This is a genomic window from Vibrio navarrensis (assembly GCF_000764325.1).
In the GTDB taxonomy this organism is placed as follows: domain Bacteria; phylum Pseudomonadota; class Gammaproteobacteria; order Enterobacterales; family Vibrionaceae; genus Vibrio; species Vibrio navarrensis.
This window is the reverse complement of record NZ_JMCG01000001.1, coordinates 692,057-749,727: the sequence shown is the minus strand read 5'-3', so window position 1 is coordinate 749,727 and position 57,671 is coordinate 692,057. Positions and strand designations below refer to the sequence as shown.

43 protein-coding genes and 1 other annotated feature (2 of these 44 running past the window's edge) are annotated in these 57,671 nt (G+C 49.9%); of the genes, 15 read left to right on the top strand and 28 right to left on the bottom strand.

Annotated elements, in window-relative coordinates; all coding sequences use genetic code 11:
* Positions 1-549, top strand: partial view of an ATP-dependent RNA helicase SrmB gene (gene srmB / locus EA26_RS03320; RefSeq protein ID WP_039424096.1) — the 3' end only. The gene continues 678 nt to the left of window position 1, outside the view; the window shows 549 of its 1,227 coding nt (coding positions 679-1,227); the start codon falls outside the window, past its left edge; its stop codon occupies positions 547-549.
* A 60-nt stretch (positions 550-609) separates the two neighbouring features.
* On the opposite strand, the gene yaaA is transcribed toward srmB, so the two are convergent.
* Together yaaA and EA26_RS03310 are read right to left on the bottom strand one after the other, a co-directional pair.
* Positions 610-1,386 (bottom strand): peroxide stress protein YaaA, encoded by a 777-nt coding sequence (gene yaaA, locus EA26_RS03315; RefSeq protein WP_039424093.1) that lies wholly within the window; start codon positions 1,384-1,386, stop codon positions 610-612.
* 95 nt (positions 1,387-1,481) lie between these two features.
* Entirely contained in the window at positions 1,482-2,909 is a 1,428-nt protein-coding gene (locus EA26_RS03310) for an alanine/glycine:cation symporter family protein (RefSeq protein ID WP_039424089.1), read from the bottom strand.
* A 700-nt stretch (positions 2,910-3,609) separates the two neighbouring features.
* On the opposite strand from EA26_RS03310, the gene EA26_RS03305 reads away from it, so the two are divergent.
* A complete protein-coding gene (locus tag EA26_RS03305; protein WP_039424087.1) occupies positions 3,610-3,795 on the top strand; it encodes a DUF3545 family protein in 186 nt (61 codons plus the stop codon).
* Between the two features lie 72 nt (positions 3,796-3,867).
* Here EA26_RS03305 and EA26_RS03300 read toward each other — a convergent pair whose 3' ends face one another.
* From EA26_RS03300 to nfo, 4 genes are all read right to left on the bottom strand, one after another.
* Positions 3,868-4,419: a hemerythrin domain-containing protein gene (locus EA26_RS03300; protein ID WP_172548481.1), complete on the bottom strand. Its 552-nt coding sequence runs from the start codon at positions 4,417-4,419 to the stop codon at positions 3,868-3,870.
* An 87-nt stretch (positions 4,420-4,506) separates the two neighbouring features.
* On the bottom strand, positions 4,507-5,187 hold the full coding sequence (gene ung, locus EA26_RS03295; RefSeq protein ID WP_039424081.1) for a uracil-DNA glycosylase: 681 nt from the start codon (positions 5,185-5,187) through the stop codon (positions 4,507-4,509).
* Positions 5,188-5,290: 103 nt separating this feature from the next.
* Positions 5,291-5,431 (bottom strand): hypothetical protein, encoded by a 141-nt coding sequence (locus tag EA26_RS21960; protein ID WP_167772723.1) that lies wholly within the window; start codon positions 5,429-5,431, stop codon positions 5,291-5,293.
* Positions 5,432-5,518: 87 nt separating this feature from the next.
* Positions 5,519-6,400 carry a deoxyribonuclease IV gene (nfo, locus tag EA26_RS03290; protein WP_039424076.1) on the bottom strand — a complete coding sequence of 294 codons (882 nt, stop codon included), beginning with the start codon at positions 6,398-6,400 and terminating at the stop codon, positions 5,519-5,521.
* 322 nt (positions 6,401-6,722) lie between these two features.
* Here nfo and grcA point away from each other — a divergent pair, with 322 nt between their 5' ends.
* Entirely contained in the window at positions 6,723-7,100 is a 378-nt protein-coding gene (gene grcA, locus EA26_RS03285) for an autonomous glycyl radical cofactor GrcA (RefSeq protein ID WP_039424074.1), read from the top strand.
* A 121-nt stretch (positions 7,101-7,221) separates the two neighbouring features.
* Here the strand turns inward: grcA and thrC are convergent, their stop codons facing one another.
* From thrC to thrA, 3 genes are read right to left on the bottom strand one after another with little or no spacing between them, the layout of a single operon-like run.
* On the bottom strand, positions 7,222-8,502 hold the full coding sequence (gene thrC / locus EA26_RS03280) for a threonine synthase (protein WP_039424072.1): 1,281 nt from the start codon (positions 8,500-8,502) through the stop codon (positions 7,222-7,224).
* The gene (gene thrB / locus EA26_RS03275; protein WP_039424070.1) at positions 8,499-9,455 is read right to left on the bottom strand and encodes a homoserine kinase; all 957 of its coding nucleotides are present in this window, start codon (positions 9,453-9,455) and stop codon (positions 8,499-8,501) included. Before thrB ends, thrC begins: the two co-directional genes overlap by 4 nt.
* 18 nt (positions 9,456-9,473) lie before the next feature.
* A complete protein-coding gene (gene thrA / locus EA26_RS03270) occupies positions 9,474-11,933 on the bottom strand; it encodes a bifunctional aspartate kinase/homoserine dehydrogenase I (protein WP_039424067.1) in 2,460 nt (819 codons plus the stop codon).
* A 30-nt stretch (positions 11,934-11,963) separates the two neighbouring features.
* Positions 11,964-12,084 (bottom strand) — a sequence feature (Thr leader region).
* Positions 12,085-12,397: 313 nt separating this feature from the next.
* On the opposite strand from thrA, the gene EA26_RS03265 reads away from it, so the two are divergent.
* Entirely contained in the window at positions 12,398-12,862 is a 465-nt protein-coding gene (locus EA26_RS03265; RefSeq protein ID WP_039424064.1) for a ribonuclease regulator, read from the top strand.
* On the opposite strand, the gene EA26_RS03260 is transcribed toward EA26_RS03265, so the two are convergent.
* The gene (locus tag EA26_RS03260) at positions 12,859-13,341 is read right to left on the bottom strand and encodes a putative 4-hydroxy-4-methyl-2-oxoglutarate aldolase (protein WP_039424062.1); all 483 of its coding nucleotides are present in this window, start codon (positions 13,339-13,341) and stop codon (positions 12,859-12,861) included. The two genes, EA26_RS03265 and EA26_RS03260, sit on opposite strands and share 4 nt — an antisense overlap.
* Before the next feature lie 38 nt (positions 13,342-13,379).
* Positions 13,380-13,859 carry a DUF3293 domain-containing protein gene (locus EA26_RS03255; RefSeq protein ID WP_226978288.1) on the bottom strand — a complete coding sequence of 160 codons (480 nt, stop codon included), beginning with the start codon at positions 13,857-13,859 and terminating at the stop codon, positions 13,380-13,382.
* A gap of 302 nt (positions 13,860-14,161) precedes the next feature.
* On the opposite strand from EA26_RS03255, the gene arcA reads away from it, so the two are divergent.
* Entirely contained in the window at positions 14,162-14,878 is a 717-nt protein-coding gene (gene arcA, locus EA26_RS03250; RefSeq protein WP_039424057.1) for a two-component system response regulator ArcA, read from the top strand.
* A 63-nt stretch (positions 14,879-14,941) separates the two neighbouring features.
* On the opposite strand, the gene EA26_RS03245 is transcribed toward arcA, so the two are convergent.
* The 4 genes from EA26_RS03245 to mnmL all read right to left on the bottom strand — a co-directional run bounded on the left by EA26_RS03245 (position 14,942) and on the right by mnmL (position 20,690).
* Positions 14,942-15,391, bottom strand: coding sequence for a hypothetical protein (locus tag EA26_RS03245; RefSeq protein WP_039424054.1), 450 nt, complete (start codon positions 15,389-15,391; stop codon positions 14,942-14,944).
* Entirely contained in the window at positions 15,388-17,736 is a 2,349-nt protein-coding gene (gene arcB, locus EA26_RS03240) for an aerobic respiration two-component sensor histidine kinase ArcB (RefSeq protein ID WP_039424052.1), read from the bottom strand. Before arcB ends, EA26_RS03245 begins: the two co-directional genes overlap by 4 nt.
* 172 nt (positions 17,737-17,908) lie before the next feature.
* The gene (locus EA26_RS03235) at positions 17,909-19,693 is read right to left on the bottom strand and encodes a diguanylate cyclase domain-containing protein (RefSeq protein WP_039424048.1); all 1,785 of its coding nucleotides are present in this window, start codon (positions 19,691-19,693) and stop codon (positions 17,909-17,911) included.
* A gap of 52 nt (positions 19,694-19,745) precedes the next feature.
* Complete coding sequence (mnmL, locus tag EA26_RS03230) at positions 19,746-20,690, bottom strand: tRNA modification radical SAM protein MnmL/YtqA (protein WP_039424046.1); 945 nt, start codon at positions 20,688-20,690, stop codon at positions 19,746-19,748.
* Positions 20,691-21,237: 547 nt separating this feature from the next.
* Here mnmL and gltB (EA26_RS03225) point away from each other — a divergent pair.
* The 10 genes from gltB (EA26_RS03225) to EA26_RS03180 all read left to right on the top strand — a co-directional run bounded on the left by gltB (EA26_RS03225) (position 21,238) and on the right by EA26_RS03180 (position 38,353).
* A complete protein-coding gene (gltB, locus tag EA26_RS03225; protein WP_039424045.1) occupies positions 21,238-25,770 on the top strand; it encodes a glutamate synthase large subunit in 4,533 nt (1,510 codons plus the stop codon).
* Positions 25,771-27,243 carry a glutamate synthase subunit beta gene (locus EA26_RS03220; RefSeq protein WP_039424042.1) on the top strand — a complete coding sequence of 491 codons (1,473 nt, stop codon included), beginning with the start codon at positions 25,771-25,773 and terminating at the stop codon, positions 27,241-27,243.
* Between the two features lie 433 nt (positions 27,244-27,676).
* Positions 27,677-32,140, top strand: coding sequence for a glutamate synthase large subunit (gltB, locus tag EA26_RS03215; protein WP_039424039.1), 4,464 nt, complete (start codon positions 27,677-27,679; stop codon positions 32,138-32,140).
* A gap of 17 nt (positions 32,141-32,157) precedes the next feature.
* Positions 32,158-33,570 (top strand): glutamate synthase small subunit GltD family protein, encoded by a 1,413-nt coding sequence (locus tag EA26_RS03210; protein WP_039424037.1) that lies wholly within the window; start codon positions 32,158-32,160, stop codon positions 33,568-33,570.
* Positions 33,571-33,671: 101 nt separating this feature from the next.
* Positions 33,672-34,100, top strand: coding sequence for a DUF1499 domain-containing protein (locus tag EA26_RS03205; RefSeq protein ID WP_039424034.1), 429 nt, complete (start codon positions 33,672-33,674; stop codon positions 34,098-34,100).
* A gap of 94 nt (positions 34,101-34,194) precedes the next feature.
* On the top strand, positions 34,195-34,890 hold the full coding sequence (gene mtnN / locus EA26_RS03200; RefSeq protein ID WP_039424029.1) for a 5'-methylthioadenosine/S-adenosylhomocysteine nucleosidase: 696 nt from the start codon (positions 34,195-34,197) through the stop codon (positions 34,888-34,890).
* A 12-nt stretch (positions 34,891-34,902) separates the two neighbouring features.
* Positions 34,903-35,856, top strand: coding sequence for a cobalamin biosynthesis family protein (locus tag EA26_RS03195; protein WP_039424026.1), 954 nt, complete (start codon positions 34,903-34,905; stop codon positions 35,854-35,856).
* Positions 35,856-36,692, top strand: a complete 837-nt coding sequence (gene btuF, locus EA26_RS03190; protein WP_039424023.1) for a vitamin B12 ABC transporter substrate-binding protein BtuF — start codon at positions 35,856-35,858, stop codon at positions 36,690-36,692. Before EA26_RS03195 ends, btuF begins: the two co-directional genes overlap by 1 nt.
* 73 nt (positions 36,693-36,765) lie before the next feature.
* Positions 36,766-37,386, top strand: a complete 621-nt coding sequence (locus tag EA26_RS03185; RefSeq protein ID WP_039424021.1) for a TRIC cation channel family protein — start codon at positions 36,766-36,768, stop codon at positions 37,384-37,386.
* A gap of 133 nt (positions 37,387-37,519) precedes the next feature.
* Positions 37,520-38,353 (top strand): LysR family transcriptional regulator, encoded by an 834-nt coding sequence (locus EA26_RS03180; RefSeq protein WP_039424019.1) that lies wholly within the window; start codon positions 37,520-37,522, stop codon positions 38,351-38,353.
* On the opposite strand, the gene EA26_RS03175 is transcribed toward EA26_RS03180, so the two are convergent.
* The 13 genes from EA26_RS03175 to ftsW form a co-directional block, all read right to left on the bottom strand.
* Positions 38,304-39,083: a TSUP family transporter gene (locus EA26_RS03175; protein WP_039424017.1), complete on the bottom strand. Its 780-nt coding sequence runs from the start codon at positions 39,081-39,083 to the stop codon at positions 38,304-38,306. The genes EA26_RS03180 and EA26_RS03175 overlap by 50 nt on opposite strands.
* Before the next feature lie 850 nt (positions 39,084-39,933).
* Positions 39,934-43,167 carry a carbamoyl-phosphate synthase large subunit gene (gene carB / locus EA26_RS03170; RefSeq protein ID WP_039424014.1) on the bottom strand — a complete coding sequence of 1,078 codons (3,234 nt, stop codon included), beginning with the start codon at positions 43,165-43,167 and terminating at the stop codon, positions 39,934-39,936.
* 16 nt (positions 43,168-43,183) lie between these two features.
* Positions 43,184-44,323, bottom strand: coding sequence for a glutamine-hydrolyzing carbamoyl-phosphate synthase small subunit (carA, locus tag EA26_RS03165; RefSeq protein ID WP_039424011.1), 1,140 nt, complete (start codon positions 44,321-44,323; stop codon positions 43,184-43,186).
* A 482-nt stretch (positions 44,324-44,805) separates the two neighbouring features.
* Complete coding sequence (gene dapB / locus EA26_RS03160) at positions 44,806-45,615, bottom strand: 4-hydroxy-tetrahydrodipicolinate reductase (protein ID WP_039428736.1); 810 nt, start codon at positions 45,613-45,615, stop codon at positions 44,806-44,808.
* A gap of 93 nt (positions 45,616-45,708) precedes the next feature.
* The gene (gene mutT, locus EA26_RS03155) at positions 45,709-46,107 is read right to left on the bottom strand and encodes an 8-oxo-dGTP diphosphatase MutT (RefSeq protein WP_039424007.1); all 399 of its coding nucleotides are present in this window, start codon (positions 46,105-46,107) and stop codon (positions 45,709-45,711) included.
* Between the two features lie 106 nt (positions 46,108-46,213).
* Positions 46,214-48,937 (bottom strand): preprotein translocase subunit SecA, encoded by a 2,724-nt coding sequence (gene secA / locus EA26_RS03150; RefSeq protein WP_039424004.1) that lies wholly within the window; start codon positions 48,935-48,937, stop codon positions 46,214-46,216.
* A 571-nt stretch (positions 48,938-49,508) separates the two neighbouring features.
* Entirely contained in the window at positions 49,509-50,426 is a 918-nt protein-coding gene (gene lpxC / locus EA26_RS03145; protein WP_039424002.1) for a UDP-3-O-acyl-N-acetylglucosamine deacetylase, read from the bottom strand.
* 98 nt (positions 50,427-50,524) lie between these two features.
* Complete coding sequence (ftsZ, locus tag EA26_RS03140; RefSeq protein ID WP_039423999.1) at positions 50,525-51,721, bottom strand: cell division protein FtsZ; 1,197 nt, start codon at positions 51,719-51,721, stop codon at positions 50,525-50,527.
* Between the two features lie 32 nt (positions 51,722-51,753).
* Positions 51,754-53,016 carry a cell division protein FtsA gene (gene ftsA, locus EA26_RS03135; RefSeq protein ID WP_039423997.1) on the bottom strand — a complete coding sequence of 421 codons (1,263 nt, stop codon included), beginning with the start codon at positions 53,014-53,016 and terminating at the stop codon, positions 51,754-51,756.
* The gene (locus EA26_RS03130) at positions 53,009-53,785 is read right to left on the bottom strand and encodes a cell division protein FtsQ/DivIB (RefSeq protein WP_052079789.1); all 777 of its coding nucleotides are present in this window, start codon (positions 53,783-53,785) and stop codon (positions 53,009-53,011) included. Before EA26_RS03130 ends, ftsA begins: the two co-directional genes overlap by 8 nt.
* A 198-nt stretch (positions 53,786-53,983) precedes the next feature.
* Complete coding sequence (gene murC / locus EA26_RS03125; RefSeq protein ID WP_039423991.1) at positions 53,984-55,447, bottom strand: UDP-N-acetylmuramate--L-alanine ligase; 1,464 nt, start codon at positions 55,445-55,447, stop codon at positions 53,984-53,986.
* A gap of 13 nt (positions 55,448-55,460) precedes the next feature.
* Complete coding sequence (murG, locus tag EA26_RS03120; protein ID WP_039423988.1) at positions 55,461-56,528, bottom strand: undecaprenyldiphospho-muramoylpentapeptide beta-N-acetylglucosaminyltransferase; 1,068 nt, start codon at positions 56,526-56,528, stop codon at positions 55,461-55,463.
* Positions 56,515-57,671, bottom strand: partial view of a cell division protein FtsW gene (gene ftsW, locus EA26_RS03115; protein WP_052079220.1) — the 3' portion only. Its footprint extends 46 nt past the window's final position; 1,157 of the gene's 1,203 nt are visible here — the last part of the coding sequence; its start codon lies off the right edge, out of view; the stop codon is at positions 56,515-56,517. The genes murG and ftsW overlap by 14 nt, the downstream gene beginning before the upstream one ends.

Here is a 57,671-nt window from a genome sequence, read left to right as displayed (position 1 = left end):
CGCGCCGACAGCATGGACCACAAACTGGCGCTGCTGAAAAACATTCTTACCGAGCAAGCGGAACGCACTATTGTCTTCTTGAAAACACGCGAGCGTTTGGCCGACCTGCGAGCACAGCTGGAAAGCGCTCAGATCCCGTGTTCTTGGATCCAAGGGGAGATGCCACAAGATCGCCGTAACAATGCGATTGCGCGTTTTCGCGATGGCAGTGTTAACGTGCTACTTGCAACCGATGTAGCGGCACGCGGCATCGATTTACCTGACGTTTCTCACGTGGTGAACTTTGACATGCCACGCAGCGCCGATGTGTATCTGCACCGAATTGGCCGTACTGCGCGTGCTGGTAAAAAAGGCAACGCTATCTCCATCGTTGAAGCGCATGACCAACCGATGCTTGACCGCGTCGCTCGCTACGTCAAAGAAGAGATCAAAGAGCGCTTTGTCAAAGAGCTGCGTCCACAACACAAAAAACCGGTGTTTAAGAAGAAAAAGAAAAAAGACGATAAAAAAGCCGTCAGCAAAAAGAAAAGTGTGAAAAAGAAAAAGTAACCACGCGATAAAAAAGAAGGGTTGGCTAAATGCCAACCCTTCTTTTTTTCAACAACGGAATTAGTGCTGCTCTTCACGCTTAAACACCAATTCCGTCGGCGTGGACTCTTGTTCCACAAAGTAGTAACCCGCGGTGTCAAACTGGGTAAGATCAGCCACACTGCGGATTCGATTTTCAATGATGTAACGTGCCATCATGCCACGCGCTTTCTTGGCAAAGAAGCTGATGACTTTGTACTGGCCATTTTTGCCATCTTTGAAAATCGGCGTCACCACCTGAGCTTGCAGATTCTTCGGCTTCACCGCTTTAAAGTATTCGTTCGAGGCAAGATTAATCAGCACATTGTCGCCTTGCTCGGCAATCGCCTCATTGAGTTTGTCGGTGATCACATTGCCCCAAAACTGGTAAAGATTGCTGCCTTGCGGATTGGCCAACTTAGTGCCCATTTCTAGACGATACGGCTGCATCAAATCGAGCGGCTTCAGCAAACCATACAAACCGGAAAGCATGCGCAAATGCTGCTGCGCGTAGTCAAAATCCGCCTCAGTAAACGTTTCGGCTTCCAGCCCAGTATAAACATCACCTTTGAAAGCCAGAATCGCTTGGCGCGCATTTTCAGGGGTGAAGGTTTCGCTCCAATCTTGGAAGCGACCGACGTTGAGATCGGCGATTTTATCGCTCACTTTCATCAGTGAAGCGACATCGGCCGGCGTCAATCGGCGGCAAACTTCAATCAACTGCTTGGAATAATCGACCAATTCTGGTTGGGTAAACTTTTGCGTCGCGAGTGGCGATTCGTAATCCAGAGTTTTGGCTGGAGAAACAACAATAAGCATGACGATGACTTCCTAATTTTGTTTTTCACTAGGGTACAAAAAAAGCCATGCAATGTCTGCATGGCTTTTACAATCACACTAATAGCAAAGAGCGATTACTTGTTTTTGTTGTCCCAAATGCCTTCTTCAAGCTGAGATTTGAGCTCTGGGAAATCGTCGGCATTAAAGGTAGGCAATTTGCCCTCTTTTAACTGACGGTTGTAGTCTTTCGCCAGTTTGATCACGATGCCAGAGAGCAGCAGAATCGCAACCAAGTTGACAATCGCCATCAAGCCCATCGACACATCTGCCAGCGCCCACACGAATGGCAGTGGTGCCACCGCGCCGTAACCGACCAAGCCCAGTACCACGATACGGAACAGATTCAAGCCCGCTTTGTGGTTGTGCTCAAGGAAGACTAAGTTGGTTTCTGCGTACGAGTAGTTGGCAATGATCGAGGTGAAAGCGAAGAAGAAAATCGCCACCGCGACAAAGATGCCGCCCCAATCCCCCACTTGTGAGCTGAGGGCTACCTGAGTCAGCTCAATACCAGTGATCTCTCCGTGAGGCACGTATTCGCCAGACATCAAGATGATGGAAACCGTGGCAGAACAGATCACGATAGTGTCCATAAACACACCCAGCATCTGCACATAACCTTGCGAAGCAGGATGTGGTGGATACGGCGTTGCAGAGGCTGCCGCATTCGGCGCAGAACCCATACCCGCTTCGTTGGAGAACAGGCCACGTTTAATCCCGTTGATCATCGCTTGGGCGATGGCATAGCCAAGGCCACCAGCCGCGGCTTCCTGTAAGCCGAATGCACTCTTGAAGATCAATGCCAACACCGCAGGCAGTTTGTCGAGGTTGCTAAACATCACAAACAGCGCCAATGCCAAGTAAGCTAGCGCCATCACAGGCACAATCAGTTCTGCGGTGCGCGCAATACGCTTGATACCACCGAAGATAATTACGCCCGCCAGCACCATGATCGCGCCGCCAACGTACTTATCTTCCCAACCGAAGGCGTTTTGCATCGCACCGGCAATTGAGTTGGCTTGCACGGCGTTGAACACCAGACCAAAAGCGATGATCAAAAAGACCGAGAACAATACGCCCATCCAGCGCATGCCAAGGCCTTTTTCCATGTAGTAAGCAGGGCCACCACGATAGTTGCCGTCATCATCTTTAGTTTTGTAAAGCTGCGCCAGCGTACTTTCAGCAAACGAGGTCGCCATACCTAACATGGCAATCAACCACATCCAGAAAATCGCACCCGGACCACCAGCAGTAAGGGCAACGGCAACCCCTGCCATGTTTCCGGTACCAACGCGCGCAGCTAGGCTAGTACAAAGTGCCTGAAAAGAAGAGATACCAGCTTGGTCAGCTTTACGGCTGTTCTTCAATACGGAAAACATGTGGCCAAAATGGCGGAATTGGATAAACCCAAGGCGGATAGTGAAGTAAATCCCCACCCCAACGAGCAGGTAAACCAGAATAGACCCCCATAGCAGGTCATTCATCAAATTAATCAAGTCTGTCATACATACCTCAAATTGAGTTGCGTCGGTCCGTGCGTCCTAGCCATCCACCAGATTGCGATACCAAGTGTCAAATTAGCTTGGTCTTATTCGTTTTAGATTGGCAATCCAGAATCGTAAATGTCGCTTCATGCATCCTTTTTACGTACCAACGTTTTTTGACGCAGCGGATAATGCAGCTTGGAAAAACAAAAATCAATATGCACTTACGTGCATTTTTGTTGTATTTTTCACTGTAAATACACTTTTTGTTAACATAAAAAACAGCGCAAGCAACGAAAAGTGGTTACATTTACTGCACAATATTTTTACATCAAATTATAATCATTCTTTTTCACTTCAATTTGCTCGTCAGTCCTTACCCTATCTATGATCCAAAGCCATCGAACGCTTTCTCACTTACGGGCAGAACCTGATACTTGTTACATTTGGAAACACCCCATCTTTTAAGCGTCTATCTGTATCGTCATACGGTTTAAATACACACCCCTTTAACATTCAATTTTTTTTCATTTAAACGTTTTCGTTGATGCAAATGCTCACTTTTCAACCACGTTAGACTCGGTGAAATGTGATGTTGTATTCAGTTTCAGGCGAAAACTTCATGTTACCGACACAAATGCGAAATATATCGTGGCTAATCTCGGAGAAACTGTGGTACTTAGTGACTGCACAAGCGCTGGTTATTTACGTGAGGTAGCTTATGGACGGCTTTGAACTAGATGACTTACTGGATTTTGAAACGACTGGCACCACCAAAACCCGGTCAAAACCAGTAAAAAGAAAATGGCGTGAAATTGAGGCGATGATGGATCGCCGCAATCTTCTGAAAGAGCTTCGAGACATGGACCTTTGTCACGATTATTCACTGGAAGACATTAAACTCTAACGAATACTGAAATGGCACCTTAAGGTGCCATTTCTCTTTTTATTACGCAGTCCGAAGACGACTCACTCTCCCCTAAGCCCATTCCCTGTCACTCTGTTTGACCCGCTCAGCCAACTGCTGGTAGTGGTCCGCAATGGTTTTGCCAAACACAGGGTCATCTTCGTTGATCAACCACTGTGACTCGACCGTCTGCCAATCCTGAGTGGTGAAAGACTCTGCAATTAACGGCAGCACTAAACGCTCTTCAATATCTAAATGGCGGCGCTGAGAAGTGATAAAAGCTTCAAGGTGCTCCAGGAAAACATCATGTGGCACGACCGCATCGTTGAGGATCATCTGTACTATCTCAGCAAACCTTGCCGTCTCTTTTGCCAGCGAGATATGCTCTTGCTCAAGATTTTCTATCGTCCGCTGCGCCCCATAATGCTGCAAATAGTGTCGATAAAGAATGTCCTCTTTGGGGTGATGCACTTTTTCCGCATGAGCAGAGAGATAGTCAACAATTTCTGCCACCAAACTGTAGTTGATCGGTTGCTCGTTTTTCAGTTGTTCCACTTTCTGACGTAAGATAGCCAACAAACGCACAATGTAGCTATGCTCACGCCTTATCCGTTCGATCATCATAGTGCTTCTCCTTAACACTTCATTGCTGCTACTAAGTGTATAAGAGAGAAATGGTTTCGGTTTAGACCTTGCTCAAAAAAGCACCATTTAAACCGTCATCGGTAAATGCCAGTGGATTGGCGTTTTTCCTTGTTGAGAAAGCAACTGATTCGTTTGAGAAAAATGGCGGCAACCTAAAAAACCCCGGTGCGCAGAGAGCGGAGAGGGATGCGGGGCCGCGAGCACATAGTGCTTATTTCTATCAATGAAGTGGCCCTTTTTTTGCGCATGCGACCCCCAAAGTAAGAAAACCACGCCTTGCTGATGCTGGTTGATCGCCTCGATGACCCGGTCGGTAAACACTTCCCACCCGCTGGTTGCGTGCGAGTGCGCTTTCCCTTGCTCCACGGTCAAAACCGTATTCAACAGCAGGACACCTTGCTCTGCCCAACTCTGTAAAAAACCGTGTGCTGGTATCTGAAAGCCTTCGATATCTTGTGCCAACTCTTTGTACATATTAACCAAAGATGGCGGCGGCTTGATTCCGGGGAGAACAGAAAAGCACAGGCCATGCGCCTGATTAGGCCCGTGGTACGGGTCTTGGCCGAGAATGACCACTTTGACTTGATTAAATTCCGTAAAACGGAAGGCGTTGAACACGTCTTTGGCCGGAGGGTAAATGACTTTTCCGGCCTGACGCTCTGCGTCCACAAAACTGAGTGTTTGTTGAAAATACGCCTGTTGCTTTTCAGCACCAATTACATCGTGCCAGGTCAGTTCCTGCGTCATTGGGGAATCCTGCTGTTACTATCAAAGCCGCTATTTTACACCCAAATGCGCATGATAAACCGGGCAATTTGTATTTAATTGCCTCACCAGCTCAGAGTAAACGCTATTCGCTTTTCTCATGCGGATGCGTCGCCTTTTGCGGGGTTCGATAGTGTCCCTGCCCTGTGACATGGCGATTGGGAGCGGGCAGCCGCGCAGCGCGGCGGCCAAAGGACGTTGGGGTAGCAGTGATTGTCGGTAACATAGTGGCATCCTCCATTGCGAAATCTTCTGTGCGACTATCGTCATGGTGAGATATGAAAAAAAGATGCCAATATGATTAAACCTTCATTTAATCGATTGATTGTAGGTGAAATTCTCTTAACGCCCGAATTTCCTCCGCCCACAAATCCGGCTCAATTGTTTCTAAAATCAAAGGGATAGAATCAAAGCGCCTATCTTTGGCTATGTATTCAAAACAGCTCCAGCCAATCGCCCCTTTGCCCAACGCCTGATGCCTGTCGACCTTACTACCGAGATCCACTTTTGAATCATTGAGATGCATTGCCCTTAAATAGTGCATGCCGACCACGCGTTCAAACTCCGCAAAAGTGTGCTCACATGCGTCCACAGAAGTGAGATCGTAGCCAGCGGCAAAGGTGTGGCAAGTATCGAGGCAAACACCCACCCGCTCTTTGTCTTCTACTTGGTCGATGATTTCCGCTAGATGTTCGAATTTCCACCCCAAGTTTGTTCCTTGACCAGCAGTATTTTCAATCACTGCCACCACATCAGGCACGGCTTGATGCGCCACATTGATCGACTGCGCAATTAGCGCCAAACACTCTTGTTCTGAAATTTGATTAAGGTGACTACCGGGATGAAAATTCAGCAGGGTTAAGCCCAATTGTCGACAACGTTCCATTTCATCGATAAAAGCCAAGCGTGATTTCTCTCGCTTTTCCTCTTCGGGCGCCCCTAAGTTAATCAGATAAGAGTCATGTGGCAGGATCTGCTCAGGCGCAAACCCAAGCATCTGGCAGTTGGCTTTAAAGGCACTGATGGACTTGGCCTCCAACGGTTTAGCGACCCACTGACGCTGATTTTTAGTAAATAAAGCGAAGGCGTTCGCATCAATTTCCCTTGCTCGCAACGGCGCATTCTCCACACCACCCGCTGCAGAAACGTGAGCACCAATAAATTTGTTACCATATCGATTTTTACTGTTTGTCATTTAATCACTTTTCACTTTCATCTCTGGTGGGCAATTACAACGATTTAGCCTTCATTCGTCAAATTTGACTTGTAATTTGTAGTAAATTTACAACAAATGATCGTTAAAATAATTTTTAACTAATCAACTATATTTAATTGATATTGTTTTTAAAGAGTTTATTGATCTAGAGCAATAAATTAACCTTTGTAAATTTAATGTTTTTAGTTGTTTTTTGACTTAAATCAATACTAGAATAATGGTTATTGGCTATATAATTAGCAGCTCGACAAAATTTGAAAATAAACACCATAACACCACCTGCGTGGACTAGGAGATAGTGATGATCCAAGGTATCCAAATTACAAAAGCGGCAAACGACAGCCTACTGAACTCTATCTGGCTTTTGGACAGTGAAAAGAACGAAGCGCGTTGTGTGGCTGCGCTATCTGGCTATGAAGCCGATCAAGTTGTGGCGATCAACGAACTGGGTGAATTCGAAAGCCGTGAAGTGGCTATTGAAGCAGCACCTCGCATCGAAGGTGGTCAACACCTCAACGTAAACGTACTAAAACGTGAAACGCTGGAAGATGCGGTCGCTCACCCAGAGAAATACCCACAGTTGACCATTCGTGTATCTGGTTACGCCGTGCGTTTTAACTCTTTGACTCAAGAGCAGCAACGCGACGTGATCGCTCGTACTTTTACTGAGTCGCTCTAATCACAACATTGCCACTCACTTTAACGGCGCTCTCTGAGCGCCGTTTGTTTTTAGCTGGCAATCTGGCAATAAAAAAAAAGGCGGAGTCAACTCCGCCTTTGCTATTTCATTTTTGGCTCACCTACTGAACTTGACGCAGTACCACTTTCAACGCATCAAAGTCGGCTTCCAACTCCTGAGACAGTAACGTCATCTGCGCATGTTTAGCCAATGGCGCTGGCAACTCAATATCAGTGCCCAAAATGTCATCAACCACTTCTTTAAACTTGGCAGGATGCGCTGTACACAAGAACAAGCCGGTTTCACCCGCTTGAAGTTGCTCTTCAAGCACACGGTAAGCAATTGCACCATGTGGTTCACACAGATAGCCTAATTGATAAAGTTCACGTACAGATTGCGCGCTTTGCGCATCACTGACCGCTCCTTTCCCCAGCGTTTCGAGTCCCCACTCTTTCACGCGGCAAAGCTCTTCAATGCGTGGCCAGTTGTTCGGTTGGCTCACGTCCATGGCATTTGAGGTCGTCGCCACGGTCGGCTTAGGATCCCACTGACCTGTCTCGAGATAACGCGGCACAGTGTCATTGGCATTGGTCGCGGCGATAAAGCGTTTAACCGGCAAGCCGAGTGCTTTCGCCAACAGGCCAGCGGTCAGGTTACCAAAGTTACCGCTCGGGACTGAAATCACCAGGTTCTCACGCTCTGATTTGCTCATTTGCGCCGCCGCTTCAAAATAGTAGCAAATTTGCGCCATCAAACGGCTGATGTTGATTGAGTTCGCAGAGTTCAAACCAATTTCTTCGCGCAGCGCAGCATCATCGAATGCCTGTTTAACCAGCGCCTGACACGCATCAAAATCACCATGAACCGCAACCGTATGGATATTTTTACCTAGAGTACAGAACAGCTTTTCTTGCAGCGGGCTGATTTTTCCCTTTGGATAGAGGATCACTACGTTGATATCTTCCATACCATAGAAGGCATGGGCAACCGCCGCTCCTGTATCACCGGACGTCGCGGTCAAAATAGTGATTTTGCCACCATTGGAAACAGCAGCAAGTGACTGCGCCATAAAGCGGCCACCGAAATCTTTGAACGCCAATGTCGGACCATGGAAAAGTTCTAAGGCATAGACACCCGGCTTAACTTGCGCAATCGGCGCAGGAAATTGGAACGCCGCATCCACCATCGCGCTCACTTGCTGCTCAGAAAGCTCATCACCAATCAACGCTGAGAGAATTTTGCTGCTACGGGCAACAAATCCTTCCTCTAGCAGTGCGTCAATATCGGCAAACTGAGGTAATTCAGCGGGAAAAAATAGACCTTGATTACGGCCTAAACCTTGGCGAACGGCTTGGCCAAAGGAGACTTGTTGTTGATTTTCTTTGATGTTGTACAGCTTCATAGCTCACTTCCTGTCACGACCGAACCTTGTTTGTTCAAACGGCAAACATGGACGAATCCTTCTTCATTTTGTACGTAATTTTGTTCAAGCCAGCGAGCAACGCGCTCCGCGACCTCTTTTTCTTTGCAAATGCTAAATAGGGTTGGACCACTGCCCGAGATGCCCGTCGTCAATGCACCGGCAGATGCGGCGTATTTGCGCGCATCAGCAAACCCTGGCAGCAGTCTCTCACGATACGGTTCTGCGATCACGTCTTTGATCAGCTTCGCCGCTAACTCTGGCTGGTTAGAGTGGCAGGCGTGGATGAAACCAGCGAGATGACGGCCGTGCGCAATAATGTCTTGTCGGCGATATTGTGATGGCAAAATAGCGCGCGCTTCTGCGGTCGAGACTTTGATCCCCGGATAAGCCATCACCCAATACCAATCGTCAAAACAGGGCACTTCTTGGCTGATGATACCGAGCTCTTCAAGCATCAATTGCAATCCGCCCAAGTAGCAAGGCGCAACGTTATCGTAGTGCACGCCACCAGAGATTTCCCCTTCCATTTCGCCCATCAGAGCCAGCAACTCCGTTTCATCGAGCGGGTTAGCATGGAATTGGTTGAGTGCATCTAGCGCCGCAACAATCGAACAGGCGCTGGAACCAAGCCCAGAACCGATCGGCATGTTCTTTTCTAAGGTCATTTCAACCGGCTTTAAAGTCACCCCTTTTTTGTCTAACTCACGAGCGAACACGCGCCAACAGTGGTAGACAATATTTTCTTTGGCATCGGCAGGCAACTTAGCGACAAAGCGACCCGCCGTTTTAAGTGCAAATGGCTCGCTGCCTTGCTTCACCATCACTCGATCACCTAACAGGGTGCCATCAATGGGAGACACCGCTGCCCCCAACACGTCAAAACCAACGCTGACATTACCGATAGAAGCAGGAGCGTAAACGACTACCCCCATATCACTTGAACTCATTGATTAAACCCCTAATTTCCAGCCGAGTGTACGCATTACGTCCGAGAACACGCCCGCCGCAGTCACCTGAGTACCCGCGCCGTAACCACGTAAGACTAATGGAATTGGTTGATAGTAGCGGCTGTAGAAAGCCAGTGCGTTCTCGCCATCTTTGATCTTGAACATAGGATCGTTTTCGTCCACCGCCGCGATAGACACTTTGCATTTGCCATCGATGATTTCGCCAACGTAACGCAACACCTTCCCTTCTTGCGCAGCTTGCGCGAGTTGCTGCTTAAAGTAGGCATCCGCTTCAGGTAAGCGAGCCATAAACTCTTCAACACTGCCGGAATCATCGAAACCCGGTGGCAATGCTTGATCCACTTCTACATCTTCCAGCTCCAGTGACATACCCGCTTCACGAGCGAGGATCAATAGCTTGCGCGCGACATCCATGCCCGAGAGATCATCACGCGGATCGGGTTCAGTGAAGCCGTTTTGTTTCGCAATGTTGGTCGCTTCACTTAAGCTCATCCCTTCGTCCAATTTGCCGAAGATAAATGAGAGTGAGCCTGACAGGATCCCGGTAAAACGCTCCAGCTCATCCCCCGCGGCAATCAGGTTTTGTAAGTTTTCAATCACCGGAAGGCCTGCACCAACGGTTGTCTCATACATCAACTTGCGGCGCGAGCTACGCGCGACATCGCGCAATTGGTGATAATACGCCATGCTCGCTGTGTTAGCCTTTTTATTCGGCGTGACCACATGGAAGCCCGCAGCGAGAAACTCGGTATATTGGTTCGCGATGGCTTCACTGGAAGTACAGTCCACCAGCACAGGATTAATAATATGGTTGCGCTGCACGGTAGCGATCAAACGCGGCAGGCTAAACTCTTCGGTCGCATTTTTGATGCGATCGCGCCAGTGATCCAGTGGCAAGCCATTACTGTCTAACAGCAGGCCTTTACTGTTGGCGAGACCACAGACACGAATCACGATCCCTTTATCAGCGAGTTTTGCCTGCTGGCGATGAATTTGATCGACCAGTTCGCCACCGACACCGCCGACACCAACCACGAACACATCTAAGAAGTGTTTGGAATTAAACAGATTCTCGTGGCACGCTTTAATCGCCTCGGAAATCTTATCTTCCGGAATCACCGCAGAAATCGCGCGTTCAGAGGAGCCTTGCGCAATCGCAATGATGTTCACGTTCACTTCCGCCAGCGAGGCAAAAAATTGCGATGCTACGCCTTTGGAAGTGCGCATGCCATCGCCCACCAAGGTAATAATGGCGACGTCGCTGAGAAACTCGACAGGCTCAAGCAAGCCATCTTTTAACTCGAGCTCAAATTCATCGGCGAGGGCTTGAGCGGCAGTGGCTTTATCTGCCGCTTCGATACAAAAACTGATGCTGTATTCAGAAGAAGATTGAGTAATCAGGACAATCGATACACCGGAAGCAGACATCGCACCAAACACTCGGCTGGCCATGCCGACCATGCCTTTCATGCCAGGACCGGAAACGTTAACCATGGTCAAATTGTTGAGCGTGGTAATGCCTTTAATCGCCAGTTTATCTTCGCCAGTATCTTGGCCGATGAGCGTACCTGCCCCTTGAGGATTGAAGCTATTTTTGATCAAGCAAGGAATATGAAACTGCGCGATAGGCGCAATGGTCTTCGGATGCAGCACAGAAGCGCCAAAGTAAGAGAGCTCCATCGCTTCTTGATAGCTGAGCGATTTGAGTAGCCGAGCATCTTCAACCAATCGTGGATCGCAGTTGTAAACGCCATCAACATCCGTCCAGATTTCACAGCAATCCGCGCGCAAACATGCCGCAAGCACCGCCGCCGAGTAGTCAGAACCGTTACGTCCAAGCGTGACCAACTCACCTTGTTTGTTACCCGCGGTAAACCCCGGCATGATGTGCACGTGGCCTGCAGGTAGCGGCTTGTTACGGAAGTTTTGCGTGGAAATGTCAACATCGACCATCCCTTCGAGATGGTCGCCTTTAGCCAACAGATATTCGACCGGGTCAATTAAGTTAACCGCATGACCTTTAGCAGCAAGAACCGCCTTCATCAATTGAATAGATACGCGCTCACCTTTACTAATAATGCGGGCGTTCACGTTGTCAGGACACATCCCCAACAGGCCGATGCCATGCACAAACTGACGTAGCTGAGAAAGCGAACTGGCCACTTGGCCGAGGTAGTCTCCACCATCGATGTCAGGGACTTGTTGTTTAATGTCATCAAACAGTTGGTGGAATGATTCTTCTACCTCTGCGATTTGCCGTTCCGCTTCACCGTGTTTTAACGCCGACTCTATGATAGCGACTAATTTGTTGGTTGTTTTTCCCGGTGCTGATAAAACAACGGAAACCTCTTCCTGTTTTGCATTATTGGCAATGATATCTGCCGCCCTTAAGAAGCGCTCAGCATCGGCTAACGATGAGCCGCCAAACTTCAATACTCGCATCCCTTCCTCCCGGATCATTTTTAAACTGTATAAAAAAAGGCCTGTATCTTGTTGGATACAGGCCTTTTTTTGGAATTTCTTTCGTTCAGCAGCCTGCCCCAACATGTGTGATGTCGGTAATAATAATGGTGGTGGTCATTACTGATTGGCTGTTAAAAGTCATAGATAACTATTCATTGTGATTGTGTGTTTGCTTAGCTCTACGTTTACCGTAGTTTCTGTACTGCCGTCAATAAAAAGTTCAATTTTTTTTAATCTCACTCTCTTTGCTGTGAGAAAAAGGCATAAAGCCATTTGTGTAAATCACATGCATATCTCGATAGTTTGAAGCTGGCTGCAAAAATGAACTTTGGACAGGCTATAATCTTAGACAATCGCGCAACAAAAAGTACGCCCAATGTCTGGTTGTGTGCTTTAATCAAAGATACGCCAGAATAACAAAGAGAAACACAAGGAGTAGTGGTATGAAAAACATGCTGGTTTTGCTGCTGTTGCTTCTGTGTGGCCAAGCGACTGCCAACCCGCTTCCTTCTCTCGCGCCAGGCAAACTCTCACCCCATAAGTTGTTTTTCTCCAGTGAAACTCAGCCAGAAGAAAACTTTGATGTGTGGAATATAGATGGCGGTTACGCTTATCAAGTCTTTGATTCGGTCGATCTTTACGTCGGTGCCCGTGTTAATAACTCCCAACTCAACAACCAAAGCGGTTTTCTAAGTGGCGTAAGTTATAAGATTAACGAACATTTTACCCTAAAGAGTACCCTACGTTCGTTCAAAGTCAGCCCTGAAGATGGTCAACCAGACACCACAGGTTTCGCGGCCGAAGTGTCAAGCCGCGTCAAAATTACCGAATCGTTGGATTTGCATGCCACTCTTGACTATCAAGAGTGGCAGCAAGGCATTGAAGTGGGTATCGGCTTTCGCTTTTAAATTTCAAGTGCTTGTTTAGAAATTAAAATTCCATTCCAGTCTGCGTAAATGTACTCTTTGGGTTGCACAATTTGATTGAGCATCATCAGGGTTACATTCACCTCCCCAGCTCCGCGTTTCTCCGTTTTAAATGGAGAGGCTCCTAGCGCTTTGACGCCAAGAGACATCTGCGCCATCTGTGCCACATCTCTGACTGCGCCGAAAACAATTACGCCTTCCCAATTATTTTCAATCGCTAAGATGGCAAGTTGATCGCCAAGCAACGCTTTCTGGCAGGAACCATGTCCGTCGACGACTAGGACTTTGCCTTTACCATCCTGGCTAAGCATCTCGCGCACCTTCGAGTTATCGTGGTAGCAGCGCACTGTCACGATCTCTCCAAAAAACGCGGTTTTTTGACCGTAATTCTGCAAAGGAAGATTGAGTAGCCTCACTTTATCTTCAAACTTATCGCAGATGTCCGGAGTAATGTCGTTCATAAATCCTCCTTGATAATTTTATGACAGAGACAAAACGTTTATCGTAAGCGAGAAGCGATGCTGCCCAGCGACTGTTTTGTCTCATCGGCAAAACAAGAAACTAAAAATAACTCTTTATTCTCGATGTAATAAATGGCGTTCTGTTGAAACTCTTTCGCTATGTCCAAAGCCAGACGCATATCCACTTTTACCGCAAAGCTTGCTTCGCTCCAGGTAAAATCTTGGTTGCCAACCAACACCGGGCAATAGTCCATGCCCATTAATCTCTCTTTCAGACGCTGATTATTTATGCAATTCCGCTCATTTGACAATAGTACACTCCCCGGGTTCCATGCGGTAATAATCGCGTAGTTGTCCTCTGTCCAACTTTGGGTAAAAGCGAAGAATGAGTGTGAATATGCATGCCATAATTGAGCATCTACACCTGTTTCGACAATTTTTATCATAAGTCTCGAACGATTAATAATTGTTACATTTAGCCAATTGATATAAATCAACAAAGTGAATGGAATTAACATTTGAGCATTGTTAGCATGCTGTTAACATTATAGAATCCGCTCAAAAGAACAGGGTTGTTTACCTTTCCATATCTGCTTTGCCTGTCGCGGTGGGTCTTGAAAGGTAAACAAACCCTATAGAATAATCCAGTAGCAGTCGGATGCTGTTTACTTTTGGCGAGAACTCAAGGAAGGCACGTAACTGAAAGAAGTGTTTTTTTGATCACTTTGCTTTATTATCAAAATCACATTACCTGTATGTTATGTTTTTGCCTAGAATTTATTCTATTAGTACAATTTTGTCACAAATTTAGGTACCGCCAATGCAAACCCCGCAGATTCTTATCGTAGAAGATGAGCAAGTAACTCGTAACACTCTTAAGAGTATTTTTGAAGCAGAGGGATATGCTGTATTTGAAGCCAGCAATGGTGATGAGATGCACCAAATGCTGTCAGAAAATAACGTTAATCTAGTGATAATGGACATCAACTTACCAGGTAAAAACGGCCTTCTTCTGGCTCGCGAGTTGCGTGAGCAAGCAGATGTAGCACTGATGTTTTTGACTGGTCGTGACAACGAAGTCGACAAAATTCTCGGCCTAGAAATCGGTGCAGACGACTACATCACCAAACCATTCAACCCGCGTGAACTGACGATTCGTGCGCGCAATTTGCTTGGTCGCTCAATGACCAATAGCATAGTGCACGAAGAGAAGCGTTCAGTGGAAAAATACGAGTTTAACGGTTGGGTATTAGACATCAACAGCCGCTCACTGATCAGCCCACTGGGTGATGGCTACAAGCTGCCACGCTCTGAATTCCGTGCGTTGCTGCACTTCTGTGAGAACCCGGGCAAGATACAAACCCGTGCCGATCTGCTTAAGAAGATGACTGGACGTGAGCTCAAGCCGCATGATAGAACGGTTGATGTGACTATTCGCCGTATCCGTAAGCATTTTGAGTCCGTATCTGGTACGCCAGAGATCATCGCCACCATTCACGGTGAAGGCTACCGCTTTTGTGGTGATTTAGACGCTTAAATATCAATACGATATAAAACAAAAAAGGTTGGCGTGATGCCAACCTTTTTTGTGTGCGTCAGTTTAGTAGACCTTATCAATAGCCACTTTGCGCTCAACGAGCCACAAGATCGTCGCTTGATTCTCGAGCTGCAAAGCGATATCAACAGGTTTCTCCATGTCGAACTCACCCTGCCAGTTAAAGGCCACTTCCCACTGGTTTTCGCTGTGAGTTCGCACTTCAAGGTTGCTTTCACTTAGGTTCCACTGCTGCTCATCTTGTTTGATGGTCAGATGATTCACAGTCAAACTAGCAGGAAGCTCACCATTGGAAGAGAGATAGAGAGAGCCGTGCAAACTTTGCGTTTCTTCTTCACCAACCATCGGCATTTGATTAACCCATAGTGTGCTTTTCAGTTCGATCACACTTTGGTTTACCGTGACTTGGTTGTCTTGCTGCCAACTGATCGCAGGAGGCGTAGAACATCCGGCCAGCAGAGCCAGAGAAAGTGTCGCTAGAGCCCATCGTTTCATTTCATTCCCCTTTGTTCTAACCAGCTTTTCAAGATCACAATATCATGCTGATACTCATTTTTGATCTCTTCTACCCAATCACCGATATTCTCCCACCAAGCTGGCATATCCGGAGATTGCGCTTTTTGCGCCACGCTTTGAATTCGCTTCAAACCAATCGAACCCGCGGCACCTTTAATTTTGTGTGCCTCTGAGACGATCCCTGACTGATCTTTGGCAATCATGTTGAGATCCAGCACCTCCAAGTAACCCGGCATCATCTCGGCAAACATTTGAATACTGTCCAGCACTGGAGTGGGACCAACAATATCGACATACGATTCGAGCATATCAATGTCCAGCACTTGGGTTTCTAGCCCATGCGTTGGCGCGTCGACTTCAAGAGCTTCAGGAGCACGCGGCATGGGCTCCGGCTCCGTGAGGATCAATTTGCTAATTACCTCCTGCATCGCTTTCACCGCTAAAGGCTTGCTGATCGCGTCGTCCATCCCTTTCTCTAAATACTCGCGCTTATCTTTCAACAGGTTGGCTGTCAGTGCGACTAACGGCGGCAAATTCTGATAGTGGGTACGGTAGTAGTGAGCCACATCAAAACCTGTCATATCAGGCAGTTGAATATCGAGCAGTACCAAATCGTATTCTTGTGGTTTGAAGCGCTCAATCGCCTCTTCGCCAGTCATCGCAACCGTGACCTGATGGCCAAGACTTTCCAACAACGAACGAGCGACCGTCACATTGAGTGCGATATCTTCTACCATAAAAATGTTCAAACTCAGTTGTGATTCAACCTCTGCTTCAACGGCTTTGCCTTCCACCACGGGCACCTTGATGGTCAGGGTAAAGGTACTCCCAAAGCCCTCTTCGCTGGTCACCGTAATATCGCCGTCCATCATGTTGATCAGTTGACGCGAAACCGCCAAGCCAATGCCCGTGCCGACCGCATGCAGATTGTCTTTACCGGATTTGACCTGATAATACATGGCAAAAATCTTATCCAGTTCTGCTTCTGGGATGCCAATTCCGGTGTCTTCTACTTCAATCACAATCGACGCGTGTGCCTCTTCAACCTCAGCGCTCACCGTCATCACCACTCCGCCCTCTTTGGTGAATTTCATCGCATTACTGACCAGATTCCAAATCACCTGACGCAAGCGAGTGGCATCAACCTCGACCATTTTAGGCAGTTCACTGAGACGTTCTAAGTCAAAACGCAGCCCCTTTTGTTCTGCCATCAACGCGGCGATGTTCTCGATTTCGACCACAAAATCTTCAAAATCGAGCGGCTCAGGGAACAGCTCTAATTTACGCCGATCAAACTTGTCCATGTCGATAATGTCGTTAAAAATATTACCGAGAGTGATAGCACTGACATTGATGGTTTGCATGTATTTACGCTGCTCATCCGTTAAGGTCGTATCGAGCAACATGCGGCTTAAACCGACGATGCCGTTGAGCGGAGTGCGCAGCTCATGACTAACGGTTGAAATAAAGGTGGTTTTGTCGCGGCTGGCTTTTTCCAGCGACTCTTCATGACGTTTACGGTCAGTAATGTCACGGCCAAACCCCATCAAACCTAGGTGACGGCCATCTTTGCTGTAAAAAGGCACTTTACGCAGCTCAAAGTAGTGCTTGCGCCCATCAGGGTATTCGAGCCACTGCTCGTAGGTAAGCGCACGGTTATTAGCAAACACTTTTTGGTCGGTGTCGACAATTTGCTGCGCGACTTCTTTGCTGTAGACATCCCACGGGCTCAAGCCGACCAGTTGATGCTCTTTTTTCCCGGTTAACTCTTCCATTGCGCGGTTACAGCCCGAAAATACTCCATCGGCGTTGCGATAGTAGATAAGATCCGGAGAGGCATCGATAAACGAGCGCAGTAACGCCGTCCGCTCGGCGAGTTCTAATTGGGTTCGCTCGCGCTGAAAGACTTCGTTCTCCAGATCTTTCATCGCCTCTTCACGCGCTTCTTCCGCTTTGATCCGCTCTTCGATCTCTTGGTTGAGTTGCTCGATGTTTTGCTGCAACTGCACATTCAGCTCTTGGTCACGCGAGCGCATGTCTTTCAGCTTTGAGACGAGTTTGGATAATCGTTGCCGAGACTCTTCCAGTTGATCGACCACCACCGAAAGAAAATAGACCGCCCAAGGGGTGATCACTAAGCCAAAAAAGACCGAGCGGACGATATCGATATCATCCACGCTCCCTTTCAGCGCCAGCGTAATTCCTACTTGCACCACCACGGCTAATGCCACCAATGCCAGCGCGAGCAAAATGGAGAAACGGACGATGCCCAGTTTGACTAACAAATCGACGTAGTACTGGGCAAGATTTTTCATGGGTTTCATCTAAAGCTCCAAAGCGTGAGTGGCGATTGCGATAGCCGCCGGACTCGACACTGACGCCCACGGGACGGGGCGAAGTGTTGAGCGGTGGAAGGTTAGTGTAGCGTGTTTGACTCTAGCGGTTAAGCCATTGAATTCACAACTCGTGTGACAAAACGGGCATTATTAGGGAAAGTTAACCTTTCGCACTCTGCTGCTGGGGCACTTCATCGGCAGTGAGCGAAACCGGATGGACGCAAGTACGGTTTCGGCCATCGGATTTGGCTTGGTACAAGGCGCTGTCGGCCAAGGTCACGCCCATTTCGGGCAAATCTTCAGGTTTAGGAATATAGGAGACCAATCCGAGGCTAACGGTGATCCGCTGCGCCACTTTCGAGCCAAGGTGCTCAATCGCCAGTTGAGCAATGCAGACATGTATTTTTTCCGCGACTTTTAGCGCCCCTTCGGTGGTGGTATTGGGCAATATGAACGCAAACTCTTCACCGCCATAACGCGCCACGCAATCCGATGAGCGGCTGATCACTTTGGAGAACACCTCGGCAACTTGAGTCAAGGCGTGATCGCCCAGTTGATGGCCGTAGCGATCATTAAACTCTTTGAAGAAGTCGATATCACACAACATGATCGCCAAAGGCAGTTTTTCGCGAGCATGGTGATGCCACAGCGTGTTTAGCTGCTCATCAAAGCGGCGACGGTTGGCAACTTTGGTCAAGCTGTCCATAAAGCTCAGTTTTTCGAGCTCTTGATTGGCCGCTTCCAATTTTTGCTCCGCTAGATAACGCTCAGAGATGTCCCTTGCCATGATCAGCACTCCGTTGGTGCCCGAGGCAGGATCGCGAAATGGCGACTTCACCACATCAAACCAAGAATAGTCGCCGCTACTGTTGAGAATTTTGTCCAGGTAACGCAGCGATTTACCTTCATGCAATACTTGGCTGTCGGTCGCCGACAAGCGCTGGTACATTTCGCCTGGAATGACATCTTGCAGCCTTTTACCTATTAGATCAGAGACTTCAGCAATGCCCAGCGCATTGACAAACGGCTTGTTGCACGCCTGATAGACCATGTTCTCATTGAAGATGCCAATCGAGTCTGGGCTGGCTTCAAGGATGTTCTGCAAAATGGTATCGCGCTGAGCCAGCGCCACTTCGGTGTCTTTGCGCCGCTCCATTTCATCACGCAGATTCTGCTGCATTTTATGCCACTCTGTCACATCGTGGCTGATGCTCAGCGATCCTAGCGGCTCCCCTTGTTTACTCATCAAAAGGCTCTGGTTTACTTCCAGCAAACAACTGCGCCCTTGCGGATCGGTCGTCCAACGACGTTCACTGCGCCGCCCTTTGATCTGCCCTGCAACAGGTTCGATCGACTCTTCACGCCGTCCCTGCCAAAACTGCTCAAAAGCGCGGTTTGTGGCTAAAATCCGCCCATCAGGATCGCGCAGACATATCAGTTCCGACAAGGAGTCTAACGCGGATTTGGCCATTCGCAGCGCTTCCAATTCACTTTGCTGCCCGTCATCCTCCGTTGCCACCGCACCCACGTGCAATAACCAACAAAAACGGTGGTGATAATGGACTTTGCGACCGCTCAAGGCTATCTGCAAACTTTCATTATCAGATAGACGCCAAGTAAAAGTGAGATGCGAGAACTGCCGTCCAGAGAGTGAGTTGAGCGTTTGTGCTATGTCTGACGTGGATGAAGCAGAGGGGAAAAAGTAGCAACGATTAAGCTGGCGAATGCCCAGAAGCTGCATCGCCGCCGTATTGGCCAAAAGGATCTTGTTTTGCGCAAGATCCACCAGCAGTACTGGAGAAAGCGCGTCCAGTACCAGCGAATCGAGATCTTTTTGAAAACGCAGCATCACGGCCTTAACTAGCACCAATAACAGGACGGCGCCAAGGAGAATAAGGCCATAATGTTGTGCTCCGTCCCGAAGCGCGCTGAACAGCTGATCCATCTTTGCTACCTGATTTTTAACGCTGTTTGCAAATATATCAGCAAATAAGCGGTTATTCCGCTTTTAATTGGGGTTTTGTAAACCGGAAAGGACGCTCAAGTGCGCTGCCTTGCGCCCCCTGTTGCGCTAATGCCTTGCCAATTTCCGTCATCGCGAGCCAGCGATTTTCACACCACAATGGGGAGAGCAAGGTCGGACGCCGCGCCGCAGAAGAAACGCGATGATAAACGATTTCCGGCGGGGTATGATGGATCAGATCGCACGCAATCGCCACATACTCTTCTAAGCTCGGCGCCTCCAATTTGCCTGCGCGCCACGCTTTCGCCATGGTACTCCCCTCAACAATGTGCAAACCATGCAGTTTGATCCCATCTGTCCCCGTGGCGATCACTTTATCGAGCGTCAAGCGGTTCTCTTGCCCGCTCTCATTTGGCAAACCAACAATCAAATGCGTACACACTTTGATACCCAGAGCACGGGCACGGCGGGTGATCTCGGCGTAACAGGCAAAGTCGTGACCACGGTTGATGCGTTTGAGCGTCTGATCATTCGCCGTCTGCAAACCCAGTTCGAGCCAAATTTCAAACCCCTGCTGCACATAGCCTGCAAGCAAATCCAGCACCGCATCGGGCACACAATCCGGGCGCGTTCCCACACACAACCCGACAATATCCGCCGCTTTCAGCGCTTCTTCGTACATATTTTTCAATACCTGCACTTCCGCATAAGTGCTGGTATAGGCTTGAAAATATGCCAGATAGCGTTTGGCGCGATGCACTTCGCCAGCGCGCTCACTAAGTTGCAACTGAATGCTCTTGATTTGTGCCTGTTCATCGGCAAACGAGGCGACATTACAAAATGTGCAGCCGCCGCGACCAATTGTCCCATCACGGTTCGGGCAACTAAAGCCACCATGCAACGTCAGCTTGTGGACTTTTTCCCCATAACGACGCTGCAAGTCCTGACCTAGAGTGTTCACCAGTTGATGTAATTGCATTGAACTCACCCAATCTAAAGCGGAATCAATCTTAATTCGATTTGTGTAATTTAATTACACATTCGCAAGAAAAAACACAGCATGCTAACGAATTCAAACACCGCATTCACTGGTAAAAATCAATAAACCTGCATAAATAAAGACAAAAAACGCTCATGTTGCATAAATGTTAAACTAAAAATGCATTTTTAAACGATTTTTTTGGGCTGCAACCAAGACTTTTCGTTGCATTGGCCAGTCACAAAATTGTAGGATACTTACACATAACCGTCATTTTTGTGACTTTAATTACAAGATGAAACACGGATTATGTCGGTGATGCCCCACTCCAACCTATATAAATCACTATAAAGTGACCAATAAAACCGGGATATCACCAAGGATTGTTTTTCCCACAACATGATTCCTGTGGGATGCGGAAAGGACTCAAAACCAGCGCCCCTTGCTGGTTGCGACTCAGAACTATAAAGGACGGATGCTCAATCACTATTTATGCAGTGTTTTCTGCATGGGTTGTTGCGTCAATTAGAACTGGAAGGAAGTATCTATGGTAGATAGAGAGCAAAGTTCGCAGGGTTTGTATACTCCAGAACTGGAGCATGACGCCTGTGGTATTGGTTTTGTTGCTCACCTGAAAAACCGTAAGTCTCACCAAGTGGTCACACAGGCTCTTGAGATGCTGGCGCGAATGGAGCACCGCGGCGGCCAAGGTTGTGATCCATGTAGTGGTGACGGCGCGGGCATTCTGCTGCAAAAACCTCATGAATTTCTTTTAGAAGAAGCGGTTAAGCTTGGACTCAAGCTGCCTTCTTTTGAAAAATACGGTGTCGGGGTGGTATTGTTCCCGAAAGACGAGTACAAGCGTGAACAGTGTCGCGATATTTTACAGCGCAATGCCAAGCGTCTCGATCTCGACATTTTAGGCTACCGTGTCTTACCGACCGACAATTCGATGATCGGCGCTGACCCACTTAGCACAGAGCCTCAATTTGAGCACGTTTTTATCTCGGGTGGCCCGGGCTGCACACCGGAAGAGTTGGAGCGTAAACTGTACGTGCTGCGCAACTACACGGTGCGCGTCTGTTTAGAAAGCGTCTCGAACATCGGCGATGATTTTTACATCAACTCGATGTCGTACAAGACGCTGGTTTACAAAGGCCAACTGACCACAGAGCAGGTACCTCAGTACTTTTTGGATCTGCAAAACCCAACCATGGTGACGGCGCTCGCTCTGGTTCACTCGCGTTTCTCTACCAACACTTTCCCGAAATGGCGCCTTGCGCAGCCTTTCCGCTACATCGCGCACAACGGTGAGATCAACACAGTACGCGGCAACCTGAACTGGATGAAAGCGCGTGAAGCGATCTTAGAATCCAAGCTCTTCACTCAAGCAGAAATCGACATGCTGCTGCCGGTATGCCAAGAAGGTGCATCGGATTCGGCCAACTTCGATATGGTTCTGGAGCTTTTGGTACTTTCTGGCCGCAGCTTGCCACACGCCTTGATGATGATGATCCCAGAAGCGTGGCAGGAAAACAAAGCCATGGACCCAAAACGTCGCGCTTTCTACCAATACCACGCCAACATTATGGAACCGTGGGATGGCCCAGCGTCTGTCTGTTTCACCGACGGTGTTCAGGTGGGTGCGACGCTCGATCGTAATGGCCTTCGCCCTTCTCGCTATACCGTGACCAAAGACAACATGCTGATCATGGCGTCAGAGTCTGGCGTAGTCGAAGTGCCTGCGGAAAACGTCGAGTATCGTGGCCGCTTGCAGCCTGGACGCATCTTTGTCGCCGATCTCGAACAGGGTCGCATCATTTCAGATGAAGAAGTGAAAGACTCCATCGCCAACGCGCAGCCTTATGAACAGTGGGTACAAGACAACCTGCTGAGCTTAAAATCGCTGCCGGATGCCGACAACGTCCACAGCCAACCTTCGCCAGAGCGTCTGCTGCATCGCCAACAAGCCTTCGGCATCAGTGCGGAAGAAGTAAACGAAATCATTCTGCCGCTGGCACAAACAGGTTACGAGCCGCTGGGTTCGATGGGCGCTGACTGGCCGGTAGCGATTTTGTCGCACCAATCGCAGCATCTTGCCAACTACTTTAAGCAGTTGTTTGCTCAGGTGACTAACCCGCCGATCGACCCGATCCGCGAACGTATGGTGATGTCGCTCAATACCTACATAGGTAAAGATCAGAACCTATTGGCGGAATCGCCAGTTCATTGCCGTAAAGTGGAGTTGGAATCACCCGTTATCTCCAACGCCGAGCTAGAAAAGCTGCGCGCAATTGACAACGAGCATTTACAAGCTAAAACGCTGGATATCGTTTTCCAAGCCAGTGAAGATGCGGGCAAACTGGAGCGCGCGCTAAAACGTATTTGCCAGTACGCCGAAGATGCGGTAATCGACGGTTACTCAATTATTTTGCTGACAGATCGCGCGGTAAACTCCAACCACGCCGCCATCCCTGCCATGCTGGCGGTAGGCGCTGTGCACCATCACCTGATCCGTAAAGGCCTGCGTGCCAAATGCGGCATCGTGGTCGAGACTGGCGACGCGCGTGAAACGCACCACTTCGCCACACTGGTCGGCTACGGTGCCAATGCGGTGAACCCATATCTGGTCACCGAAACCATCGTTGATCTGCAACGTCGTAAAAAACTGGATGCCAGCGTGTCGGTTGAGCAGTACTTCAACAACTACCGCAAGGGGGTTAACGGCGGCCTGCTGAAAATCTTCTCCAAAATGGGCATCTCCACGCTGCAGTCTTACCACGGCGCGCAGATCTTCGAAGCGCTTGGCATCAGCAAAGCGGTGGTCGATAAATACTTCACCGGAACCGTCACCCGTATTCAAGGTTTGACGCTCGATGACATCGCCAAAGAAGTCTTGGTGCGTCATCGTGTTGGTTACCCTACTCGTGAAATCCCAGTCCAGATGTTGGATGTCGGCGGCGTGTATCAGTGGAAACAGCGTGGCGAAAAACACCTGTTCAACCCTGAAACCATCCATTTGCTGCAACATTCAACGCGCAACAAAGACTTCCAAGAATTCAAGAAGTACGCCGCTGCGGTCGATAGTCAAGGCGACAAAGCGGTCACGCTGCGTAGCCAACTTGATTTTGTCAAAAATCCTGCCGGCTCTATTCCGATTGAAGAAGTGGAACCGATTGAGAGCATCGTTAAACGCTTCGCCACAGGGGCGATGTCGTTTGGTTCGATCTCTTACGAAGCGCACTCCACTCTTGCCGTTGCCATGAACCGTCTTGGCGCGAAATCCAACTCGGGTGAAGGCGGTGAAGATCCGATCCGTTTTGAGCCAAGAGAGAATGGCGATTCCGAGCGTTCAGCCATCAAGCAGGTTGCTTCTGGCCGTTTTGGCGTCACCTCTTACTATCTGACCAACTCAGATGAAATCCAGATCAAGATGGCGCAAGGCGCGAAACCGGGTGAAGGTGGTCAGTTGCCTGGCGATAAAGTCGATGATTGGATCGGCGCAACGCGTCACTCCACTCCGGGAGTGGGCCTGATTTCGCCACCGCCACACCACGACATCTACTCGATTGAAGACTTAGCCCAGCTGATCTTTGACCTGAAAAACGCCAACCGTAAAGGTCGCGTCAACGTCAAATTGGTCTCTGAAGCGGGTGTTGGCACCATCGCCTCGGGCGTTGCGAAAGCCAAGGCCGATGTGGTGCTAATTGCAGGCCACGATGGCGGTACGGGCGCATCACCGATCTCTTCGATTCGTCACACTGGTCTGCCGTGGGAACTTGGCCTAGCTGAGACGCACCAAACGCTGCTGAAAAACGGCCTGCGTAACCGTATCGTGGTACAAGCCGATGGCCAGATGAAAACCCCGCGCGACATCGCGATTGCGACTCTGTTGGGTGCTGAAGAGTGGGGTGTTGCGACCGCGGCTCTGGTGGTGGAAGGCTGTATCATGATGCGTAAATGTCATAAGAACACCTGTCCTGTCGGCATTGCCACGCAAAACAAAACGCTGCGTGAGCGTTTCGACGGCCGTGTAGATGACGTCGTGACCTTCTTCCAGTATATGGCGCAAGGGCTACGTGAAATCATGGCTGAACTTGGCTTTCGCACCATTGCAGAGATGGTCGGTCAAGCGCATAAATTGAAAGTGCGCGACAACGTTGCTCACTGGAAATACAAAAACTTGGATCTCTCTCCTGTGCTGTTTATTGAGCAGCCACGCGAGCAAGACGGCATCTACTGTCAAACTCAGCAGAACCATCACTTGGAAGCGGTACTGGATCGCCAACTGATCCAAGCGGCGCAACCTGCGCTGGAAAACGGCCAAGCGGTACAAGCCGAGTTTCCGATCATCAATACCGACCGCTCGGTTGGCACCATGCTGTCGAACGAAATCTCCAAAGTGTATAAAGATCAAGGCTTACCACAGCCGATGCAGGTTAAGTTCACTGGCAGTGCAGGGCAATCTTTCGGCGCATTCCTTGCCAAAGGCGTGAAGTTTGAGGTAGAAGGCGATGCCAACGACTACTGGGGTAAAGGCCTGTCGGGCGGCACATTGGTGCTCTACCCTGACGCCAACTCCACGCTCGTGGCAGAAGACAACATTATTGTCGGTAACGTCTGTTTCTACGGTGCGACGTCTGGTGAATCTTACATTCGCGGCTTAGCGGGTGAACGTTTCTGTGTGCGTAACTCCGGCGCGAAAGTGGTGGTTGAAGGTGTCGGTGACCACGGCTGTGAATACATGACCGGCGGTGTGGCGCTGATCCTTGGTTCAACCGGGCGCAACTTCGCCGCAGGTATGAGCGGTGGCGTGGCCTACGTTTGGGACAAGTCGGGGGATTTTAACTCGAAACTTAACCCAGAATTGGTCGACCTCGATCCAATCGAACAAGAAGACAAAGACCTGCTACTGGAGATGCTGACCAAGCATGTTCAATTCACAGGAAGTGAAGTGGCTCAGTCTTTCCTTGATAACTTTGAAAGCAGCTTGAAATCCTTGGTGAAAGTGATGCCACGTGATTACAAAGCGGTGCTGAAAAAGCGCAAGGCAGAACAACAAGAAGCGGAGGCCGTGTAAATGGGTAAGCCTACTGGATTTTTAGAGTTTGGTCGTGAACTGCCGAAGAAAATTGACCCAGCAGTTCGTATCCAAAACAATAAGGAATTTGTCCTAAACAGCGATTTTGGCAACAAAATCAATACACAAGCATCACGTTGTATGGATTGTGGCGTGCCGTTTTGTCATAACGGCTGCCCGATCGGTAACATCATCCCAGAATTTAATGACGCGGTGTACCGTGATAGCTGGGAAGAGGCGTGGCAGATCCTAAGTTCGACCAATAACTTCCCTGAGTTTACCGGTCGTGTCTGCCCTGCTCCGTGTGAAAGCGCCTGTGTGCTTGGCATCAACCAAGATCCGATCACCATTTGTAATATCGAAAAAACCATCGTGGAAACGGCGTATCGTGAAGGATACGCCAAACCGAAAACCCCTCGTTCACGCACGGGGAAAAAAGTCGCGATCATCGGCTCTGGCCCTGCGGGCCTTGCGGCTGCCGAGCAGCTCAACAGCGCGGGCCATTTTGTCACTGTGTTTGAGCGCGACGAAAAGGTCGGTGGTTTGCTGCGCTTTGGGATTCCCGATTTCAAACTGGGCATGGACATCATCGATCGCAAAATCGATCTAATGGCACAAGCTGGTGTTGAATTTAAAGTCAATCAACACGTTGGCGTTAACGTCAACGCGCAGCAAATTCGCCAAGAGTACGATGTGGTGCTGCTGACGGGTGGCTCGACCGTGCCGCGTGATCTGCCCATCCCGGGTCGCGAGCTGAATGGCGTCTATTTTGCGATGCAGTTTTTGGCGCAAAACAACCGCCGCGCGAACAACATGGATCTCAAAGGGGAAGAGATCCACGCAGCTGGCAAGCATGTGGTGGTGATCGGCGGTGGTGATACCGGCTCTGACTGTGTCGGCACCTCAAACCGTCACGGCGCCGCCAGCATCACGCAAGTGGAAATCATGCCGATGCCACCAGAAAAACGCCCTGCCAATATGCCTTGGCCGCAATATCCGATGATTCTGCGTACATCGACCTCGCATGAAGAGGGTTGTGAGCGCCATTGGAACATTTTAACCAAGGAATTTATCGGCAACGAGCAGGGGCAAGTCACTGGCCTGCGCCTCGCTGATATTGTGTGGAAAGAGGCCGCCCCAGGTGAGCGCCCTAGCTTTGAAGAAGTGGCAGGCAGCGAACGTGTGATACCTTGTGACATGGCGTTTCTGGCTATGGGTTTCCTCCATCCAGAGCCTCACGGCGTTCTTGCCCAACTGAATGTGGCGCTTGATGAGCGTGGCAACGTCGCCACTCAAGATTTCCAGACCAATCAACCAGGCGTTTTTGCCGCCGGTGATATGCGTACTGGCCAATCTTTGGTGGTACGTTGTATCAACGAAGGGCGCGAAAGTGCTCGCGCTATCGATGCTTACCTCATGGGTAACACCAACTTAGAAGCCAAAGCCGATTCACTGATGCTCTCTGCTGGCTGATAAACCAACTGGTATCAGGCGGTGCACGCAAAACACCTGCCTGATACCGGTAACCAATACGCAATCCTTCCAAACTTTTCTTATTGACCAGCATTTTATGCTGGTCTTTTTTCTGCCTACGAAATTCCTTATGTTGCAAAAATGTAACATCACAAAAACTATCTGATTGAATTTAAACATTTTATTTAGACCATTACTTGGTAAATCCCACGCTAACGTGATTTTTCACTAACAACTTGACCTTTTTCACAATAACCTATACGTTGTGAACTCAATGCAAAATAATGCATTACTTTTTGTTAAAATTTTCTAACAGTTTTGGTGCATTAATATACAAAATAGAACAATTTAAATGCATAGTTAGTCATCTATACCGCCAAACTTTATGCTGGTATTTCTGTCCGGAAGACAGAGAAGCAAAGGGAGAATTGCAATGGCTCTTTATGATCCAAGCCTGGAAAAGGACAACTGTGGCTTCGGCCTAATCGCCCACATGGAGGGTGAGCCAAGCCATAAACTGGTTCGTACCGCGATTTCCGCACTCGATCGTATGACCCACCGTGGTGGCATCGCCGCTGATGGCAAAACTGGCGACGGCTGCGGCCTGTTACTACAAAAACCGGATTCTTATCTGCGTCTTATCGCCAAAGAACAAGGCTTTAACCTCGGTAAACAGTATGCCGTAGGTATGATTTTCTTCAGCCAAAATCCGGTTAACGCGCAATCGGCACGCGACATCATTAATAAAGAACTGGCTAAAGAGACCCTCACCGTAGCGGGTTGGCGCAAAGTGCCGACCAATCCAGCGGTACTCGGCCCGATTGCCGCAGCGTCCTTACCTGATATTCAACAAGTGTTTATTTCTGCGCCCGCTGGCTGGCGTGAACGTGATATTGAGCGCCGCCTGTATATCGCTCGCCGCCGTATTGAGAAAAAGATCAGCGACGATAAAGATTTCTACATTTGTAGCCTCTCGACGCAAGTGATGGTGTACAAAGGGCTGTGCATGCCTGCCGACTTGCCACGTTTTTATCTCGATCTGGCCGATCTGCGAATGGAATCGGCTATCTGTTTGTTCCACCAGCGCTTTTCGACGAACACGCAACCTCGTTGGCCGCTGGCTCAGCCGTTCCGCTATCTGGCGCACAACGGCGAGATCAACACCATAGAAGGCAACCGTCAGTGGGCAAGAGCGCGTGCGTACAAGTTCGCGTCGCCGCTGCTGCCTGATCTGCAAAGTGCTGCGCCGTTTGTCAACGAAACGGGCTCCGACTCTTCCAGTCTCGACAATATGCTGGATCTCTTCTTAGCTGGCGGGATGGATATCTTCCGCGCCATGCGCATGCTGGTGCCGCCTGCGTGGCAAAACCACCCCGATATGGATGAGGATCTGCGCGCCTTCTACGATTTCAACTCCAAACACATGGAACCGTGGGATGGCCCGGCCGGGATCGTGCTCTCCGATGGCCGCTACGCCGCGTGTAACCTTGACCGTAATGGCCTGCGCCCTGCGCGCTACGTGATTACCAAAGACAAACTGATCACCCTCGCCTCCGAAGTCGGTATTTGGGACTACGCCCCGGATGAAGTGGCGGAAAAAGGCCGTGTGGGACCGGGCGAGTTGCTGGTGATTGATACTCGTAAAGGCAAATTGTGGCAATCGAGTGAAATCGATAACGATCTCAAAAGCCGTCACCCTTACCGCCAGTGGATGGAACACAACGTTCGCCGCCTGACGCCATTTTCTGAGCTCGCAGAAGATCAGGTCGGTGAGCGCAGCTTTGATGAGGATCTGCTGAAGACCTATCAAAAGCAGTTTGCCATGAGCAACGAAGAGGTTGACCAAGTGCTGCGCGTGCTGGGCGACTTGGCACAAGAAGCTGTCGGTTCGATGGGCGATGATACGCCGATGGCGGTGCTCTCTTCCAAAGAGCGACTTATTACCGACTATTTCAGACAAAAATTTGCTCAGGTGACCAACCCACCGATCGATCCGCTGCGTGAGCAGCACGTGATGTCGCTGGCCACCAGTATCGGCCAAGAGATGAACGTCTTTTGCGAAACCGACGGCCACGCCCACCGCGTCACTTTTGACTCGCCAGTGCTGCTCTATTCCGACATGCAGCAGTTGCTTGAACTGAGCGACGATCACTACCGCAACACCATCTTGGACATTAACTACGATCCGGCTGAGAAAGATCTGCAGCAGGCGATTGTGGAGCTGTGTGATCAAGCGGAAAAAGTGGTGCGTGAAGGCACCGTATTGCTGGTACTTTCAGACAGAGCGCTGGTTGCAGGCAAACTGCCTATTCCCGCAGCGATGGCCGTAGGGGCAGTACAAACTCGCCTCGTTAACGCCAACTTACGCTGTGATGCCAACATCATCGCCGAAACGGCAACCGCACGCGACCCACATCAATTTGCCGTGTTACTCGGTTTCGGCGCGACCGCGGTTTACCCCTACTTGGCCTACGAGACGCTGGGCAAATTGATCGATGATGGCGCGCTGGATAAGAGCTATCGCGAAGTGATGCAAAATTATCAGTACGGCATCAATAAAGGTCTGTATAAGATCATGTCGAAAATGGGCATTTCCACGGTCGCTTCGTACCGCTGCTCACAGCTGTTTGAGGCAGTCGGTCTGAGCCGTGACGTGGTGGAGCTGTGCTTTAAAGGCGTCACCAGCCGTATTGAAGGGGCGAACTTTGCCGACTTCCAACAAGATCTGTTTAACCTATCGCGCAAAGCGTGGACCAAACGTAAGTCGATGGAACACGGCGGGCTGCTGAAATACGTGCACGGCGGCGAGTATCACGCTTACAACCCAGACGTGGTGGGCACGCTGCAAACCGCAGTGAAATCCGGTGACCAAGGTGACTATCAGCACTTTGCCAAGCAGGTGAATGAGCGCCCGGTGGCGATGCTGCGCGATATGCTCAAACTCAAACCGAGTGCAACACCACTGCCACTGGAGAAAATCGAGCCGAGTACCGAGCTGTTTAAACGCTTCGATTCGGCAGCGATGTCGATTGGTGCTCTAAGCCCAGAAGCGCACGAAGCTTTAGCCACAGCGATGAACCGCCTTGGCGGGTACTCCAACTCGGGTGAAGGGGGCGAAGATCCACGCCGTTTCGGTACAGAGCGCAACTCGCGCATCAAGCAGGTCGCTTCTGGCCGATTTGGGGTAACACCACACTATCTGACTAATGCTGACGTGTTACAAATCAAAGTCGCGCAAGGGGCGAAACCGGGCGAAGGTGGCCAATTACCGGGCCACAAAGTCACGGCGGAAATCGCCAAGCTGCGCTACTCGGTGCAAGGCGTAACGCTGATTTCGCCGCCGCCACACCACGATATCTATTCGATTGAAGATTTGGCGCAGTTGATCTTCGACTTGAAGCAGGTCAACCCGCAAGCGCTGGTATCGGTCAAACTGGTTTCTGAGCCGGGAGTTGGCACGATCGCGACTGGTGTTGCCAAAGCCTACGCCGATCTCATCACCATCTCAGGCTACGACGGTGGTACTGCGGCCAGCCCACTCACCTCGGTGAAATATGCGGGCAGCCCGTGGGAGTTAGGTCTGGCGGAAACTCAGCAAGCACTGGTTGCCAACGGCTTACGCCATAAGATCCGTCTGCAAGTCGATGGCGGGCTGAAAACGGGTCTGGATGTGATCAAAGGGGCGATCCTCGGCGCTGAAAGTTTCGGTTTTGGCACCGCGCCTATGGTGGCGATGGGCTGTAAGTTCCTGCGTATTTGTCACCTGAACAACTGTGCCACCGGCGTTGCCACGCAAGATGAGACGCTGCGTAAAGAGTACTTCAAAGGGCTGCCAGAAATGGTTATGAACTATTTCATTGGCTTAGCGGAAGAAGTCCGTGGCTACTTAGCCGAACTCGGCGTCGAAAAACTGACTGACCTGACTGGCCGCACCGATCTTTTACAAGCAGTCGAAGGCATGACAGCCAAACAGGCCAAGCTGGATCTCTCCGGCATTTTGGAAGCGCCAGTGTCACCGCAGGGCCACCCACTTTACTGGACACAGCCGAATACACCGTTTGACCAAGGCATTCTTAACCAGAAGATTGTCGCCGATGCGCTCGAAGCGGTTGAACAGCGTCAATCCGCCAGCTTCTTCTACAAAGTGATCAACACCGATCGCTCGGTCGGGGCGCGCTTATCTGGAGAGATAGCCAAACGCTACGGTAACCAAGGCATGGCAGCCTCACCGATTAAGATCTACCTTGATGGCACCGCAGGCCAATCCTTTGGTGTGTGGAACGCAGGCGGGGTTGAGCTTTACCTGACTGGCGATGCCAACGACTACGTCGGTAAAGGCATGGCGGGCGGCAAAGTGGTGATCAAGCCGCACATGGGTACTGCATTTAAATGCCATGAAGCCACCATCATCGGCAATACTTGTCTCTACGGCGCAACGGGCGGCAAGCTCTTCGCGGCGGGTAAAGCGGGCGAGCGTTTTGGCGTGCGTAACTCAGGCACTATCAGTGTGATTGAAGGCGCTGGTGACAACGCTTGTGAGTACATGACAGGCGGCATTGTGGCGATATTGGGCGCGACGGGGGTCAACTTTGGCGCCGGTATGACGGGCGGCTTTGCCTACGTACTGGATACCAATCAGGACTTCCAAGGCCGCGTGAACAACGAGTCGGTTGAAGCTATCTCCCTGTCGGATCTTTATATCCATCAGGAACATCTGCGCGGTTTAATTGCCGAGCATCTTGAAGAGACAGGCTCGACCCATGCGGAAGATATTCTGGCTAACTTTGATGAATGGATTCCTAAGTTCTACTTGGTGAAACCCAAGGCCGCCGATTTAAACACGCTGCTTGGTCACCAGAGCCGCAGTGCGGCAGAACTTCGCGTGCAGGCCCAATAGTCAAGGAGGAGACGAACATGAGCCAGAATGTATACCAATTTATTGATGTTCAACGCGTCGATCCGGCTAAGAAGCCTTTGCAGATCCGCAAGATTGAGTTTGTTGAAATTTATGAACCGTTTACTAAGCAGCAAGCCACCGCTCAAGCGGACCGCTGCTTGGACTGCGGGAACCCGTACTGTGAATGGAAATGTCCCGTGCACAACTACATCCCGCAGTGGTTAAAACTGGCCAATGAAGGGCGTATTTTGGAAGCGGTTGAGCTGTCGCATCAAACCAACAGCTTGCCTGAAGTGTGTGGTCGCGTCTGCCCACAAGATCGCTTGTGCGAAGGGTCGTGTACGCTCAATGCCGACTTCGGTGCAGTCACCATCGGCAATATTGAAAAGTACATCACTGACAAAGCTTTTGAGATGGGCTGGAAGCCTGACATGTCCAAAGTAGGATGGACCGACAAGAAAGTAGCGATCATCGGCGCTGGCCCGGCAGGTCTCGCCGCGGCGGACGTACTGGTGCGCAACGGGGTGAAACCAGTGGTGTTTGATCGCTATCCAGAGATCGGCGGCCTGCTCACCTTTGGCATTCCTTCATTCAAGTTGGAAAAAGGGGTGATGGAAAATCGCCGTCGCGTGTTTAGCGAAATGGGCGTTGAGTTCCGCCTCAACGTGGAAGTGGGCAAAGATATCCAGATGCAACAGCTGCTCGATGAGTATGACGCGGTATTTCTTGGTGTCGGCACCTACAAATACATGCGCGCAGGGCTGAGTAACGAAGATGCCTCTGGCGTGTATGACGCGCTGCCATTTCTTATCTCCAATACTTACAAAGTGATGGGGCTTGAGCACGATAAGCCGTTCATTGATATGGCTGGCAAAAACGTGGTGGTGCTCGGCGGGGGTGATACTGCGATGGACTGCGTGCGCACGTCCATTCGTCAGGGCGCTTCGCGGGTTATCTGTGCTTATCGACGTGATGAGGAGAACATGCCCGGTTCTCGCCGTGAAGTGAAAAACGCCAAAGAGGAAGGGGTTGAGTTTATGTTCAACCTCCAGCCACTCGGCATTGAAGTGGATGCGGCAGGATCGGTCACCGGTGTCAAAGTGGTGCAAACCGCGCTGGGGGAACCCGATGAAGCGGGACGCCGTCGCCCAGAGCCCGTTGCGGGCAGTGAGCATATTCTGCCTGCTGATGCGGTGATCATGGCATTTGGTTTTCAGCCGCACCAGATGAGCTGGCTGGAACCTTATGGCGTCGAACTCGATCAGTGGGGACGCATTAAAGCGCCAGCGGATCAATCGTTTAAGTTTCAAACCAGCAACGGCAAAATCTTTGCCGGCGGCGATGCGGTGCGAGGTTCCGACTTAGTCGTGACTGCCATCGATGAAGGTCGCAAAGCCGCTGAAGGGATCCTTGACTACTTAGAAGTCTAATTCTGGATGTAGAAAAGAGGTTGGTGATGGACACCAACCTCTTTTGTTTTAGACTGAATAGATTCACTTAACGTCGCTATCTCTCAATGCGAGGTACCAATATGAAACCAGCCGTTCTTCTCACCTTCTGCCTTTGTGGGCTAACGGCCTGCGCAACCGGAGTCACGCCTATGATGGACCGAACCGCTTCCCCTTGTGGCGATAAGCCAAACTGCGTTTCTACACAAGAAAATCGCGACAAGTTTCGCCTTGAGCCTTTTGTTCTCAAACCACAGGCAACCTTGGCTCAGATAGAACAAGTTGCCTTACAGCTTCCCGGAGCCAAAAGCGCACAGCAGCAAGAAAATTATCTGCGCATCGAATGCACTTCACGCGTATTTCGTTTTGTCGATGATTTGGAATTGAAAATGGATGGCAAGCAACTTTTGGTACGCTCAGAATCTCGGGTAGGCTATTCTGATTTTGGTGTCAACCGTAAGCGAGCCGAGCAGTTGAGAGCCTTGCTACAAGAGGCCGGATTGATCGAATAAACGGCCAAACCAGACGGACCCAACAGACTGTACTTATTGTCAGAGAGCTTTGCTATACTCACGCCCATTCAAATGTTGAACACAAGAGATTGATATGAAAGTTGGTATTATCGGTGCAATGCAACAAGAAGTTGCCATTCTTAAAGACGCGCTGCAAAACGCAAAAACAGCCAGTAAAGCAGGCTGTACCTTTTATTCAGGTCAGATCAACGGCGTTGAAGTGGTGTTGCTGCAATCGGGTATTGGTAAAGTGGCAGCAGCCATTGGCACAACGATTCTGCTCGATGAATATCAACCTGACGTGGTGATCAACACTGGCTCGGCTGGTGGTTTTGACGCTAGCCTCAACTTGGGTGATGTGGTGATCTCCAGCGAAGTTCGCCACCACGACGCCGACGTCACGGCATTTGGCTACGAAATTGGCCAGATGGCAGGCCAACCAGCGGCTTTTGAAGCCGATGAAAAGCTGATGAGCCTCGCGGAAAAAGCGCTGGCGCAAATGGAAGGTCAACACGCGGTGCGCGGCTTGATCTGTACAGGCGATGCGTTTGTCTGCACCGCAGAGCGCCAGGCTTTCATTCGTAGCCACTTCCCAAATGTGATTGCCGTTGAAATGGAAGCCTCAGCCATTGCCCAGACTTGCCACCAGTTCAAAGTGCCGTTTGTGGTCGTGCGCGCCATCTCAGATGTGGCGGATAAAGAGTCGCCAATGAGTTTTGAAGAGTTTCTCCCATTGGCGGCACAAAGCTCGTCGCAAATGGTCTTCAACATGCTGTCGCTGATCAAATAATCGCACGCGTTCATGGAAGAACTGTTTAAGCCACTCTATGCCAATGGCGCGCTCCTCATTATGTGGGGCGCGCTGTTGTTTCATTTGCTTCTGCCTATCCCCCGTGCTTCTCATCCGGTCAGGCTATGGCACAAATTCGCCCAACTGTTGGCGGAGAAAGTCAATCGTCCCGACAGTTACACACAAAATCAACTCTCCGGCACCCTTGCACTACTACTGATGCTGTTGCCATGTTTAGTGCTACTCGTCGCCCTGCAGCCTTTAGTGTGGCAAACAGAGCTGTTTGAGCTGGCGCTGCTGCTCTTGGCGCTTGACTGGCGTAGCAACGAAACACTGGCCAGGCAATTGATGCGCGCGATGGCCAATGAAGACAAAGTAACAGCCCGTGAGTTACTCACCCCGTTTCTCAATCGCGAAACGCGCACTCTTTCTCTGCTTGGATTGGGCAAAGCGGGCGCAGAGACCGTCATTCTGGGTTATGGGCGTAATGTCATTGGCGTGTTTTTTTGGTTTGCGATCGGCGGCGGTATCGGCGCCTTGATGTATCGACTCACCACAGAGCTCGCCCGCGCTTGGTCACCCAGTCGCCAGCACTATTCCCCCTTCGGCCTCTCTGCCGTTCACTTGACCGCCTTGTTGGATGTTATCCCGCTGCGCCTATTTGCCCTGTTGTTGGCTTTAGGAAAAAATGCCGCCATTGCGTTAAGTGGCATCAAACAGCAAGCACCATCGTGGCCGCTCCCCGGCCCTGGCTGGCTGCTGTGCGTTGTGGGCAACAAATTGCAACTCTCGCTGGGCGGGCCGGCGATTTATGCTGGTCGAAAAACCGAGCGAGCCAAAATTGGCGGCCGAATTGCCCCTTCCGCACTGCATATTGACCAAATCCAAACGCTGCTGGCGTGGCGAATTTTTGTCTGGTTGCTGCTGCAAAGCCTGATTCTTGGCCTGATCTATCAAGGAATATAATGACTGTCGTGCGCCCTGCTCTTTTGATTCTGTTCTTCCTTTTATGCACAGTGAAAACCACTTTCGCCGAGCCAGCCAAGCGGGTGATCAGCCTTGCCCCCCACGCCACAGAACTGGCGTATGCGGCAGGGCTTGGAGAACAACTAATTGCCGTTAGCGAAATGAGCGACTACCCGCAAGAGGCTCAAAAGCTGGAAAAGATCGCCAACTACAAAGGGATCAAACTTGAACGCATCATCGCCTTGCAACCGGACTTGATCATTACTTGGCCGGCTGGCAATCCAGCCAAAGAATTGGAAAAATTGCGCCAATTTGGCTTTCACCTCTACGAATCGAAAACCGAAAGCTTGGCCAACATCGCCAACAATATCGAACAGCTCAGCCAGTACAGCGCCAATCCACAACAAGGGCGCGAAGAGGCGGCGCGTTTTCGCTCTCAACTAAATAGACTTAGCAAAAAATATCGCAGCAGTGAAAAGGTGCGTTATTTTTACCAGTTGAGTGAAGCGCCGATCATCACGGTTGCGGGGAAAAACTGGCCCAGCGAGGTGTTTACTTTTTGTGGCGGGGAAAACATCTTTGCCAATGCAGCGTCACCTTATCCGCAAGTGAGTGTCGAGCAAGTCGTGCTGCGAAAACCACAGGCGATGTTCGCCTCAGAGCACACCATGCGCGATGGGGGCATGTGGGACGCATGGCGAGATGAGATCCCTGCGCTGCAAAATGGTCACTCTTGGCAGCTCAATGCCGACTGGCTCAATCGCCCGACGCCAAGAACATTACTCGCGATTGAACAGGTATGTGAACACTTTGCCACCATCCACGGAAATCGCTAACGTTTGGCAAAAAAATTTCGTACAATTTGCCCCCAATTTTTCCTTCCCTTGCATTTATAAGGTATCGAGTAACATGGATTCCATGCTGCTGTATTTTATTGATTTATTTGGTACCGCCGTATTTGCGGTTTCTGGTGTGTTACTCGCTGGACGACTGAAAATGGACCCGTTTGGTGTGGCGGTGCTGGGCAGTGTCACGGCCATCGGTGGCGGCACAATCCGCGATATGGCGCTGGGCGCCACGCCAGTGTTTTGGATCAAAGACACGACCTATCTGTGGGTGATTTTTATCACCTGCTTACTCACCATGCTGCTGGTGCGCCGCCCAAAACGCCTCTCTTGGTGGATTTTGCCCGTGTGTGATGCGATTGGCTTAGCGGTGTTTGTCGGCATCGGCGTAGAAAAAGCCTTAGCCTATCAAGACTCAGGAATGGTAGCGGTGATCATGGGCGTGATTACGGGCTGTGGCGGCGGCATTATCCGCGACGTGCTGGCGCGTGAAATCCCTATGGTGCTGCGCAGCGAGGTGTACGCTACCGCCTGTATCATCGGCGGGGTATTCCACACGGTTGCCTTGAGCATGGGCTATGATAACTCCACCGCTTTTTTAGCCGGGGTGATTTCCACTTTAATCATTCGCCTAGGCGCGATCCGCTGGCATTTGTCGCTACCGATTTTTGCCATCAACCGCTAATCATCAACTGCGAATCCTTGGCCGCCATAGTGGGCGGCCCTATGGGTGCACTCTCTTTATTTCGCTGGTCGCTTGGCATGTCGCTTTCTCTCAGTTACAGTGAATCACCTATTCCCAATATTCATCACCGACTATGCTGTTAGAAGGCATCGAAACGCTGTTAGTCCTCAGTAAAGAAAAAACCATGAGCCGCACAGGCAGCCAGCTGTATATCAGCCAGTCTGCCGTGAGTAAACGCATTGCCAATCTGGAAAAGAAACTGGTGGTTCCTGCTGGGCGACACATCAAACTCACCGCCGAAGCCGAGCAGTTGATCGCCAATATCGGGCCGACATTCAATGAGTTGCGCGGCCTGATCTTTGAGCAGCAAGCGCTGGAAGATGATACCCTGATTCGCCTCGACTGCTCAGAAACTCTGGTCGCTGGCTATCTAACTCAGGTGATGGGCGTGTACCGCCAGCGCGATCCCCATTTCACCATCACCACGCACCATACGCCGCGCATTGTCGAACAGGTTCAATCGGGCAAAGCCACGCTGGGGCTTTGCGCCGGCTATCTGCCGGGTAACCATGGGTTGATGACGCTGCATCTGTTCGATGAGCCATTTTACATTGTCAGTCGCCAGCCATTGAGCAGCTTGCCAAACGAAGTGGTGACCAACGACTTGGCCAACCCGGCTAACACCTATCAGGCCGCCATCCTCGCTAGGCTTGGCATCAATCCGGTGATGGAAATGGACTCCTACACCGCATCTGCGCAATTGGCATTGGGTGGCATGGCCCCAGCCCTCGTGCCCCTTTCCATCGTCAATGCGCTCAAAATCGAGTCGCAATACTGCTTTGACTTTGCCGAATTAGCACCGTTGTTTCGCCCGATCCACATTTGTCTTCGGGCCACCAGCTACCGCTCGCCGCGTGTTAGAACATTGATAGAAACGATTGTGAGTGCTGTTCCCACAGCAGCTTAAGTGCCATCAGCATCGACATGGTAATCACCAGAGGACGGATCCATTTTTGGCCTTTGGTGACCACAACTTTCGCGCCCATACGAGCGCCGATAAACCCACCGACCGCCATCGTCAGACCAATTTGCCAAATAGGCAGGCCTGCAATCAAAAAGAAAGTCAGCGCAGCAATATTGGAGGTGAAGTTGAGCACTTTAGTACGCGCGGTCGCATCGACTAGGCTGAAATGCCCCAACACCACAAAACAGACGGTAAAAATGGAGCCAGTCCCCGGCCCAAAAAAGCCATCATAAAAGCCAATCCCACCACCGACGCATAAGGCAAATAACGCTTCCGGCAACGGTTTTTTACCTGAATCGGCACGAGTCTGCGGAGCCAGCAGAAAATAGAGCGAAATAGCGATCAGCAGCAACGGGATCAAGCTGGTCAGTAGCGACGCATCAAACTGTTGCACCAACTCAGCACCCATTGCTGAGCCAATAAAGGTGCACACGATCGCCAGGCGCATCTCTTTAAGGCTGACAATACCGTTGCGCACGAAATACCAACTGGCGGAGAAACTACCGAAGGAACTTTGCAGCTTATTGGTGGCTAATGCCTGAGTCGGAGGCACTCCCGCCGCTAATAGTGCTGGCAAGGTTAGCAAACCACCGCCGCCTGCCATCGCATCAATAAAGCCAGCCAAACCCGCGACTAAAAACAGTAATCCTAAAACTTCTAACGAGACTTCCATGATCTTGCGAATCAACCACTGAGTAAAACGACAAAGTAGCACCGACGGCGCGGTTACAACAGCGAAACAAGCGACAACAATCTATTCCAAGTTTTCATCAATATAAAATCGGGGCTATTTACTGCCAGAAATCGAGTAGGAGGAGGCCTCACGGCCTCCGTCCTCTCACACCACCGTACAAGCGTGGGTCGCATACGGCGGTTCCAAGGCATACCAACTTTCGTTGGCTTAGATTCACTGTTTAACTCCGACGCCACTATGTCTTGCCTCTCTTCGTTAGTTGCAGATCCATTTCCGACTTCTCCACATATTTCTAACGTAGCTGTAGGGGTTCTACTCTTTACTGAGACTCCGTACACACTGAGAATTTGTTACCTGTTTATCTAAAACCTTGGTTCAGGCCTTCCCTAAATCTTAGGTACTATGCCCTCTGCTGACTTCTTATGCCCATCACACAACATCACTATTGCATTAGTCTCTAATGAGACAGGCGATAAGACCTCCCGAGGTAAGATGCCACCCTTTCCCATAGCTCTGCCCGGTTTACATAATCACACTTCTGTTCGAGACTTCGGGCTATTCTATCTATAGCTAGGTTACCCAAGTTGACTATGCCTACTACCAGATTTCTGTTCGTCAAAGCTATGTTTTGCCATTTGCTTCCTTCAGATTCCACCTCACGATGGACACCCTTGCATAGGCTAACGTTTCCTGCTCGACAAGGCACGTAGAGGACTTTCACCTCCTAGGTTGACACCATGCTCGGCGCACTAAAAAAAGCCCGCTCAAATGAGCGGGCAATGAGGTTGTCAAAATAAGCCTGTTGATATATTTAAGGCGGCTTACTGTATTACGCTTGTAAACTTGCTTTCACTTGCGCGTGCAGCTCTTGCACTGACGTCACGCTCGCTTTTGCATCTGCAGTATGAGACATACAGGTTGCAAACGCTGCGTTTAGCGTTGTTGTGTAGTTCACTTTCTCAGCCAGTGCGCCGCGACGCAGAACTTTCGAGTCTTCAATCGCCTGACGGCCAGCTGCCGTGTTGACGATGTAGGTGTACTCGTTGTTCTTGATGCGATCGAGAATGTGCGGACGGCCTTCGTGCACCTTGTTAACCAGACGTGGGTTGATACCTGCTTCACCCAGAATCACCGCAGTGCCGTGCGTCGCATCCAGTTTGTAACCCAGTTTCACTAGCTTAGAAGCGAGATCTACCACACGCTCTTTGTCACCTTCGCGAACCGACAGCAGTGCACGGCCACCTTCAGGGTAGACGTTGCCACAGCCCAGTTCTGCTTTCGCGTAAGCTTCCGCAAATGTTGCGCCGACACCCATCACTTCACCCGTTGAGCGCATTTCAGGGCCAAGCAGCGGGTCAACACCCGGGAACTTGTTAAATGGCAACACCACTTCTTTAACCGAGTAGTATGGTGGAATGATTTCTTTGGTAAAGCCTTGTTGTTCTAGCGTTTGACCCGCCATCACGCGTGCAGCAATTTTCGCCAGCGGCGCGCCAGTCGCTTTCGACACGAACGGAACCGTACGCGCAGCACGAGGGTTCACTTCAATCAGGTAAACTTCGTTGTCTTTGACGGCAAACTGCGTGTTCATCAGGCCACGAACGCCCAGTTCCATCGCCAGTTTCTCAACCTGCTCACGCATCTTGTCCTGAATTTCCTGACTTAGCGTGTAAGCGGGTAGCGAACAGGCCGAGTCACCCGAGTGAACACCCGCTTGTTCGATGTGTTCCATGATACCGCCAATCACGACGCGTTCGCCGTCACAGATAGCATCAACGTCCACTTCGGTTGCGTCATCAAGGAAACGGTCCAGCAAAACCGGAGATTCGTTCGATACGCTCACCGCTTCGTTAAAGTAACGGCGCAGGTCAGACTCATCGTAAACGATTTCCATCGCGCGGCCGCCCAGCACGTATGAAGGACGAACCACCAGCGGGAAGCCGATCTCTTTCGATTTCTCAACCGCTTGTTCAATCGCAGTCACTGTTGCGTTTTGAGGCTGTAGCAGACCCAAACGCTCTACCGCTTGTTGGAAACGCTCACGGTCTTCCGCACGGTCAATCGCATCAGGGCTGGTGCCGATGATTGGCACACCGGCCGCTTCCAGCGCACGCGCCAGTTTCAGCGGAGTTTGACCACCGTACTGCACGATGACGCCTTTTGGTTTTTCAACGCGTACGATTGCGAGAACATCTTCCAGTGTCACGGGTTCGAAGTAGAGACGGTCTGAAGTGTCGTAGTCGGTCGAAACCGTTTCTGGGTTACAGTTCACCATGATAGTTTCAAAGCCGTCTTCGCGTAGTGCTAGCGATGCGTGTACACAGCAGTAGTCGAATTCGATACCCTGACCGATACGGTTTGGACCACCGCCCAGAACCATGATTTTCTCTTTATCGGTTGGGTTTGCTTCACATTCGTCATCGTAAGATGAGTACATGTACGCCGTGTCAGAAGAGAATTCTGCTGCACAAGTGTCGACACGTTTGTAAACCGGGTGAATGTTGAATTGGTCACGCAGACGGCGGATTTCGCTTTCAGATACGCCCAGCAGTTTAGACAGACGCGCATCCGAGAAACCTTTACGTTTCATTGAGCGCAGCACATCTTCGCTTAGGCCAGCAAAACCGCCTGCCTTAACCTGCTCTTCCATTTTCACCAGTTCTTCGATTTGAACTAGGAACCAACGGTCAACGTTAGTTAGGTTGAACACGCCGTCCACCGACATACCGGCACGGAATGCATCAGCGATGTACCAAATACGCTCTGCGCCCGCTTCTTTCAGCTCGTGACGAATCTTAGTCAGTGCGTCCGGAGCGTCGAGGTTGACCATTTCGTCAAAACCGGTTGCGCCCACTTCCAGGCCGCGCAGGGCTTTTTGTAGTGATTCCTGTTGGTTACGGCCAATCGCCATCACTTCACCCACTGACTTCATCTGAGTTGTCAGACGGTCGTTGGCACCAGCAAATTTCTCGAAGTTAAAGCGAGGAATCTTAGTCACAACGTAGTCGATGGTAGGTTCAAATGATGCTGGCGTTGCGCCGCCAGTGATGTCGTTCATCAGTTCATCAAGAGTAAAACCAACCGCCAGTTTCGCCGCCACTTTTGCAATTGGGAAACCTGTTGCTTTAGAAGCCAGAGCAGAAGAGCGAGATACACGTGGGTTCATCTCGATGATAACCATACGGCCATCTTTCGGGTTGATACCGAACTGGACGTTCGAGCCGCCCGTTTCTACGCCGATTTCACGCAGTACCGCCAGAGAGGCGTTGCGCATCAGCTGATATTCTTTGTCGGTCAGAGTCTGTGCTGGCGCTACTGTGATTGAGTCACCGGTGTGGATGCCCATTGGGTCGAAGTTCTCAATCGCACAGACGATGATACAGTTGTCCGCTTTATCGCGAACCACTTCCATTTCGTACTCTTTCCAGCCGATCAGAGATTCGTCAATCAGCAGCTCATTGGTTGGCGACAAGTCCAGACCACGACGACAGATTTCTTCAAACTCTTCTTTGTTGTACGCGATACCACCGCCAGTACCACCCATAGTAAAAGAAGGGCGGATGATACAAGGGAAGCCGACCATATCCAGCACGCGGTACGCTTCTTCCATGGTTTTCGCCGTATCAGCACGTGGACACTCCAGGCCAATAGATTTCATCGCTTTATCAAAGCGTGAACGGTCTTCTGCTTTATCAATCGCGTCAGCCGTTGCGCCGATCATTTCCACGCCGAATTCAGCCAGTACGCCATGTTTTTCCAGCGCCAGAGCACAGTTCAGTGCTGTCTGACCACCCATGGTTGGCAGGATGGCATCCGGGCGCTCTTTTTCGATGATCTTGCGTACCACTTCCCAGTGAATCGGCTCGATGTAGGTCGCATCCGCCATTTCTGGGTCAGTCATGATAGTCGCTGGGTTAGAGTTAACCAGAATAACGCGGTAACCCTCTTCACGCAGCGCTTTACACGCTTGCGCACCTGAGTAGTCAAACTCACAAGCCTGGCCGATAACAATCGGACCCGCACCCAGGATAAGAATGCTTTTAATGTCAGTACGTTTTGGCATTGTTTACTACTCCAAATTAAGCGCGGTGTTGTTTAATCAGTTCAATGAAGTGGTCGAATAGCGGTGCCGCATCATGAGGACCTGGGCTCGCTTCAGGGTGTCCCTGGAAGCTGAATGCCGGTTTGTCCGTGCGGTGAATACCTTGCAGCGAACCATCAAACAGAGATTTGTGCGTTGCACGCAGGTTCTCTGGCAGTGTCGCTTCATCAGCCGCGAAACCGTGGTTCTGCGAGGTAATCATCACAACATTACGATCCAGATCTTTAACCGGGTGGTTGGCACCGTGGTGACCAAACTTCATCTTCACTGTCTTCGCGCCAGACGCGAGCGCCAGAATTTGGTGGCCAAGACAGATACCGAAGACTGGCAGACCTTTATCCAGGAATACCTGTGTCGCTTCGATAGCATAAGTACAAGGCTCAGGGTCGCCTGGGCCGTTTGACAGGAACACGCCATCTGGATTCATCGCCAGCACTTCTTCAGCAGACGTTTGCGCAGGAACGACGGTCAGTCGGCAACCACGGTCCACTAGCATACGCAGGATGTTACGCTTGGCACCGAAATCGTAAGCCACGACGTGGTATGGTAGTTCGCTATCGTCTTTTGCTTCAGGCAGGCCACCTTCCAGTGTCCATGAACCTTGTTTCCATTGGTACGCTTCTTTGGTCGTGACGACTTTCGCCAGATCCATCCCTTTCAGACCAGGGAACTCTTTCGCTTTTGCCAGAGCCAACGCTTCATCCAGATTATCGCCAGCCATGATGCAGCCATTTTGCGCCCCTTTTTCACGCAAAATACGAGTCAGCTTGCGCGTATCGATGTCAGCGATGCCGACAATATTTTGTGACTTAAGGTAATCGGAAAGAGAACGTTCACTGCGGAAGTTGGAAGCGATAAGAGGAAGATCGCGAATCACGAGGCCTTGTGCATGAATCGAAGAGGATTCTTCGTCTTCGGCGTTAGTACCGGTATTGCCAATATGAGGATAAGTAAGAGTAACGATTTGTTGGGAATAGGAAGGATCAGTGAGGATTTCTTGGTACCCCGTCATCGAGGTATTAAAAACGACTTCACCAACGGACGACCCATCTGCACCAATGGAAACTCCGCGGAACACTGTCCCATCTTCTAGGACTAACAGTGCTGATTTACTCAAGACAACCTCCAGAATAAAAATGCAAAAATAATAAATTAAGCTGCAAACTTGCCTTCCTTAACACCACTTTCCGAAGATTTCGGGGAAATCAGACAAATTGGCGGTATTCTAAAGATCGTCGTGATTTCTGTCAACAATTAGTCAAAAACATATTTACCATTTAGACCAGTTAGAGCAAAAAGCCATAAAATGACCGCAAAAGTATAAGTTTATTAATCCACAAAGGGCAATTTGATGTAATTTCGATGGAACACCACTTTTAAACGTCATCCCAGATCACAGTTTCATTTTTGTTTTTGACGCAAACGTTGCGCAACAAATAACTAATTTAATTTTTGAGCAACTCAAACAAAAAGCAAGTCGTAAGCGCAGAAATAACAAGAAAAGCAAGTCATAAAATGACAAGAAGCCGACGAGAGATAAAAGAGAAGAAAAACGAGAAATAAAGAAACGCCGGCAAGTGCCGGCGCATAATTATTTAATTACAGCTCATTGAGCCCTAACACATCAGTCATGGTGTAGAAACCAGCAGGTTTGTCGCTTAGCCATACCGCTGCTTTAACTGCTCCATTGGCAAACGTCATACGGTCTGTCGCTTTGTGCGTAATTTCCACACGCTCACCAATATCGGCAAACATGGCGGTATGCTCACCGACAATGTCACCCGCTCGAATTGTCGCAAAACCGATTTCATTGCGGCTGCGCTCACCCGTGATGCCTTCACGTGCGTACACCGCGACGTCGCTAAGCTTGTTCCCCATCGCATGCGCGATGGCTTCGCCCATGCCAATTGCAGTGCCCGATGGTGCATCCACTTTATGGCGGTGATGCGCCTCGACAATTTCGATATCGCAATAATCACCCATCACTTTGGCAGCTTTCTCCAGCAGTTTGAATACCAGATTGACACCAACTGAGTAATTTGGCGCCATCACCACAGGCACTTGTTGTGCTGCTTGGTCAATCAGCTCACGCTGCGCTTCACTAAACCCAGTGGTGCCGATAACGATGCTTTTGCCATGCTGCTGACACAACTGCAAGTTGGCTAATGTGCTGGCTGGCGCGGTGAAATCAATAATCACATCAAACTGGTCAATAACCTTAGCCAGATCCTCAGTCACCGATACCGAAAATTTCCCTTCTCCGCACAGCTCCCCCAGGTCAACCCCAACCAGTGAAGACTCTGGTCGCTCCGAACCTGCACTCACCACGGCTAAAGGGTTGTGATGAGCGGCTTTTACTAGGTTGCGCCCCATGCGTCCCGCTGCCCCTGCAATTGCAATTCTTACCATTGCATCTTTCTCCATTAATCCATGATCCACCCGAGCGGCAAATCGTTTAAATATCGATATAAACTAACAACAATCCCAACGGGAGACCAGAGATTAAGCAAACTCTTTTAATACTCTCTGCAGCACTGGCACGTTCGCTTCGGGAAAAGCGTAGTCACTCAACTGAGTGATTTTGACCCAAGCATGCTGCTGGCCTTCTTTGCCATAGGGTTGGCCGTCAAAGGCGTGTACGCAGATAAAATCGAATTTTAACGACTTGTCTGGATAGTCATACTCTAAGTGCTCAAACAGGCTCTGCTCAGTCACGCTAATGCCGATCTCCTCATCAAGCTCACGGGCCAGTGCTTGCTCGACCGATTCACCCATTTCCACTTTGCCACCAGGAAACTCCCAAAAGCCACCCTTGTGCTTATCATCTGGTCGTTTGGTAATAAAAATCTCACTTTTGTCCTGATTAAAAATAATACCTGCAACAATATGAATTCGTTTCATTGGTGCGTTTCCCCTTTCTCTATGCTCCCCGCTACTATCGTCGGGTGATATCTCACTGATACAAAAAGAGCCGCCTAGGCGACTCTTTGTACTTATACTGTCACGATCAGTTGATCTGACCATGACACTGTTTGTATTTCTTGCCACTGCCACAAGGACAAGGTTCGTTACGGCCCACTTTACGCTCATCGCGTACAGCTGGTTGATGAGATACGTGCTCATCGCCCTCTGCCAGTGGGTTATCTGCCGCAGCGTGTTGCGCCTGCGCTCGGCGAGCCGCTTCTTCTGCTTGCGCTCTACGCTGAGCTTCCATACGTTCCACTTCTTCTTGTTGTTGAACGCGCACTTTTGACAAGATCATAATCACGTCAGACTTAAGTGTTTCCAGTAAACCTTCAAACAGCTCGAACGACTCACGCTTGTATTCCTGTTTTGGGTTCTTCTGCGCATAACCACGCAAATGGATCCCTTGGCGCAAGTGATCCATCGCCGCCAAATGCTCTTTCCACAAGGTATCTAGCGTTTGCAGCATCACTGATTTTTCGAAGTTGCGCAGCACTTGTGCACCGACCACTTCTTCTTTCGCTTTGTAGACTTCTACCGCGAGATCGATGATTTTATCGCGTAGCGCTTCTTCATACAGTTTATCGTCCTGCTCCAACCACTGTTTCACCGGCGCATCGAGGTCGAAATCGTTCTTCAAGCGCTCTTGCAGGCCAAGCAGATCCCACATGTCTTCCAATGATTGCGGAGGAATGTACTCATCAATCACATTGTTCAGTACATCAACACGGTTGTGCTCGAGCATTTCGCTGATATCATCAGAACCCATCAACTCATCGCGCAGCTCGTACACCACTTTACGTTGGTCGTTGGCCACATCGTCGTATTCCAGCAATTGCTTACGGATATCGAAGTTGCGCCCTTCCACTTTACGTTGCGCTTTTTCAATCGAGCGAGACAACATTTTCGATTCGATTGCTTCACCCTCTTCCATGCCGCTTTGAATCAAGGCCGCCATGCGATCAGAGGTGAAAATACGCAGCAGGGAATCTTCCATTGACAGATAGAAACGCGAAGAGCCCGCATCACCTTGACGACCAGAACGGCCACGCAGCTGGTTATCGATACGACGAGATTCATGACGTTCGGTACCAATAATGTGTAGGCCACCCGCGTCTAGCACTTGGTCATGAACGATTTTCCATTCCGCTTTGATGGCATCAATCTGCGCTTGGCTTGGGTTGTCCATCTGTTCAACTTTAGCTTGCCAACTGCCACCCAACACGATGTCCGTACCACGTCCGGCCATGTTGGTCGCGATGGTCACAGCCCCTGGTTTACCTGCTTCGGCGACGATTTCCGCTTCTTTCTCATGGAACTTGGCGTTCAACACGTTGTGTTTGATCTTGGCTTTCTTCAGCGCGTTAGACAGCAGTTCCGATTTTTCAATCGATACCGTACCTACCAGAACCGGTTGACCTTTTTCAACGCGTTCTTTGATGTCTTCAATGATTGCAGCAAATTTTTCCGCTTCAGTGCGGTAAACCACATCCGGCATATCATTACGGATCATTGGTTTGTTGGTTGGAATAACCACAGTTTCCAAGCCATAGATTTGCTGGAACTCAAATGCTTCGGTATCTGCGGTACCTGTCATGCCCGACAGTTTTTCATACAGACGGAAGTAATTCTGGAAAGTAATTGAAGCCAGCGTCTGGTTTTCATTTTGAATCTTGACGCCTTCTTTAGCTTCCACCGCTTGATGCAAACCTTCAGACCAACGACGCCCCGGCATGGTACGGCCAGTATGCTCATCAACGATAACCACTTCACCATCATCAGTGACGATGTAGTCGACGTTGCGCTCAAACAACACGTGGGCACGCAGTGCTGCGTTGACATGGTGCAGCAAGCTGATATTGGTCGGAGAATAGAGGGTATCGCCTTCTTCCATCAGGCCATTTTTCACCATCAGCTCTTCAACAAATTCTTGCCCGGTTTCAGTCAAGTGAACTTGCTTGGACTTCTCATCCACGGTGTAGTGACCATCGCCACGGTACTCTTCGCTGTCTTCTTTGTCCTGCTTTTGCAGCAGCGGAATGAGCGCATTGATACGCGTGTACAGCTCAGAACTGTCTTCCGCAGGACCAGAAATAATCAGCGGCGTACGAGCTTCATCAATCAAGATCGAGTCCACTTCATCGACTACCGCAAAGAAACGCGCACGCTGCACGCGGTCTTCATTGCGAAACGCCATATTGTCACGCAGGTAGTCAAAACCGAATTCGTTGTTGGTACCGTAAAGAATATCGGCTTGGTAGGCTTCTTTTTTCGCCGGATGAGGCATGTTAGGAATATTGACGCCAACGGTCATACCTAGGAATTCAAATAGCGGTCGGTTGGTCTCGGCATCACGCTTGGCAAGGTAGTCGTTGACGGTAACAATATGCACCCCTTTTCCAGGCAGGGCATTTAAGTAAGCCGGCAATGTCGCCGTCAGCGTTTTACCTTCACCGGTACGCATTTCCGCAATTTGTCCCGAATTAAGCACCATGCCGCCAATCAGCTGTACATCAAAGTGGCGCATACCATAAACACGTTTTGACGCTTCACGCACCGTCGCAAATGCCTCTGGCAATAGCTGGTCAAGCGTTTCGCCCTGTTCAAGACGTTGGCGAAATTCAACGGTTTTTGCTTTTAATTCTTCATCAGACAGAGCCTCAAACGTTGGCTCGTAATTGTTGATCTCTTTAACAATCTTTCTAAGGCGACGCAGTGTTCTATCATTGCGACTACCAATAACTTTTGTCAGTAGCTTAGTTATCATTTGTTATGAATCTCTCTTTGCTAGATCATCTGTGATCTACGATAAATGCCTTCAGTCTCTACCAGTCTTAAACTAAGGATACTGAGATAAATCATGTAACTCAGATATTGTACTGTCAGGTAGGATTTTCAAGGCTAAAATTGGAAATAATGCTGTCTAGTGTAAGGATTTTTCTTTTTTATCACCATTGTTAACCCCAATTGTTTGAAGCGCTTTGAAGTTTTTATTGATATTGGTGGAGGATTCAGCATCAATATCAGGCGAAAGTTCCTTGAGCTCTAGTTAATCGGTAACTTAAAGTGCATTTATCGCTAAGATTAATGGTGAATCGTCATGCAAGATCAGAATTGCAGCACAACAGCTCGTTTAAGAAGTTACCACTAGATATCCGACATTTAGCTCTTCTATCTAACCTAGCGCGCGGCGCAGTTTTTCCAATGGCAACGGCAGCAGATTGCCGTGCGGCAAATGGGTCGGGATGGAAGTACAAATAAAAGTATAGATGGGATGGATAGAGAAATAGCAAAAAGCCAGACTAGATGTCTGGCTTTTTAAATTCGATTGACTGCTCTTAAGCGAAAACCATATTCGGTTCAGCAAAGGCAACTGGTGAACCCGCTTCTTCTTCGAAGGTAGTCCATTCCCACGCTTCTTGATCTGCCAGTACTGCACGTAATAGTTGGTTGTTTAAACCGTGCCCTGATTTGTAGGCGCGGAACTCACCAATAATCGCATGACCACACATGTAAAGATCGCCAATCGCGTCCAGAACTTTGTGAGTCACAAACTCATTCTCAAAACGCAAGCCTTCTTCGTTTAGGATACGGTAATCATCCAGTACGATAGCGTTATCAAAACTGCCACCCAAGACGAGGTTTTGCGATTGAAGGTACTCAATGTCACGCATAAAGCCGAAGGTACGAGCACGAGAAATTTCACGTACAAAACCTTGCGAAGAGAAATCAAACAACAAACGTTGCTCGTCAGACTCAATGGCTGGATGGTTAAAGTCGATCTCAAAATCCATGCGGAAGCCATTAAATGGGACAAACTCAGCCCATTTATCGCCATCTTCGAAACGTACAGGTTTCTTGATTCGAATAAAACGCTTTGCCGCATTTTGGAATTCAATACCCGCTTGCTGGAGCAGATAAACAAATGGGCTTGCGCTGCCATCCATAATGGGGATTTCAGGTGCGTCGACTTCAACGATCACATTGTCGATGCCCATACCCGCCAGTGCGGCGTTTAGATGCTCAACAGTGGATATGCGAACACCGTCATCGCTCACAAGTGCGGTACACAGCATAGTGTCACGGACCGAAGCCGGATCTGCTGGAAAATCGACTGGCGGATTCAGATCCGTACGACGATAAATAATACCGGTATTTGCAGCGGCAGGGCGAAGAGTCAATGTGACTTTACGACCAGAGTGGAGGCCCACACCAGTTGTTTTCACCATTTCCTTCAGAGTACGTTGTCTGATCATCTGCTTGCCTCGATAAAAGTGCTACAAAACACGGTCGTATAGTACACCGACCGTGAATGCTACCACAATTTTGAACAGTGTCAAATTGTGCTTGGGTATTAATCAGCCTGACGACGTAAAAATGCCGGAATATCCAAGTAACCGCTCTCTTTCTCTGGCTTCGGCGCCGTATTCTGGCTGCCAGAGGTTTGGGAAGAAGAGACTGGCGCGGATGGCTGAGGAGTAACCTGAGTTCTCTCCTGCATACTCTGTGCCGGTTTTTCTTCCACTTTCGCTGCCACTACAGGTTGAGCAACTTTGGTTTTACCACCAGAAACCAAGGTAATGTCTGGTTTCTTGTCGTTGCCAATACCTGTCGCCACAACGGTAACGCGGATTTCGTCAGCCATGTCTGGGTCTAGAGAAGTACCGATAACCACAGTGGCATTGTCCGAAGCAAACGCTTTGACCGTGTTACCAACTGTCTCGAACTCATCCAGACGCATATCCAGACCCGCCGTAATGTTCACCAGAACACCACGAGCGCCAGCAAGATCGATATCTTCAAGCAGTGGGCTGGAAATCGCCATTTCAGCGGCCTCTTCTGCTCGGTCTTCACCTTTAGCGATACCGCTGCCCATCATGGCGTGACCCATTTCAGACATCACTGTACGTACGTCTGCAAAGTCGACGTTAATCATGCCAGGGCGTGTAATCAGCTCTGCGATACCTTGAACGGCATTTTTTAGTACGTCATTCGCGCTAGCAAAGGCTTCCAAAAGGGTGACACCACGGCCAAGCACTTTGAGCAATTTCTCGTTTGGAATGGTGATCAGCGAGTCAACGTGTTTCGATAGCTCGTCAATGCCCTGCTCTGCAAACGCTAAACGCTTTTTACCTTCAAAGCTAAATGGCTTGGTCACAACAGCAACGGTCAAAATCCCCAATTCCTTGGCAACTTCAGCAATCACTGGCGCGGCACCAGTTCCGGTACCACCGCCCATACCAGCTGCGATAAATACCATATCGGCACCATCGAGCACTTCTTTAATTCTTTCTTTGTCTTCTAGAGCTGCGTCACGACCTACTTGTGGATTTGCGCCCGCACCCAAACCTTTGGTGATGTTGCCACCGATTTGGATTACGTTCCCCACACTCGTCTTACGAAGCGCTTGTGCATCAGTGTTGACGCTGATGAATTCCACGCCTTCGATGGATTCACGCACCATGTGCTCTACAGCGTTACCGCCGCCACCGCCAACCCCAACGACTTTAATTACAGCATCGTCAGACATTTCCATCATCGGTTCAAACATGTGTTATCTCCGTTTTTCCTGCAACTCTCAGGTTAAAACTCTTTTTGTATCCAATTACGCAGCTTGCCAAACAAGCCAGTGACCGCCGAACGTTTGGGCTCGTTGTAGTCACCATCATCACTGGCTCGCATATCACGTGCGTAATGAAGTAATCCAACAGCCGTGGAATGATACGGCTCTTTTACATAATCGGTTAAACCACTCACTTCCAGCGGTTTACCAACGCGAACTTGATTGCGGAAAACGCGTTCCGCACATTCAACCAATCCTTCGATTTGGGCTGCACCGCCCGTTAGGACTACACCCGCAGCCAAATGGTGCTTGATGCCATCCTGACGAAGCTTTAGTTGCACCGTTTCTATGGTCTGGTTAACCAAACCCATTAATTCTGTGTAGCGCGGCTCGATCACTTCCGACAGCGTTTGACGCTGTAGGCTTCGTGATGGTCTGCCTCCGACACTAGGTACGTTGACGGTGTCGTCTTTGCTGACCAGTTCGCTCAGCGCGCAGCCATACTTCACTTTTATCTCTTCAGCATCGCTGACTGGCGTACCAAATGCAAAGGCAATATCGCTAGTCACCGCGTTGCCCGCGTAAGAGAACACTTCGGTGTGGCGCAGCGCCCCTCCCGTCCAGATGGCAACATCCATGGTGCCTGCACCAATGTCGACCACACAAACGCCGAGTTCTCTTTCGTCTTCAGTGATCACCGCATTACTTGCCGCAAGCCCTGAAAACACCAATTGCTCCACTTTTAACCCGCAACGCTCAACGGCTTTGATGATGTTGCGCGCCATGTCACTGTGACAGGAGATCAGATGTACACTGACCTCCATTCTCACCCCAGACAAACCCAGTGGATTTTTAATACCTTCCTGATAGTCAATGGTGAACTCTTGCGGAATCACATGCAAGATACGCTGTTCATCACCGATTTTTATGGATTTTGCAGTATGTATAGCACGATCCATATCTTCCTGTGAGACTTCTTCGTCAGATATTGTTCCCATACCTTTTTCGATACGGCTAGCAATATGTTTTCCCGACAAAGAGATAAATACGTTGCTGATTTGGCACTCAGCCATTAACTCGGCCTGATCAATCGCCCTCTGTACCGATTTCACCACAGATTCAAGATCGTTCACGCCGCCTTTATCCATACCACGCGACGGGCTACTTCCCGCACCTATGATATTGATTTGACCATCAGGCAGTATTTCACCTACCAGAGCTAATACGCTTGCAGTGCCTATATCAAGACCAACAATAAGATTATCATCCGCGGTCTTAGTCATCTGTATTCTCTTGTCCTAACTCTTGTTCTGGGAACCAACCAACTGCGGCTCCCGTATCATACCTGAGGTCGACATAGCTGACCTTCGCCGCCTTACTACCTAGCTGGCGGTAAAGCGAGAAAAACCTCGCTACTCGTTCCGCTAACGATTCTTTGCCAAGCTCTAGCCGAATACCGTTATCCAGAATAATTTGCCAAGCTCTGCGATCATTGAGCACTAGCGATGATATCGATAAATCCAATTTTGCGAATTCGGGACTAATTTGCCGATAGACATTGAGCACTTCCGGACCGCTAGCGACTGGACCATAAAGTTTTACTTTATCTTCTGTTAATTGGGCAATATCACCATCAAAAACCATGCCATGTTCATTAAGCAGCGCGTTACCATTCCAAATAGCTTCGGCTTTATGTTCCGTCAAATACACTTTTACTGTATCTGGCCACTGCTTACGAACGGCGGCATGAGCAACCCAAGGCAATGCTTCTACACTTTGTTGCAACACATCGACATCTTGCGACATAAAAGTGCCGATGTGATCAATACGAGCGAGCGCACGCTGCACATCTTCTTGTGTCACATAGCGCAAATCACCTTGTAGGATCATTTTTGACAACGGCAGACGCTGATCGTCCCACATCCAACTTAATGTTGAATATAAAATCGAGCCAATTAACGTAACAACGACGGCCAAAAACAGAGCGCCAATAATATGAGGCGTTTTATTTATTCGATTTTCACGTTGAAATTCAACGTCATCGACTGTCAGTTCCGTCAAAGTTTGCGCTTCCTGACTGAGTTTATTTAGACTTTTCTCTCTGAATATTCACGATACGAAAAGCAAGCACTTTAACCTTGGGATTATACTGAGCTCTGATAAACTATCAAATACTGATAATAAGAAATCGCAACCAAGTTATCGGAAATCCGCGATCCTCGTTCGGCTCTGTGTATTTATACCCACCATTTATGACAATGATTTCATTTTGGCGATATTCAATTCCAAAGCGGCGAGATGTCTAGCGACTTTGCCAACATCACCCGCTCCTTGCGCCAGCACCAGATCGCCATCTTGCAGCACATTCGCAAGCACTGACGGAAGCTGGGCCGAGTCGGGAACGAAAATCGGATCCAATTTGCCGCGGCTGCGAATAGTACGACAGAGCGCACGACCATCGGCTCCCGCGATCGGTTTTTCTCCGGCGGCATAGACATCCAGCATAATCAGTACATCGACCTGTTCCAGTACATTAGCAAAGTCATCATAGAGATCACGAGTGCGGCTGTAGCGATGTGGCTGAAAAATCATCACTAGGCGTTTCTCCTGCCAGCCATTGCGCGCGGCGTTGATCGTCACGCCGACCTCGGTTGGGTGATGGCCATAGTCATCCACCAGCATGGCGCTGCCGTTGCCCGTCTCAAATTCGCCAAGGTGCTCAAAACGACGACCGGTTCCTTGCGTGCCAATCATTGCGGCCAAGATCGCGTCATCGCTAATATCGTCTTCGGTTGCCACCGCAATCGCCGCTGAAGCGTTAAGCGCATTATGTCGCCCCGGAATGTTCAAGGTGATCTCCAGATTAGCGCGATCTTTACGCACCACGGTAAATTTGCCTTGCTGCCCGTCTTGGCGATAGTTTTCAATACGCACGTCGGCGTCTGGTGAAAAACCGTAGGTGATCACTTGGCGGCTAATTCTTGGGATCAGCTCGCGGATCACCGGATCATCAATGCAGACTATCGCCTGCCCGTAAAACGGCAAATTGTGCAGAAAATCGATGAAGGTCTGCTTCAACGTTTCAAAATCACCGCCATAGGTGTCCATATGATCGGCTTCAATATTGGTGACGATGCTGACCATCGGCTGCAAGTGCAAAAAAGAGGCATCGCTTTCATCGGCTTCGGCGATCAAGATGCGGCTTGAGCCTAAGCGCGCGTTGGTACCTGCGCTTTTAACTAATCCGCCGTTGACAAACGTCGGATCGAGCCCCGCTTCTGAGTAAATTTGTGTCACTAACGCCGTAGTGGTGGTTTTACCGTGCGTGCCCGCAACCGCAATACCATGACGAAAACGCATCAGCTCCGCCAGCATTTCAGCACGGCGCACAATCGGAATACGCGCTTCACGAGCGGCTTTCACTTCTGGATTCGCCTCGTTGATGGCCGTCGAAACCACCACGACACTCGCTTGGTCAATATTACTGGCTTGGTGGCCGATAAATACCTTGCCCCCTTTTTGCGCCAAACGTTCAGTCACCGCATTTTCTGCTATGTCAGAGCCGGTGATTTGGTAGCCTTCATTCAAGAGTACTTCCGCGATGCCGCTCATCCCCGCGCCACCAATTCCAATGAAGTGGATAGACTTCACACGGCGCATCTCTGGCACCATGGCTCGGATTTGGGCTAAATCTTGCGTATGTTGAATCGTCATTGATCTCTACTCTTTAATTCTTATTGGTTAGCGCGATGATCGCGTCGGCAACCACTTGGTCTGCGTTGGTCTGTGCCGCGGCTCTGGCCTTTATTGCCATCGCGAGTAAGCGGTTGCGATCCAGCGGCTGGATCTCCGCCACCAGTTTTTCCACGGTGAGCTGTGGTTGCTCAATCATCTTCGCTGCGCCGCAGGCGACCAGATGGTCTGCGTTTAACGCCTGTTGGCGATCTTTATGCATAAACGGGATAAAAATGGCTGCCACGCCCGCGGCAGAAACTTCAGATACCGTCAACGCACCAGAGCGACACACCAACAGATCCGCCCATGCGTATTCGGCGGCCACATCGTCGATAAACTCACTCACTTGTGCGTGTTTGACGCCCGCTTGTTGGTAGGCTTGTTCGACCTCTTGCGCGTTCTCTTTTCCCGCTTGGTGGCGAATCTCAAAGCCGCTACCTAAGGTCGCCATAACCGCAGGCAGAGTTTGATTGAGAATGCGCGCGCCCTGACTGCCGCCCATCACCAAAATGCGGATTGGCCCTTGGCGGTTTTGCATGCGTTGTAGCGGCTCAGCGAGAGCGACCACATCATCACGTACCGGGTTGCCGACCACGTCAGCTTGTGGAAATGCGCCCGGAAAAGCTTGGAACACTTTTTTGGCAATTTTTGCCAGCCATTGATTGGTTAAACCCGCCACCGCGTTTTGTTCATGCAGCACCACTGGAATGCCGGATAGCCATGCCGCAATGCCGCCCGGGCCACTGACGTAGCCGCCCATCCCCAGTACCGCATCCGGCTGCCACGCTTTGATGTGGGCTTTCGCTTGTAAAATAGCGTTGATGATTTGCAACGGCGCTACCAGTAGGCGCTTCCATCCTTGACCACGCAATCCTTTGACTTTAATAAAATCAATCTCAATGCCGTGTTTCGGCACCAATTCGGCTTCCATACGATCGGCCGTGCCCAGCCAACGGATTTCCCAGCCCTGTTGCTGAAGTTTTTTGGCAACAGCCAAACCCGGGAACACGTGTCCACCTGTTCCGCCGGCCATTACCATCAGTCGTTTATTCTTTTTCATCTTGTGTTTGTGACTCTGCTTTTTTCACGGCTGGCATCAGCCGACATTCATGGTCAATTCGCAGCAGTATTGAGACCGCCACCGACATAATAATCAAACTGGAGCCACCGTAACTGATCAAAGGCAAGGTTAAGCCTTTGGTTGGTACCATCCCCGCTGCCGCACCAACGTTAATTAAGGTTTGAAAGGCAAACCAGATACCGATACCAAAAGCGAGATAACCACCAAACTGGAACTGATGCTCAAAGGCTTTCTTACCAATGAATACCGCTTTAAGTACTAGGCTGAAAATCAGCATCAACACCAGCACGACACCAATAAAACCCAACTCTTCGGCCATCACGGCAAAGACAAAGTCTGTATGAGCCTCTGGCAAGTACTCAAGTTTTTGAATCGAGTTACCTAAGCCCTGACCAAACCATTCGCCACGGCCGAATGCCATCAAGGATTGCGTTAACTGGTAGCCACTGCCAAACGGGTCTTCCCACGGGTCAAGAAACGACGTCACTCGCCGCACTCGGTAGGGCTCTATCAGGATGAGTCCAACGACCGCGCTGACGCCTGCCACCATTAAGGCGAGAAACTGGCTCAGCTTTGCCCCGGCAATAAACAACATGCCAAACAGTGTCACCAGCATCACCACTACTGTGCCTAAATCCGGCTGACCTAACAGCAACACAGCCAGCGCCGCAAACACCATGATCGGTTTCATAAAGCCACCAAAAAAAGTCGCTCTCACTTCATCCTGTTTACGCACCAGATAACTGGACATAAAGATAAACAGCGACAGTTTGGCGACTTCCGCCGGCTGAAGGTTAAACAGCCCTAGCGGGATCCAGCGCGATGCACCGTTGACCGATTTCCCCGCCAGCAACACAACCACAAGCAGAGTGAAAGAGAGACCAAGCAAATACGGGCTATAGCGCTGCCACTTGTCCAACGGCACTTGTAACACCACCGCCGACGTGACCAATGCCAGAAAAAGAAACGTGGCATGACGGAACATAAAGTGAAACGGTTGATCCGTCAGCCGCGAGCTGATCGGAAAAGAGGCCGATGTGACCATCACCAGCCCGATCAACATTAAACTGAGCGCGATCCACACCAGTTGGCGATCAAACAGCGCCTCTGGTGCGCTGTGAC

What these genes read in the sequence shown, in the direction of transcription:
- EA26_RS03245 (WP_039424054.1), bottom strand. Translation starts at nt 15,391, where the DNA reads ATGAAACGATGGGCTCTAGCGACACTTTCTCTGGCTCTGCTGGCCGGA.
- EA26_RS03255 (WP_226978288.1), bottom strand. Translation starts at nt 13,859, where the DNA reads ATGTTAATTCCATTCACTTTGTTGATTTATATCAATTGGCTAAATGTA.
- dapB (WP_039428736.1), bottom strand. Translation starts at nt 45,615, where the DNA reads ATGGTAAGAATTGCAATTGCAGGGGCAGCGGGACGCATGGGGCGCAAC.
- gltB (WP_039424045.1), top strand. Translation starts at nt 21,238, where the DNA reads ATGGTAGATAGAGAGCAAAGTTCGCAGGGTTTGTATACTCCAGAACTG.
- mutT (WP_039424007.1), bottom strand. Translation starts at nt 46,107, where the DNA reads ATGAAACGAATTCATATTGTTGCAGGTATTATTTTTAATCAGGACAAA.
- EA26_RS21960 (WP_167772723.1), bottom strand. Translation starts at nt 5,431, where the DNA reads ATGTTACCGACAATCACTGCTACCCCAACGTCCTTTGGCCGCCGCGCT.
- arcA (WP_039424057.1), top strand. Translation starts at nt 14,162, where the DNA reads ATGCAAACCCCGCAGATTCTTATCGTAGAAGATGAGCAAGTAACTCGT.
- mnmL (WP_039424046.1), bottom strand. Translation starts at nt 20,690, where the DNA reads ATGCAATTACATCAACTGGTGAACACTCTAGGTCAGGACTTGCAGCGT.
- ung (WP_039424081.1), bottom strand. Translation starts at nt 5,187, where the DNA reads ATGACGCAGGAACTGACCTGGCACGATGTAATTGGTGCTGAAAAGCAA.
- EA26_RS03205 (WP_039424034.1), top strand. Translation starts at nt 33,672, where the DNA reads ATGAAACCAGCCGTTCTTCTCACCTTCTGCCTTTGTGGGCTAACGGCC.
- EA26_RS03235 (WP_039424048.1), bottom strand. Translation starts at nt 19,693, where the DNA reads ATGGATCAGCTGTTCAGCGCGCTTCGGGACGGAGCACAACATTATGGC.
- ftsA (WP_039423997.1), bottom strand. Translation starts at nt 53,016, where the DNA reads ATGACTAAGACCGCGGATGATAATCTTATTGTTGGTCTTGATATAGGC.
- EA26_RS03300 (WP_172548481.1), bottom strand. Translation starts at nt 4,419, where the DNA reads ATGATGATCGAACGGATAAGGCGTGAGCATAGCTACATTGTGCGTTTG.
- ftsZ (WP_039423999.1), bottom strand. Translation starts at nt 51,721, where the DNA reads ATGTTTGAACCGATGATGGAAATGTCTGACGATGCTGTAATTAAAGTC.
- EA26_RS03305 (WP_039424087.1), top strand. Translation starts at nt 3,610, where the DNA reads ATGGACGGCTTTGAACTAGATGACTTACTGGATTTTGAAACGACTGGC.
- btuF (WP_039424023.1), top strand. Translation starts at nt 35,856, where the DNA reads ATGACTGTCGTGCGCCCTGCTCTTTTGATTCTGTTCTTCCTTTTATGC.
- EA26_RS03265 (WP_039424064.1), top strand. Translation starts at nt 12,398, where the DNA reads ATGAAAAACATGCTGGTTTTGCTGCTGTTGCTTCTGTGTGGCCAAGCG.
- mtnN (WP_039424029.1), top strand. Translation starts at nt 34,195, where the DNA reads ATGAAAGTTGGTATTATCGGTGCAATGCAACAAGAAGTTGCCATTCTT.
- EA26_RS03195 (WP_039424026.1), top strand. Translation starts at nt 34,903, where the DNA reads ATGGAAGAACTGTTTAAGCCACTCTATGCCAATGGCGCGCTCCTCATT.
- EA26_RS03175 (WP_039424017.1), bottom strand. Translation starts at nt 39,083, where the DNA reads ATGGAAGTCTCGTTAGAAGTTTTAGGATTACTGTTTTTAGTCGCGGGT.
- thrC (WP_039424072.1), bottom strand. Translation starts at nt 8,502, where the DNA reads ATGAAGCTGTACAACATCAAAGAAAATCAACAACAAGTCTCCTTTGGC.
- EA26_RS03220 (WP_039424042.1), top strand. Translation starts at nt 25,771, where the DNA reads ATGGGTAAGCCTACTGGATTTTTAGAGTTTGGTCGTGAACTGCCGAAG.
- lpxC (WP_039424002.1), bottom strand. Translation starts at nt 50,426, where the DNA reads ATGATCAGACAACGTACTCTGAAGGAAATGGTGAAAACAACTGGTGTG.
- murG (WP_039423988.1), bottom strand. Translation starts at nt 56,528, where the DNA reads ATGAAAAAGAATAAACGACTGATGGTAATGGCCGGCGGAACAGGTGGA.
- murC (WP_039423991.1), bottom strand. Translation starts at nt 55,447, where the DNA reads ATGACGATTCAACATACGCAAGATTTAGCCCAAATCCGAGCCATGGTG.
- grcA (WP_039424074.1), top strand. Translation starts at nt 6,723, where the DNA reads ATGATCCAAGGTATCCAAATTACAAAAGCGGCAAACGACAGCCTACTG.
- nfo (WP_039424076.1), bottom strand. Translation starts at nt 6,400, where the DNA reads ATGACAAACAGTAAAAATCGATATGGTAACAAATTTATTGGTGCTCAC.
- yaaA (WP_039424093.1), bottom strand. Translation starts at nt 1,386, where the DNA reads ATGCTTATTGTTGTTTCTCCAGCCAAAACTCTGGATTACGAATCGCCA.
- thrB (WP_039424070.1), bottom strand. Translation starts at nt 9,455, where the DNA reads ATGGGGGTAGTCGTTTACGCTCCTGCTTCTATCGGTAATGTCAGCGTT.
- arcB (WP_039424052.1), bottom strand. Translation starts at nt 17,736, where the DNA reads ATGAAACCCATGAAAAATCTTGCCCAGTACTACGTCGATTTGTTAGTC.
- carB (WP_039424014.1), bottom strand. Translation starts at nt 43,167, where the DNA reads ATGCCAAAACGTACTGACATTAAAAGCATTCTTATCCTGGGTGCGGGT.
- gltB (WP_039424039.1), top strand. Translation starts at nt 27,677, where the DNA reads ATGGCTCTTTATGATCCAAGCCTGGAAAAGGACAACTGTGGCTTCGGC.
- EA26_RS03260 (WP_039424062.1), bottom strand. Translation starts at nt 13,341, where the DNA reads ATGAACGACATTACTCCGGACATCTGCGATAAGTTTGAAGATAAAGTG.
- EA26_RS03310 (WP_039424089.1), bottom strand. Translation starts at nt 2,909, where the DNA reads ATGACAGACTTGATTAATTTGATGAATGACCTGCTATGGGGGTCTATT.
- thrA (WP_039424067.1), bottom strand. Translation starts at nt 11,933, where the DNA reads ATGCGAGTATTGAAGTTTGGCGGCTCATCGTTAGCCGATGCTGAGCGC.
- secA (WP_039424004.1), bottom strand. Translation starts at nt 48,937, where the DNA reads ATGATAACTAAGCTACTGACAAAAGTTATTGGTAGTCGCAATGATAGA.
- EA26_RS03185 (WP_039424021.1), top strand. Translation starts at nt 36,766, where the DNA reads ATGGATTCCATGCTGCTGTATTTTATTGATTTATTTGGTACCGCCGTA.
- EA26_RS03210 (WP_039424037.1), top strand. Translation starts at nt 32,158, where the DNA reads ATGAGCCAGAATGTATACCAATTTATTGATGTTCAACGCGTCGATCCG.
- EA26_RS03180 (WP_039424019.1), top strand. Translation starts at nt 37,520, where the DNA reads ATGCTGTTAGAAGGCATCGAAACGCTGTTAGTCCTCAGTAAAGAAAAA.